We start from the raw sequence: 56,834 nt of genomic DNA, 5'->3' as shown, positions 1-56,834 counted from the left end.
ACATCGCCGAGGACGTGAGCCGCCGCGCTGGTGAGGGCCCGGTCGGGCCCGGGCTGGCGCAGGTACGTCGCCAGGTCCCGCGCCAGGCGCTCCAGGGGATGCGGACGGAGGAAGCCCGCCAGTCCCACGGAGCGATGGGCCCGCTCCAGCACGTCGAGGCCGGCCCGCTCCACCGCGAGGCGGGTGAGGTTGACGTAGGCGATCACCCGGTCCGGCTCCGCCTCGGGGTCGGCGGCGAGGCGGGCGGCCTGGGCCACGAAGAGGCGGGCGCTCTCCACCGCGATCGCGGCCTCGCCGAGGCGGGCCGCCTGATGCGGGTCGCCGCCGCGTCCGGTGGACCGCAGATGCCCCCGCAGGACGTCGAACACCGCCTCGATGCCGCCGAGTTGCACCGCGGCGAAGCGCCAGGCGCCGCCGGAGAAGTGCGGCTCCGCGAAGTAGTCGTCCGGGTCACCGATGAAGCAACCGGGGCCGGCGGGCAGGCCGGTGAAGTCGAGGAGGCCGGAGGTCGAGGCCCGCATGCCCTGCGCCTGCCAGCCGGACAGGTCGGCCCGGGTCCCGGCCTCGAGATCGGCGACCAGCATCTGCTGGCGGCCGTCGGGTCGGCGCGCCGTGACCAGGGGGCGGGTGACCGAGCCGGCTCCGGAGGCGAAGGATTTGACCCCCCTCAGCATCCAGGCATCCCCGGCGGGTGCGAGGCCGCCGGCGTTCTCCAGGCTGAGGCCGCCTGTGTTCTCGAGGCTGAGGCCGCCGACTTTCTCGAGGCTGAGGCCGCCGGCCTGGGGCTGGGTATTCCACACGCCGAACAGGTGTCCGGCACGGACATCCCCGGCCAGTCGCTCGATCACCGCCGGCGCCGCATAGCGCAGGACCAGGGAGAGGGCGTTGACGTGCCCTTCGTAGAGGCGACCCAGGGCGAGGCTGCCCCGCCCGATCTGCGCGAGGACATCGGCGAGAACCGGCGCCATCGCGGGGGCATCGAGGCCGGCACCGCCCAGGGCCACGGGCAGCGGCGCGGCGAGCAGCCCGGCCCGATGCGCGTGGGCGATATCCTCGGCCGGAAAGCCGCCGTCCCGGTCGAGGGCATCGGCGCGTTCGCCCGCGCGGTCCGCGACCGCGCGGGCCGCGGCCTGGATGCGGGCGGCGTGGGTCTCCGAACAATCCTGAAGATGCCGATGCGGTGGAATGAAGTTCATCTCCAGCACATGGATCACGCCTGCGCGATCTCCAGTCGGTGTTTGCACACAGACGGCCGATTTTTCCCGCGTCGAAGGGCGCTGGCGTACCCGGATCGATCCACCGCGGACATCCGTGCCCGCTCGCCGCGGCCGGCCCGCAGGTCGGTCAGCAGGGCCCGCAGGGTCCAGCCCCCCGTGACCAGGGTGAAGGCGCCGATGGCCACCGGCAGGGCCGCTCCTCCGGCATCTGGACGGTCTCGACATCCACGGTCCGGGTTTTCGAAGACCGTCGCGCCTCGTCGCATTCCGCGACGAAAACCATGAGGATGGTCTCGAAGACGCGCCTCGGGCCCGGAGCCGCGCAGGCCCGCCCGGCGAAACGCCGCCCTGCATCGCTCCGTGTCCGGCTGGTGCGGCCGCACACGGGGGGCGGACTCGCCGTCGAGGCCGGCGGGTCACGCCGACCGGAATCGCGGGGCGTGCGATCGTACTGGGGAGAGAGGATATTGCTTGGGCGAGCGCCGCAGAGCAAGCTTCCCCCGGAAACGGGTCGAGCGGCCCGGGCTGTTTCGTTAAAGGTCCGGCGGCACACCCTCCGGTAAAGGAAGGCCTCCGCGAGGCGTGTTGAATCAAGGCTGCTCTGATGTTCGTCCTCATCCTGGATGATGCGCCCCTCAACAACATGCTGATGGTGGAGGCCCTTCGCGACCTGCCCGGCGGCACGGCCCGTGATTTCCTCCAGCCCGCCGATGCCCTGGCGTTCGTCCGCGAGAATCCGGCCGCGATCGGCGTTGCCATCTCCGACTTCGAGATGCCGGGCATGAACGGCATCGAGTTCATCCGCGCCGCCCGCGACATCCCGGGCTTCGAGCACGTGCCGGTGATCATGGTGACGAGCCTGGACCAGCGCGCCTTGCGCCGGGACGCTCTGGCCGCCGGCGCCACCGATTTCCTCGCCAAGCCCTTCGATCCGGTCGAAGTGCGCGCCCGTGTCTCGAATCTGCTGGCCCTCAACCAGGCGCGCCTGGCGCAGATCGACCGCGCGGCCTGGCTCGATCGCGAGGTGAAGGCCGCCACCGCCCTCATCGTCGCCCGCGAGCGTGAGATCATCAGCCTGCTGATGAAGGCCGTCGAACATCGCGACTCGGAGACTGGCAACCACGTGGCGCGGGTCGCCGAATATGTGGCCCGGATCGCCGAGGGATTGGGCCTTGCCGCGGAGGACGTGGAACAGCTCAGCCTGGCCTCCACCATGCACGATATCGGCAAGCTCAGCGTTCCGGATTCCATCCTGCTGAAACCCGGACGCCTGTCCGCGGACGAGCGCCGGACGATGGAGGCGCATGCCGAGCGCGGTCGTCGCATCCTCGAAGGCAGCGACTCGCGCCTGGTCCGCCTCGCGGCGGAGATTGCGGCCACTCATCACGAGCGCTGGGACGGCGGCGGCTATCCGGCCGGCCTCCGCGGGGAGGCCATTCCCCTGTCGGGACGGATCGTGGCCGTGGCGGACGTCTACGATGCCCTGACCTCCGATCGGCCGTACAAGACGGCGTGGTCGCACGCGGAGGCGTTGGCCCATCTCCAGGCTGAGGCCGGGCGTCATTTCGATCCGGCCTGCGTGGAAGCCTTCCTGAAATCTCGTACGCGCTGAACCGGACAGGTCGTGGCGCGGCGCTGACCTTCAGGAAGACTCCGGGATTCTACTCCGTGACCTTAACCTTGATCCCGTCTTCGGCTGAACACGGTGATTTTTCCGGGACGGTTTCAGGAGGTCGGTAACCCGTCCCTTGTAAGCGTAGCGGCATGACTCCCCTCCACGCCGCCCAGCTTGCTGCCGGTTTCCGCACGGACCAACGTGGCGGCGTCCTCGTTCTGGTCGCCCTCCTGTTTCCGATCCTGACCGGCCTGAGCGCCGTGGCGATCGATTACGCCTCCCTGGTCAAGCGGCGGGCCGAGCTCCAGCGTGCCGCCGACAGCGGCAGCATCGCGGGCGTCAACCAGTTCAAGCTCGCCAATGCCGACGACGCGGCGGCGCTCCGCACCGCCAAGGCCATGGCCCAGGCCCAGGCCCGCAGCGGCAGCGCGGCGCCCCCGGCCGTGACGGCGGAGGTGCTCAACAACCATTCCGGTGTCCGCCTCACGCTCACCGAGCAGGTCGCCCTGTCCTTCGGCAAGCTCCTCAACACCCCGAGCCTGGAGGTGAGCGTCACCTCGACGGCGAAGCTCGCCGGCACCACGCGGCTGTGCCTGCTCGCCCTCGATCGTCAGGCGATGGGCGCCTTCCACCTGGAGAGCGCGGCCCGCATCACCGCCACCGACTGCTCGCTCTACTCGAACTCCGCCAACCCGGAGGGCATCCAGGGCGAGAACGCGGCGGTGGCCACCGCCCTCTCCACCTGCTCGGCCGGGGGCTATTCCGGGTCGGGCGCCAACTTCACGCCGCCGCCGGCCACCGGGTGCCCCGCCCTGCGCGATCCCCTGATCGACCGGCAGGGCCCGACGCCGGGCTCCTGCGTCAGCCTCGGGTTCTTCGTCGATCCGAAGAAGTTCGTCGACGGCATCGACGACCCGACCTACGGCGTCAACGTCGTGAGCGGGATCGTCACCCTGCAGCCCGGCACCTATTGCGGCGGCCTGCACCTCACCAAGGGCGCGACCGTAACGCTGCAGCCCGGGATCTACATCCTCAAGGACGGCCCCCTCGTCGTCGACAAGGGCGCCAGCCTGAGCGGCGTCAACACGGGCTTCTACTTCACCGGGGTGCGCGGCGGCCTGCTCTTCGATGAGAAGAGCGTCGTCAGCCTCACCGCGCCGAAGGACGGCCTCCTGGCGGGGCTGCTGTTCTTCGAGGACCGCAACGCGACCATTCCGGCCACCCTGCCCCCGCCCCTCAGCGGCAAGGGCAAGCCCAAGCCCGCGCCCGGCGGGTTCGTCGCCCTGCGCGAGTACCGCATCATCAGCGACAACGCCCGCACGCTCCTGGGGACCATCTACCTGCCCCTCGGACGCCTGATCATCGATTCCAAGAAGCCGGTGGCCGACCAGTCGGCCTACACGGTGATCATCGCCCGCACGATCAATCTCTATGACGGCCCGAGCCTGATGCTGAACGCCCGCTACGGCAGCACCGACGTGCCCGTGCCGGCCGGCGTCGGACCGAGCTCGGCCGACACGCAGCTCACGCAGTAGGTCGAGCGCCATCGGCTCCCGGCCCCCGGCCCCCGACCCCCGGCTCCTGCACTCGACCGGGCCGGCCGCTCAGCGCGGCGGGCAGGAGGCGCCGTTGCCCAGGACGACCTCGGGGCTCATGCTCGCGTAGCGCCGTCCGTACCGGACCGGCCATAGGGTCCTGCGGGTGATGACGAAGCCCGGGCCGCCATCGCTGAACAGGGAGGAGCCGGTCACCGGCCTGTAGGGGACGCTGATCTCCACGAGCAGCAGGCGCGTCCCCTTCGGCTGCAGGCTGTCGGCGACGGCGACGGGGGCCGGCGCCCCGGCGGTGCGGACCGGCGATCCCGCCGCGGCCACGCTGGAACAGATCTGCAGCGGGCCCGTCTCGGTGTCGCCCACCACCCCGACCGCGCTCACCGTCATCTGCAGCCCGGTGCCATCGAAGGGAGCGAGCACGATGGGTCCCACCTGGAACACGTCGTTCACCTCATCCGCCGTCGGCATCGTGCGCTGAGAGAGCGTGTCGCCGATGGTGCGGGACAGGATGTCGACCTTGCGCACGTTGCGCATCACGCTCGTGATCTCCACGGTCCCGAAGTAGATGAGCAGCAGCACCGGGACGATCAGGGCGAATTCGACGATCGCGACGCCGTCCTCGGCCCGCGCGAAGCCCGCGGCGGCTCGCACACCCATCCGACGGATCGCGATCGCGGAGCGGAGGCGCGTGGCCAGCATGGCTCAACAGCCGCTGCCGCCGGTGGAATTACCCTCCAGCTGCAGCACGGACGTGGCGTTGATGAGCCAGCTTCCGTCCTGAAACTGGGTCTTCACGACGCCGAACTTCTGGAACGTGTGCTGCGCGAAGGCGGCCTGGACCACCACCACGCTGCCCTTCGTGAGACAGCCGTGCTGGGTGCCGAAATTCGCCCGCCAGGTCCCCGAGGCGGGGTCGATGGGGCTGGTCCGGTCGATCCGGGTGAAGCTGTCGTAGACTCCGATGTCGATCTTCAGGTTCTCGCAGCGGACGAACGGATTGACCTGGCGGCAGACCTCGCTGCGCACGGCGTCGAGGAGCGAGGTCGCTGAGGCGCCGGACTGGACGTAGAACTGCCGCATCGAGGCATCGAGGCCGTTGTCCAGCGCGGACGTGACCCAGAACACCAGCGCGTTCTCGAGGACGAAGAAAATCAGGATGCAGAGCGGAAACAGGACCAGGGCGAATTCGACCGCCATGGCGCCCGACTGATCCTGCCCGAACCGCTGCGGACCGGATCGTGCCGGGACGATGCGCAGGCGCCTCCCGCCTCCGTCGCCGGGTGAGCGGCCGGGACCCGCGACGACGCGATCGGGACTTGGGAGCTCGGGACTTGCGAGCTCGGGATTTGCGAGCTCGGGATTTGCGAGCTCAGGACTCGCGGGCTCAGGACTTGCGAGTTCGACATTTGCGAGTTCGGAATTTGCAGGTTCGGGTTTCGCGGGATCGCACATGGGGAGGGGCGGCATACGGATCGGGCGGCCGATCGGAACGCGTTCGAGGGGGCGTCGGCAGCCCTGCCCTGGTCTAGCGCCGAGCCCTTAAGATTCCGGCAAGCCAGCCTAAAAGGTTTCCCGCCCTGAATGCATCGACGCATTCGCCGCCGCACCACCGGGAGTTTGTGAGGGATCGTCTCTCCCGATGACCGAATCCGGAAGCAGAGGTTCAGCGCCTGAGCGCTGCTGGACTTTCGGTGCTCGCACTGGTTGCGGATGGGGTTGGCCGAATTCGTGCCTCTGGGCCCGTTCCGGCCGTGACGCGACTGTGCGCTCGGTGGACGATTAAGACCCTTCCAACCAACAGCCGGTACGCTGGCGCGACCATGACCGATCCCCGGCACGCGCCCGACCCGTCCCGCGAAACCCGTCCGTCCGCCCGGCGTCCCGGTCGGCCGCGCACCCTGGCCGGACGCCTGGCCCTGGCGATGTGCGCTTCCGTGGCGATCGCCTTCCTGGCCGGAACGCTGCTCTCGCTCTGGCAGGAGGTGAACCGCTACGCCGACGACAAGCGGGATGCCCTCGTCGCCATCGCCAACGTGCTCGCGGCGGCGAGCGCGGGGGCCACGGCGGCCGGGGACGAGGCGGCGGCGGCCCGCGTCCTGAACGCCATCGGCAAGACCCGCGACGCCAGGATCCTCAACGGCGAGACGAACGACGGCGAGACCCCGGACGGCAGTCCCGGAGCGGCCGAGCGGAGCGAGCTGGTCTATGCGGCCATCGAGCGGCCCGACGGCTCGATCCTGGCGGACCGGGGCCTCACGGCCCGCCTCACCGATGATTTCGACCTGCGCAAGGGGCAGTCGCCCCTGGCCCTCCTCGCCAGCCGGACCGCCCTGGTGGCGGTGACCGTCGAGGAGGCGGGCCGGACGGTGGGCAATCTCATCCTCGTCTCCGACCTAGCCGACCTCAACGACCGCCTGCTGGCGCTGCTCCGGACCTCGGCCTTGATCTCGAGCCTCGTCATGGTCCTGGGCTTCGCGATCTCCTACGCGATCCAGCGGGGGATCACCCAGCCGATCGCGGCGCTCGCCGGCACCATGGACCGCGTCCGCATCGAGCAGGACTACACGCAGGGCGCGGTGATCGCGCGCGACGACGAGGTCGGTGTGCTGGCGCGCTCGTTCAACGCGCTCCTCGACACCGTGCGGGAGCGCGACGCCCGCCTGGCGCAGCACATGCAGCGCCTGGAGGCCGACGTGGCGGAACGCACGGCCGACCTGCACGAAGCCAAGCAGGCGGCCGAGGCCGCCAACGCCGCCAAGTCGACGTTCCTGGCCACCATGAGTCACGAGATCCGCACGCCGCTCAACGGCATGCTGGTGATGGCCGAACTCCTGGCGGCCTCCGCGCTGCCGCAGCGGCAGCAGCGCTACGCCGAGGTGGTCGCCCGCTCCGGGCAGAGCCTGCTGGCGATCATCAACGACATCCTCGACTTCGCGAAGGTGGAGGCGGGCAAGCTCGATCTGGAGCGGATCGCCGTCGATCCGTCCGAGGTCGTCGACACCGTGGTCTCGCTCTTCGCCGAGAAGGCCGTCGAGAACGGCCTCGACCTTGCCGCCTACGTGGCGCCGGACGTGCCGCGCCACGTGATCGGCGATCCGGTGCGCCTCGGCCAGATCCTCAGCAACTTCGTCAACAATGCCCTGAAGTTCACCCCGTCCGGCTCGGTCCTGGTGCGGCTGGAGCGCGGCGCGGCCGGCATGCTGCGCCTCAGCGTCCGGGATACCGGCGTCGGCATCCCGGCCGACAAGGTCGGCACCCTGTTCTCGGCCTTCGCGCAGGCCGATCAGTCGACCACCCGGCGCTTCGGCGGCACCGGCCTCGGCCTCTCGATCGCCCATCGCCTCGCCCTCGCCATGGGCGGCCGCATGGGCGTCGAGAGCGAGCTCGGCGCCGGCTCGACCTTCTGGGCCGAGCTGCCCCTGGAGGCGGGCGACGCCGATGCGCCGACCCTCGTCCGGCGCACCGACGCGGTCGGAGCCGGGATCGTGCTCGCGCTGTCGGGCGACGCCACGCGGGAGTGCCTCGGGCTCCGCCTCGCCGAGGCCGGGTTCACCTGCCTTCCGGCGGAGGCCGCCGAGGCCGGGGCGGCGCACTGGATCGCGGATGCGGCCACGATCCTGGCTCTGGGCCGTCGCCCGAGCGGGCCGGGCCGGGTCCTGGCCCTGGCGCGCCTCGGCGATGCCGCCGCGGCCCCGGTCCTGGAGGCGGGCTGGGCCGACCACCTCCTCAGCTGGCCGGTCGTCCAGGAGGAGTGGCGCGGCGCCCTGGATTCTTTGGCCGGCGGGACGCCGTTCGTCTCCGGCCCCCGCCTGTCCGCCCGCACGCGCCTGCCGCAATTCCCCGCCGCGCGCATCCTCCTGGCCGACGACAGCCCGGTGAACCGCGAGGTCGCCCGCGAGGCCTTGGCTCGCTGCGGCGTCACCGCCCTCACCCTGGTCGAGGACGGCCGTGCGGCCCTCGAAGCCTGTCGCGACCGGGCGTTCGACCTCATCCTGATGGACGGCAGCATGCCGGTCCTCGACGGCTACGCGGCGGCCGAGGCCATTCGGGCCGAGGCCATCGCGCAGGGCCGCGTCCGCACGCCCATCGTGGCCCTCACGGCCCACGTGGTGGGGGCCGGCGCCGAGGCCTGGCGCGAGGCCGGCATGGATGCCAAGCTCGCCAAGCCCTTCACCCTGGCGGCCCTCGCCGACACGCTGGCGGCCTTCCTCGTGCCCGAGGCCGAGACTGAGACCGCGGTCGCGCCGCGACGTCCCTCGCCCGACGCCGCGCCCCAGCCGGAGGCGGACGGCCTCTTGGACGAGGACGTGCTCGCGGGGTTGATCGACATGGCGGCCCGGGCCGGCGGCGATTTCAGCGCCCGCGTGTTCGGCCTCTATCGGGACCACGCGCCCAAGGCCCTCGCGGACCTCCGGGCGGCGGCAAGCCGCGGCGATGCCGAGGCGATCGCGCGCGCGGCGCACAGCCTGAAGTCGATGAGCCTGAACATCGGTGGCCGGGCCCTGGGCCTGGTGCTGGGAGAGATCGAGAGCAGGGCTCGCTCCAGCGCCGTCCTCCCGACGGACGCGGAGATCGCCGGCCTGTCGCCGCTCCTGGACCGGACCCTGGAGGCCCTTGAGGCCCGCCTTGGGCAGACGCCCGATCCGGAGGAAGGGGCCGCGGCGCGGCGCTCCGCCTGAGGGACCCCGCCCCCGGAGCGGACGATGTCCGCGATGGGGTGCCGGCGGGTCCCATGCGTGCGGGGCCGGACACCCGGTGGAACCCGTGCCCTGGTCCGCGCTCCGGCGCACCGAATCGGGCGTCGGGGGGGCGTCGTCGAGGAGGGTGCGTGTCGGCGTCCCGCCTCAGCTCCACGCGTGGAAGGGCGGGTTCACCCCATTGAGCGCGTGGTTGCCGACGATCGCGTATTTCCAGCGCACGGGGTCGTGGAGCGTGTGGGTGCGGGCGTTGCGCCAGTGCCGGTCGAGATTGTGCTCGGCCAGTGTCGCGCGGGTGCCGGCGAGCTCGAACAGGGTGTTGCTGGCGCCGAGCGCCACCTCTGTGGTGAGCACCTTGGCTTCCGCCACCGCGAGCTGCGCGGCCGCCACCGTCTCGGCATCCGGCGCCGCCACGGCGGCGTCGAGGGCGAGGCCGGCCCGGTCGAGCAGCGCCTCTGCGGCGTGCAGGCGGATCGTGAGGTCGCCGACGATGCGGATGGTGTGGGGGTCGTCGGAGGCGCGCGCCAGGCCGCTGTCGACCCAGGGGCGCGACTTGGTGCGCACGAAGTCGATGGTCTCGGCGAGCGCCGCCCGGGCGATGCCCGCATCCACGGCCGCCTGGATGATCTGGAAGATCGCCCCGTCGGCGCTCGGCTGCGCGTAGCCCTTCCAGGCCGGCACCAGGTGGGTTTTCGGCACGCGCACGCCGTCGATCCGCACGGTGCCGCTCGCGGTGGTGCGCTGGCCGAAGCTCGACCAGTCGTCGATCACCGTGAGTCCCGGCGCGTTGCGCTCGGCAATGGCGTACCAGGCCCGGCCCTCGCCATCGAGGGCCACGATGGGCACGAGGTGGGCCAGCAGCGCGCCGGTGGCGTAGAACTTGGTGCCGTGCACCACCACGTGGTCGCCGTCCTCCACGAAGTGGGTCTCGAAGTCGGCGGCGCGCGGCGTGCCGATCTCCGAGAAGGCGTTGCCGAACCGGGTGCCGGCCAGGACGAGGCCGAACAGCAGGGCCTTCTGAGCCTCGTCCGAGACCGTGTCGATCGCCGCCACGATGCCGAGGTGGTTCTGGGCGATCTGCCCGATCGACGGGTCGGCGGCCGAGACGATGGCGATGACCTGCGCCAAGGTCCCGTAGGACAGCCCCGGCCCGCCATGGGCCCGCGGCACGTTGATGGACCACAGGCCGCTCTGCGAGAACGCGTCGAGCTCGGCCAGGGGTCGGCGCCCCGTGCGGTCGCGCTCGGAGGCGCCGACCCGGAACGTCGCCGCCAGGGCGTGGGCGACGCGCAGGGCCTCGGCCGCGTCGCGGATGACGTGGGCCGGCGCGGCCGGGCGCTCGGGGCCGGGTGCCCCGGCGGGCCAGCGATCGGTGTCCCGCGGGGGCGGACTGACGGCGATGTTCATGGGGTGTCTCCGGATCAGGGGGCGCGTTCGGGGACCGGCTCGGCTCAGGCCGCCTGCGCCTGTTCGCGGCGCGCCGCCTCCAGGGCGCGGACGCGCGGAATGACGTGTTCGCCGAAATACGCGACCTCCTCCTGGAAGTGCAGGAAGGCCAGCAGGGCGAGGTCGACGCCGACCGCCTTCAGCGCCACGATGCGCTCGGCGATCTGATCCGGCGTGCCGATCAGATTGGTCTTGAAGCCGTCGTTGTACTGGACGAGGTCCGCGAAGCTCGATTTGGCCCAGTTGCCCTCGCCCTCCGGCGAGGCCTGGCCGGCGTTCTTCGCCTCGTGCCCGAAGGCCTTCACGGCGTCCGGGTCGGCCTGGTCGATGATCTCCTGGAGGACGGCGCGGGCCTCTTCCTCGGTGTCGCGGGCGATGACGAAGGCGTTAACGCCCACCTTCACCGCGTGGCCGTTGGCGCGCGCCTTGGCTTGGACGTCGTCGACCTGGACTCGGATGCCCTCGGGCGTGTTGCCGTTGGTGAAGTACCAGTCCGAGACGCGGGCCGCCATGTCGCGCGCCGCCCGGGACGAGCCGCCCTGGAAGATCTCGGGCTGCGGATCGGCGGGTTTCGGCTTCAGGGTGTAGTCGCTGTAGCGGTAGAAATCGCCCCGGAAGGTGAAGTTGTCCTGGGTCCAAATTCCCCGCAGGGCACGGATGAACTCCTCCGAGCGGCGGTAGCGCTCGTCATGGTCGAGCCATGGCTCGCCGATGGCGCGGAACTCGCCCGAGAACCAGCCCGAGACCACGTTGATGGCGATGCGCCCCTCCGTGATCTGGCTGATGGTGGCGATCTGCTTGGCGGCGAGCGTCGGGTTCCAGGGCCCGGGCAGAAGGGCGGCGATCACCTTCAGCCGGGAGGTGGCCGCCAGCAGGGCGTGGCTGAAGGCGACGGATTCGTGCTGGTACTCGGCACCGTAGCCGGCCGTGAAGCGGATCTGCGTGAGGGCGTAGTCGAACCCGGCCTCCTCCGCGATCTGCGCGAGGCGTCGGTTATAGGGCGCGTCCCAGCTCGTGCGCTGGGCGATCTTGCTGATGACGAGGCCCCCCGAGACGTTGGGCACCCAGTAGGCGAAGCGGATCGGCTCGCTGCCGTCGCGAGTTCCTGTTTGAAAGGCCATGTTCCCACCCCTGCGTTGATCGGGCCGCGCGTTCCGGCAGGGCGCACGGAGTGCGCCCGATGTCGATCGGTTGACGGACTGAATACAAAAACCAGAGCGTTCACATGCTCGTGAATGCTGGTCTTGCCCAGATCTGTGTTTGGGTTCGTCGTTCTGTTCTTAGGATTGCTTGGTATTGATCGCGCGTCAAAGGAAGCAAACGGCTTTTTTCGGCCCGGACGGAAAAGCTCCTTCCCCGATCGTGGGTGCTGGCCGAAGGTTTGCGTCGTGGGCCCGAGCGCGAGGCGGGATTGCCCGCCCGGCCCGGGTCTGGGGCAAGCGGAGGCCTGCGGAGAGCGGAGCCGTCCGGTTTTCACCCCGGCGATGCCCTGATTCCAGGCGGCCATCGGGTATAAAATCCAGTCGACGCGGCCGACCTGCTTGGGGCGCTATCTTTTCAGGCAGGTCGATGCTGATAAGGCGGGCATTTCCTCCAAATTGCCGAACTTGTGTGCTTGTCGAGCAAATCGATATTGCCTCGTGAAACCGGTCGTTTAAGGACGCGTTAATTGATCGATCCTACCGTCGAACCACCGTCCACTTGAAAGCCGAAGCGCGCGAGATCGGTTTACCCAGGAAGTTCACGCATGATGCCCGCGTTCCGCCAACCGCTCGTGGTTCTCCTTGCCGGAGACGAGTTGACCCGCTCCATCACCACGAGCTGCCTGGAGATGTCGGGCTACGCGGTGCTCGGCGCGCGCACGGCCGGCGAGGTCGAGAGCCTGCTCCTCGCCCAGACCAGCGAGCGCCGCGTCGACGTGCTGGTGACCGATGCCGACGTGCGCGACACGGTGGACGGCCTTTCGCTCGCCGGCGTGGCCCGCTGTCTCGATCCGGCGGTGGGCGTCGTCTACACCGCCCGCTCCCTTCGCCAGCTCGACGGCGAGGCCCTGGAGCCGGGGGCCTTGTGCCTGCGCACGCCCTATCACGGGCATCAACTCGTCGCCCTGGTCGCCGAGCTCCTGGCCTCGGCCGCCGACCGGACCGATTTCGACCGCGCCGCGGCCTGATCCGCCGGGATTCCACCGCGCGGCCCTGGGTCGGCAGCGGCGCGAATTCAGGATGCGCGGCCCGGGCCCGGCGGTGTATCAGGCGGGGCGCCGCCTCCCGGCCGGCGCCCGCCCGCAGCGTGGAAGAGCGGTGGCGGCGCTCCTGCCCGGGCGTCGGTCCCATCCGGAACGCGAGAGCCGATGATCAGCGCCTTCGACCTCTTCAAGATCGGGATCGGCCCGTCGAGCTCGCACACCGTCGGCCCGATGCTGGCCGCGCTCCGCTTCCGCGCCCGGACCGCGGGGTTGCCCGGGCTCGCCCGCATCCAGGCGGAGATCTTCGGCTCCCTGGCCTGGACGGGACGCGGGCACGGCACCGACACGGCGATCTTCCTCGGGCTCCTCGGCCACGACCCCCGATCCGTCGACCCGGACGGGGTGGCCGGCCTCGTCGCGGCCCTCGGTGCGGAGAAGCGGCTGGCCCCCGCGGGCCCGGCCTTCGACCCGGCCGCGGACCTCGCGTTCAACTTTTCCGACGTGCTGCCCCTGCACACCAACGGCCTGCGCTTTCGTGCCCTCGATGCCGCCGGGGCGATCCGCGACAGCGAGATCTACTATTCCATCGGCGGCGGCTTCGTGGTGACGGAGGCGGAGGCGCAAGGGGGGGCGGGCGCGGAGGCGGATTGCCCCCTGCCCTATGCCAGTGCCGCCGGCCTCCTCGCCCTCTGTGTCGCCGAGGGCCGGACCATCGCCGAGGTGCAGTTCGCCAACGAGTGCGGCACCCGCACGCCCGATGCCGTGGAGGCCGGCCTCGACGTCATCCGCGACGCGATGTTCGCCTGCATTGACCGGGGTCTGCGCCAGGACGGCGAGTTGCCCGGCGGCCTCAAGGTGCGCCGGCGGGCCAAGCGGCTGCACGAGGACCTCACCGCCGGGCGCCTGCGCAATGCGCGCGCCGCCCACGAGATCGTGGACTGGATCAGCCTCTACGCGTTGGCGGTGAACGAGGAGAACGCGGCGGGCGGACGGGTGGTGACGGCACCCACCAACGGCGCGGCGGGGATCGTGCCGGCCGTCCTGCGCTACGCCCGGGACTTCTGCCCCGACTGGTCGGAGGCCCGCGCCCGGGAATTCCTGCTCACGGCCGCGGCGGTGGGCGGCCTGATCAAGACCCGCGCGTCGATCTCGGGCGCCGAGGTCGGCTGCCAGGGGGAGGTCGGTTCGGCGGCCGCGATGGCGGCGGCGGGCCTCGCGGCCTTCCTCGGCGGCAGCCCGGCCCAGGTGGAGAACGCCGCCGAGATCGCGATGGAGCACCATCTCGGCATGACCTGCGATCCCATCGGCGGGCTGGTGCAGATCCCCTGCATCGAGCGCAACGCCTTCGGGGCCAACAAGGCGGTGGTGGCCGCGTCCCTGGCCCTGCGCGGCGATGGGATTCACCGCGTCAGCCTCGACGAGGTCATCGAGACCATGCGCCAGACCGGCCACGACATGCAGGCGAAGTACAAGGAGACCTCGCTGGGCGGCCTCGCGGTGAACGTCGCAGCCTGCTGAGGATGGCCGCGAAAAGGAACGGTTGCGTTTCCTGATCGCGGCGGAAGGGCGCTCAGACCGGCACGGTGCCTGGCTTGGACGTCGGCTGACCTGTCAGGGTCCCGTCGCGCATGCCCGCCTGCAGGCGTGAGCCTGGCCAACGTTCGCCGGTCCGGACCGGAGGCTCTGCGAAAACTATGGAACGCAGCGGTTCCGATCCGGTTGTAACGCCCGAGGGGTCTACCGGACGGCAGATGCGGCCAGCGCGTGCGGCCCGCGTCCGATCCGTCCTGCCAAGACGCGGGACCGTGACACCATGACCTTCGCATCGCCGACCATCGGAACCGCCGGGCCGGACCGCGTCCGGGCGCTCATCCGAGGCGCTCCCCGGGCCTGAGCGCGTCGCACCCTGCCGCCTTCGGGCGCAGCCCCGCGCCCGCGTCCGCCCGATTCCACGGTCGGTGCCGCCACGCGTCCGGCGGGCTCGAACCCCGCGATTTCCTGACCCCATCCCCTGACCGGAGACCCGCCATGCGGACCCTGACGCTCGCCCTGCTTCTCGGAGCCTTCAACCTCGCCACGCCCCTCGCCGCCCAGGACCTGACGGGTCCCGGTCAGACGCCGCGCCCGACCCTGCTCATGCACGGGCATTATTGCGGCCCCGGCAACGACGGCATGGATGTGGCTCCGATCGACGCGCTGGATGCCGCGTGCCGCAAGCACGATGCCTGCACGCCCGACGGAGGCTTGCCCTCCTGCGGCTGCAACCGCGCCCTCAAGCGCGATGCCGGCCGCGTGGCGGCGAGCCCGCGAGAGCCGCAGGACCTGCGCGCCGTCGCCGGTCTCGTGGCGGGCGCGACCGACCTGATGCTCTGCAGCGACGACGTCGCTGGGCTGCGGCCCTGAGGCCGGACGCGCTCCGCGCCGGGGCGCGGAGCGCGGACCGGGCCGCTAGCGGCCGTCGATGCGCTCGCCGAGCAGCGCGATGGCGCGCTGGTAGACGGAGGCGGCGTTCCAACCCTGGATGGCGGCGAAGTTCGGCTCGCCCGGCTGGTAGCCGGCGCCCGCGCGCCAGCCATGGCCCTTGAGGAAGTTCGCGGTGGAGTTGAGGGCGTTGGCCGAGCTGTCGAGGCTGCCGCCGACGCCGTAGTTCAGGACGTTCTTGGGCAGGAACTGGGTGTGGCCGACCTCGCCGTGGGCCGCGCCCCGGGTGCTCGCGGTCAGGACGCCGCGATCCACCAGGGTGAGGGCGGCGTAGAGCTGGTCGGTGAAGTAGGCCGAGCGGCGGCAATCGTAGGCCAGCGTCGCGACCGCCGAGAGCGTGTTCACGTTGCCCTTCACCGCGCCGAAGCCCGTCTCCATGCCCCAGATCGCCAGGAGCGGACCCGGCGGCACGCCGTAGCGCTGCTCGATCGAGTCGAACAGGGCGGCGTTCTGGGCCTTGAGGGCGCGGCCGCGGGACACGATGGTGTTGCCGCCGCGCTTGGCCAGGAACTGGTCCAGCGAGAGCTTGAAGCTCTTCTGGCCGCGATCGGCCGAGATCGTCGCCGTCGAGTAGGACGTGCCCATCAGGGCGGCGAGGCTCGCGGCGCTGGCCCGGCCGCGCGCCTCCTCGGCGAATTCCCGCTTCCAGGCTTCGAAGCCGGCCGCGCTGTTGCCGCATTGCGCCGCGTTCGCCCCGCCCGTCGCACAGACGAGCGCCGCGAAGGCCGCCGCGAGCCACGGCGTCCGATACCCACGTCCGATCATGTCAAAACTCCCTGGCCGTGCGGCGCCGCCCCGGGGCCGCACGGATCGATGGTGACCCCTTGCGCGGAGCAAGGCGGCAAACGCGGCCGTGAGTCGAGCCACATTGCGGCGATTTTGCTTGCGAACCAGGCCACGGACATCACTTCCCCGCGTTTGGTTACGCAGAGATGTCCGAATGCAGCGCCGCGCCGTCGCGTCGACCTCGCCGCCGGGACGGTCCGGACCCTGCAGTTCAGCCCTAGACGAACGTCGAACTGTCCCGGGCCGCATCGATCATGTTCCGCATCAAGACACGCCGTCCTGGTCCGAACCGGCGCCCGCCCCTGGCGCTGGTGCTCGTTTCCTGCGCGACGGCCCTACTTCTGTGGTGGCCGATCTTGGCGCTCAGCGAGACGGCGGTCTGGTTCTGGTGAGGCCGCCGCGCCGTCAGGGGTCGTCCGTGCGGACGCGCAGATAGGCGCCGAGCAGGTAGCCGCTTTGCAGGGCACTGAGATGGGCGAGCAGCACGAGGCCGCCGATGCCGGAGGCGTCGCCCCGGGCGATCCAGACCACGACCGACAGGACGACCACGAGACCAGACAATCCGACGGCCGTCATGACCCGGCTGCAGAAGCCGATCGCGATCCCGCCTACGACCAGTAGCAGCGCGATCAGCATCGGCCGCCTCGCGGGCGATCACGCCGGTACCGGCAACGCATAACGATCCTCCCTCGCCCGATCGTGGACGCGCAGCGCCGGCTTCGCAACGGCCGGTGGGTGCCGCGGCCAGGCCGGCGCGTCCCGATCACGCGGCGGTCCGCGGGGAGCGAGGCGTCGCCAGGGACCGCTTCCGCCCTCCGATCGGCGACGCTAGGCTCCCGACGGAACGAGGAGAGGAGACGACCCGCATGTGGTGCCGCCAGCGACGCTCCGGGGTTTTGCGCGGGCCTGCCGCCGCGATCTCTCTCATGGCCGCCCTGTTCCTGCTTCCGGAGGCGGGCCGTACCGCGTCGGCCGAGACCGCGGCCCCCGCCGCGGGTGCCGCATCCGGGGGCGAGGCGCAACCCCGCGCCTTCGGGCTGTGCACCGGGGCGATCGCCGCCGAAGCGGAGGCGCGTGGCGTTCCTGCGCGGGTGGCGGACGGCTTGCGCGCCCTCTCCCCCGATTCCGAGGTAGCCGCCGCGCCGCAGGCCCAGGCGGAATTCGTGACGCCGATCTGGTCCTACCTCGATGCCAACCTCACCGAGGCGCGGATCGCCGAAGGCCGGCGCAAGCTGGCGGAATGGTCCGCGACCTTCGATGCCATCGAGGCCCGATACGGCGTCGACCGCTTCGTCCTGGCGGCCTTCTGGGGGGTCGAATCGACCTACGGCAGCGTGCTCGAGGATCCCGGGATCGTCCGTCCCGTCCTGCGCGCTCTGGCGACGCTGGCCTGCACCGAGACGGCGCGGGCGCCCTATTGGCGCGCGGAACTGATCGCCGCCCTGGAAATCCAGGCCCAGGACAAGGCGCCCCCCGGGCCGCTCACCGGATCCTGGGCCGGGGCCATGGGCCACACCCAGTTCATGCCGACCGTCTACCAGGCCTATGCGGTGGATTTCGACGGGGACGGCCGGCGCGACATCTGGACCTCGGTGCCGGACGCCCTCGCCTCCACGGCCAACTACCTCGTGGCGATGGGCTGGCGCTCCGGCGCGCGCTGGGGCAGCGAGGCCCGGCTGCCGGAGGGGTTCGACCTCGCCCTGGCCGACGAGACCACGGAGCGCAGCCTCGCGGATTGGCGCGACCGCGGCGTGATCCCGGTCCAGCCGCTCGCGGAGGCGGGCGGCCCGGCGACGCTGGTTCTGCCGGCGGGCGCGCGCGGGCCGGCCTTCCTGCTCCAGCCCAACTTCCGGGTCATCCTGCGCTACAACACCGCCCTCGCCTATGCGCTCAGCGTGGCGCACCTGTCCGACCGCCTGCGCGGCGAGCCGGGCTTCATCCGGGACTGGCCGCGCGACGCGGTGATGCCCAGTACCGGCGACGTCCGGGCGCTGCAGCTGCGCCTCGCCGAGCGCGGGTTTCCGGCCGGCGGCGCCGACGGCAAGATCGGCCCCCGGACGCGGGCGGCGATCCGTGCCTACCAGGCCGCCAACGGCCTGCCCCCCGACGGTTACGCGGATGCCCCGTTGCGGGAGCGGATCCTGGCCTCCCCGTGATCCGGACCGGATTTAGCGGTGGTCGCGCCGGAGGGGCCGCGATAGAGCAGCCCCGGGGAACCGAGGCCGCGCGGCGGCGAGACGGAAGGGCATGAGAGGGAATGAGTCGATCCGCGGCCATGCCCGTTGCGCCCGAGCGAACGCCACCGAGGACCATCGTCACCTACTGGGAAGGGCCGGTGACCTGGCTCGAACGGCTCAGCGCCGCCTCGATCGTCGCGGCCGGACACCCGCTCCACATCTACGCGCACGATGTCGCCGCCCTGCGCGCGCAGGGGCTGCCCGGCTCGGTGATCGATGCCCGCGAGGGGATCGGCCCCAACGTCATGGCGGATCTCTATCGCAGCCGCGGGGTCCTCGCCTTCTACGCCGACTACCTGCGTCTCAGCCTGATTCGCGACGGCAAGGGCATCTGGTCGGACCTCGACTGCGTCTTCCAGCGCCCCCTCGAGACGCCCGCCGGCGCGGCCGAGTACCTGTTCGGCTGGCTCAACGCGAGCCGCCTCAACAACGCAATCCTGTCGGCCCCCCCGGAGTCCGAGCTCGTCACCCGCTACTGGGACGCGATCTCGACGGTGCCGATCCGGGCGCCCTGGGCGACCGGACACATCCGGGTCAAGCGCCGCCTCGAACTGCTGGTCGGCAAGCGCATCCCGTTCCACCCGGAGCGCCTGGCGATCGGCCCGCGCGCCCTCACCTACTTCGTGCGCAAGCTCCGCCTGGAGGGCCATGCCCGGGCGCGGGCGGTGTTCTATCCCCTCGGCGACGACGACGCCCACCTCCTGACCGAGGCGGACGACCGGGCGGCGCGCACGCTCATCGGGCCCGAGACGGTTTCGGTGCATGCCTGGCGCGGCAAGCTCTGGTCGATCGGCCGGGACGCTCCCCCGCCGCCCACCTCCTGGCTCGGCCAGCAGGCCCGGAGCCTCGGCCTCTGACCGGCCGGACACGCGATCCCTGGAGATGTCGATGCGTCGGGTCCTGTTCATCTGCGCGACGCCGGTGGCCTTCGGCCTCGACACGCCGCCCGCGATCGGCCTCGGCGGGATCGAGAGCACGAACATCGCCCTGTCCCGCGCCCTGGCTCGACGGGGCTGGGCGGTGACCCTGGCCACCCGCCGGAGCGGGACGGTGGAGCGGGACGGCGTCCGCAACATCCCCCTCGGCGAGGCGGCGACCTGCGAGGCCGACGCGGTGGTCACCAGCAACGACCCCCGCCCGCTCCGCGCCCATCCGGGCCGGCGCGGCATCGTCTGGGTCCACAATCCGCTGAACGTCGAGAAGTCCGTGCGGAAGGGCTACCTCCTGCCCTTCCTGTCCCTGCGGCCGGAGGCCGTCTTCGTCGGCACCCTCGCGGCGCGGAACATGTCGCCGCTCTATCCCTTCCGGCGCCGCCACGTCGTCCCGCACGGCGTCTCGCCCGTCTTCCTGACGCCCGAGCCGACGCGGGGCCGGAGCCGGGATTTCGTCTACGCCTCCCAGCCCCAGCGCGGCCTCGACCGGATGCTGCGGCTCTGGCGCAGCGCCGCGCCCCTGATCGCGTCGGGCGCGAAGCTCCACGTCTTCGGATCCGAACAGCCCGACTCGCCCGACGATCGCGGACCGGTGGTGTTCCACCCCCGCCGTGGGGCCGCCGCCCTGGCGGCGTTCTACGGCACCGCACGCGCCATGGTCTGCCCCGGTTCCCCCGACGAGACCTTCTGCCTCGCGGCGGCGGAGGCCCAGGCCATGGGGCTGCCGGTGGTGACCGCCGGTATCGGCGCCCTCGCCGAGCGGGTGCAGCACGGCGTGAACGGCTGGATCGCCGGGACGGATGCGGCCTTCGCCGAGGCCGTCGTGAGCCTCGCCACCCAGGACGACCTCTGGTCGGAGCTCAGCGCCGGCGCGCTCCTCCAGCGCCGGGCCCTGACCTGGGAGCGGGCGGCGATCCTGTGGGAGGCGGTCCTCCGGGGGGCGTCCCAGGAGGGGGCCCGACGCGCGCCGGCCGGGTGACAGATCCGGGTCGGCGACACGCCTCCGCCCTGGCGCGACTGGACGCCTCGCCGCCGGGCGCGAATACTGTGTGCAAGATCGGATCGGCAACAGCCGATCATCAAGAGACGGTCGCCAAGGCCGGACGACATCGGGAGGAAAGCATGAGGCTTCGGCTTGGTCTGGCCGCGCTCGCGGTCGCGTGGTCGGGTGTGGCGTGTGCGGATCCGCTGACCTTCCAGGTCGATCCGGCCTGGCCGAAACCGCTGCCCCATCAGTGGATCATGGGTCAGGCCTCGGGCGTCGCCGTGGACGCGCAGGACAACATCTGGGTGGTACAGCGCCCGCGCACCCTCACCGATGACGAGAAGGCCGCAAGCCTCTCGCCGCCCCGCACCAAGTGCTGCCGCCCCGCGCCCCCCGTACTGGTGTTCGACCAGGCCGGCACCCTGATCCGCAGCTGGGGCGGCCCCGGCGAGGGCTACGACTGGCCGCAGAACGAGCACGGCATCCACATCGACCACAAGGGCTTCGTCTGGCTTGCCGGGAACGGCGACACGGACGGGCAGATCCTGAAATTCACCACCGAGGGCCGGTTCGTCCTGCAGATCGGCAAGCAGGGCCCGCAGACCAACAGCCTCGACACCTCGCGGCTCGGCAAGCCGGCCGCGATGCAGGTCGATCCCGAGACCAACGAGCTCTACGTCGCCGACGGCTACTTCAACCATCGGATCATCGTATTCGATGCCGAGACCGGCGCGTTCAAGCGGATGTGGGGCGCCTACGGCAAGCCGCCCACGGACGAGACCCTGCCGGCCTACGACCCGGTCGCGGCTCCGGCCCAGCAGTTCCGCAATCCCGTCCACTGCGTGCAGATCGCCCGCGACGGCCTGGTCTACGTCTGCGACCGCACCAACGACCGGGTCCAGGTCTTCCGCCGCGACGGCACCTTCGTGAAGGAGTTCTTCGTCGAGGCGAACACCCGCGCCAACGGCTCCGTCTGGGAGCTGGCGCTCTGGCCCGACGCCGAGCAGAGCTACCTCGTGAACGCGGACGGGGCCAACAACGAGGTCCGCACCCTGAGCCGCGAGACCGGCGAGGTGCTCGGCGCCTTCGGCCGCAACGGCCGGATGGCGGGCGACTTCCACTGGGTCCACAACCTTGCGGTGGACAGCCACGGCAACGTCTTCACCACCGAGGTCGACACCGGCAAGCGCGCCCAGAAGTTCCTGTTCCGGGGTGACCTGATCCTGCGCAAGCGCGCCGCCCTGCCCTGACCCCTCGAACCCGATGCGTTCGATCCCTCGGGGTGGCGGATTCGGGCTTCGCTCGAGCGTCGCGCGGGCTTGCCGATCCGGTCTCCGCTCTGATCGAGCAAAGCCCGTATCCGCCCCTGGTTCCGCCGGACCCGGCCGCCACCGTCGCCCGAAGGCGTTCGGCCGGCGGGCTCCGGGTGCGGCGCTCGGCATCACCCGATGCCGCATCGGCATTGGCTTCGGGGCCCTGGATCGGGTTCAGTCCCGCACCGCGTTTCCCGTTTGAACCCAGTCCCGCCGGAGCCCGAGAGCCGATCGATGCAGGCCCGCACCCTCTACGACAAGCTGGTGGACGCCCACACCGTGCGCCGTCTGGACGACGCCGAAGGCCCCGGGGCCAGCGTCCTGCTCTACGTCGACCGCACGGTGCTCAACGAGTACACCAGCCCACAGGCCTTCAGCGGCCTGCGGGCCGCCGGGCGCCGGGTCTGGCGGCCGGACGCCGCCCTGGCGGTGGTCGATCACGTCAATCCCACGGCGGCGGAGCGCGTCGCCGCCATGCCCGATCCCGGCGGGGCGCGGCAGGTCGCGTATTTCGACGAGAACTGCCGGGATTTCGGGATCGAGCTCCTCGACGTGCTGCACCCGCTCCAGGGCATCGAGCACGTGGTCGCCCCCGAGCAGGGCTTCGTCCTGCCGGGCATGATCGTGGCGGCGGGCGACAGCCACACCACCACCTACGGGGCGTTGGGCGCCCTCGGCTTCGGCATCGGCACCTCGGACATCGAGCACTACCTCGCCACCCAGACCCTGGTGTACCGCCGGATGAAGACCCTGCGGGTCACGGTCTCGGGCACCCTGGCGCCGGGCGTCACCGCCAAGGACGTGGTCATGGCCCTGATCCGCCGCATCGGCGCCGACGGGGCGACGGGCTACGCCGTCGAGTTCGCCGGCCCCACCGTGGAGGCCCTGTCCGTCGAGGGCCGCATGACGATCTGCAACATGGCCGTCGAGTGCGGCGCCCGCGGCGTCGTCATGGCCCCCGACCGGACCGTGCTGGACTACTTGGCGGACAAGCCCCGCGCGCCGAAGGGCGCCCTCTGGGAGGCCGCCGCGGCCCATTGGCCGAGCTTGCGCAGCGACGACGGGGCCGTGTTCGACCGCGAGGTCGCCCTCGACGCCGCCGCGATCGAGCCGATGGTGACCTGGGGGACCAGCCCGGACCAGGCGGGCCCGGTCAACGCCCGCGTGCCCGATCCGGCGGCCGAGCCCGATCCGGCCCGTCGCCGGGACATGGTCCGGGCACTGTCCTACATGGACCTCGTCCCGGGCACGCCCCTCGAGGCCATCCCGATCCAGCGCGCCTTCATCGGCTCCTGCACCAACGCCCGGCTCTCCGACCTGCGCGAGGCCGCCGCCCTCGTGCGCGGCCGGCGGGTCGCGCACGGCGTCCAGGCCATGGTGGTGCCCGGCTCCTCCAGCGTGCGCCGGGCGGCCGAAGCGGAGGGGCTCGACCGGGTCTTCCGCGATGCCGGCTTCGAGTGGCGCCAATCGGGCTGCTCGATGTGCCTGGCCATGAACGACGACGTGCTGGCGCCGGGCGAGCGCTGCGCCTCCAGCACCAACCGCAACTTCGAGGGCCGTCAGGGTGTGGGCGCGCGCACCCACCTGATGAGCCCCGCCATGGTGGCGGCCGCGGCCATTGCCGGCCACCTCACCGACAGCCGCCGCTTCGCGCCGGAAAACCGCCTCGCGCCGGAGACCTGACCATGCAGCCGTTCACGATCGTCGCGGGCCCGGCCGCCGGCCTGCCCGGGGCCAACATCGACACCGACGTCATCATGCCCAAGCAGTTCCTCAAGGGGATCGACCGCGCGGGCTTGGGGGCGGCCACCTTCCACGACCTGCGCTATGCCGGCCCCGGCCAGCCGCGCCCGGACTTCGTCCTCAACCGGCCCGCATGGCAGGGGGCCTGCATCCTGGTGGTCGGCCCGAATTTCGGCTGCGGCTCGTCGCGCGAGCACGCGGTCTGGGGCCTGCTCCAGGGCGGCATCCGCGCGGTCATCGGCACCAGCTTCGCCGGCATCTTCGCCGACAACGCCGCCAATAACGGCCTGCTGCTGATCGAGCTGGCGCCCGGACCCGTCGCGGAACTGTCGGCCCGGGCCGCAGACCCCGCCCGGAACCATATGACGATCGACCTGCCCGCCCAGACCATCACCACCGCGGACGGCGCGGTGCAGGGCTTCGCCATCCCGGCCCGGCGCAAGGATCACCTCGTCCGGGGCCTCGACGCGATCGGGGCCACCCTCGACCACGCGGAGGCGATCCGGGCGTTCCAGGCCCGGCACCTCGCGGCCCAGCCCTGGCTCGCCTGAGCCGGGCCCGGGTCCGCCGGCGGCTCAGTACACCCGCGTGACCCAGCCGTGGGGATCGGGGGCGTTGCCGCGCTGGATGTCCACGAGGGCCGAGCGCAGGCGCTTCGTCACCGGGCCGGCGACGTTGTCCGAGACCGAGAATTCCCCGTCCGGGCTGCGCACGGTCCCGACCGGGGTGATCACCGCGGCTGTGCCGCAGGCGAAGACCTCGCGCAGGCGTCCGCTGGCGGCGTCCGCCCGCCAGTCGTCGATGGAATAGGGCCGCTCGGCGACGGTGATGCCGTCGGCCTTGGCCAAGGTCAGGATCGAGTCGCGGGTGATGCCTGACAGGATGGTGTCGCTGAGCGGCGGGGTGACCATCGAGCCGTCGTCGAACACGAAGAAGATGTTCATGCCGCCGAGCTCCTCGACCCAGCGGCGCTCGATCGCGTCGAGGAACACCACCTGGGCGCAGCCATGCTCCACCGCTGCCGCCTGGGCGCGCAGGCTGGCCGCGTAATTGCCGCCGCACTTGGCCGCACCGGTGCCGCCGGGGGCGGCGCGGGTCTGGTCCCGCGAGACCCAGACCGTCACGGTCTCGGAGCCGCCCTTGAAGTAGGCGCCCACCGCCGAGGCGATGACGAGGTAGAGGTATTCCGAGGACGGCTTGACCCCGAGGAACACCTCGCTGGCGATCATGAAGGGGCGCAGGTACAGGCTGCCGCCCTCGCTCGACGGGATCCAGTCGCGGTCGGCGCTGACCAGTTGCTTGACGGACTCGACGAAGACGGCGTCGGGCAGCGGCGGCATCGCCAGGCGCTCGGCCGAACGGCGGAAGCGCAGGGCGTTGGCCTCCGGCCGGAACAGGGCGGCGCCGCCGTCGGCGGTGCGGTAGGCCTTCAGCCCCTCGAAGATCTCCTGGGCGTAGTGCAGCACCGCCGCCGCCGGATCGAGGGCGATCGGCGCGCGCGCCTCGACGCGGGCATCGTACCAGCCCCGCCCCTCGACGTAGCGGATCGTCACCATGTGGTCGGTGAACACCCGCCCGAAGCCGGGATCGACGAGGAGCTCGGCCCGGCGCTTCGGCGAGACGGGCGAGGCGTGCGGCTGCGTGGTGAAGGAGAGGTCGTCGGGGGCGCTCATCGTCTGTCCTTACTTACGTCTCGTCGGATCAATCAAGGGCCGGTGCGGCGCGGGCCGCCGGGCGCATCCGGACGACGAGACGTGGGCTGGCGCCCTGATACGACGATGTCCGCTTGCGATCAAACGGATTGCATCCTAATAATGCGCAAACGAAAAGAGAACCGGATCGTCCACCGGTCGGTGTCACAGGAGCCTCACGCGTGCCGCCCCGAAAACCGTCCGCGGATCCGGCGCCGGTCGATGTGCCGCCCGACCGCCGCCTGGACCAGCTCCGCCTCGCCTACACGCACACCCTGCTGCTGACGGGGCGGCACTGGCGCCGCGCAGCCAACGCCGTGATGGAGGCGCACGGCCTCTCGGACGCCACCGCCGTGCCGCTGATCATGATCGCCCGTCTCGACGGCACTCCGCGTCAGAACGCCCTCGCGGAGGCCGTCGGCATCGAGGGCCCGTCGCTGGTCCGTCTCCTCGACCAGCTCTGCGAGGCCGGCCTCGCGCTCCGCCGCGAGGACCCCACCGACCGTCGGGCCAAGGTGCTCAGCCTGACGCCCGCCGGCATGGCCGTGGTCGCCCGCATGGAGGCCGATCTTACCCGCCTGCGCGCCGCGGTCTTCGCCGAGGTCGGCACCGCCGATCTCGAGGCGAGCCTGCGCGTCTTCGCGGCTCTGCAGGCCTCCGCGCCCCGCTGAAGGCCGCGCAACCGGCGTAGGCGTTCGTTCCGCGCCCGGGCTGCTGCCGAACGCCGCGTCCCCGATGACTTGAACGCGCGACGCCGCGCGCTCTTTCGGGCCTATGTCGATCACATCATCCGACCGCCCGGTCTTATATTGTCTTCATTATCTCGGCGGCAGTGCCGGGACTTTCGAGATGGTCGCGCAACACCTCGCGGATGCCGTGACCTGCGTCGCCCTCGACCTGCCGGGCTTCGGCGCGGACGGTGCCGACGCCGGCCGGGACGTCGCCGCGATGGCGGAGGGCGTGGCTGCCCGGATTCGCGCCGACGCGCCAGAACGGTGGATGCTGGCCGGCAACAGCATGGGCGCCAAGGTCGCCCTCGCGGTCGCCCGGCAGGCGGAGGACGGCGCGCCCGGCCTCGAAGGCCTGACCGGCCTCGTGCTCATGGCGGGTTCGTCACCCTCCCCCGAGCCCATGGGCGAGGACAAGCGCGCCGCCATGATCGCCTGGATCGGAGCCGATTCCGAGACCCGGCGGCGGGAGGCCGAGGCCTTCGTCGCCGCGAACATCGCCCGGCCCCTCGACCCGGACCGGATGGCGCGGACGGTGGCGGATGTGCTGCGTGCCAGCCCCGATGCCTGGACGCTCTGGCTCACCGCGGGCAGCCGCGAGGACTGGTGCGCGCGCATCGGCGTGCTGCGCAGCCCGGCGATCCTCCTGGCGGGTGCGGAGGATGCCAATCTCGGCCCCGCCGCCCAGGCCGCGCTGACGGCGCCGCACCTCGCCCATCATCGTCTCGTGTCTCTCGCAGGGACCGGGCACCTCATCCCCCTGGAGCGCCCCGAGGCGGTGGCCGAAGCGGTGCGGAGCCTCGCGGCCGGAGCGGTCTCGAACGAAGCCGAGGCGCCCGCGATCCCGGATTCCTACGCGGCCCTGATCCGGTCCGACCGGGTGAATTCCCGCCTGCGCGCGGCCCTGCTGCAGCGCGCCGAGCCCGACGATCCGGCCTATCAGCCCCGGGCCCTCGATCCGGTCGGCCTCGCCATCCTGCGGGCCGCCTGCGCCCGGGTGCTTCCGCTGGACGGCGCCGGGACCATCGATTTTGCCGCCCGCATCGACGCGCGGCTGGCGAGCGGGGCGGGGGATGGCTGGCGCTTCGCCCGGCTTCCCCCCGACCCGGAAGCCTACCGGCGCGCCCTTCGCACCCTGGACGCTGCCGCCCGCGCCGCCCACGACGCGCCCTTCGTCGCCCTCGGGGCCGAGGCGCAGGACGCGATGCTCGGAAGCCTGGAAGCCGGTGCGGTCTCCGGTGATCTCGATGCGGAGCAGATGGGCTTCTGGTTCGAGGACCTGCGCGCGGACGTGGCCCGCACCTATCTCGCCCACCCCGTCGCCCTCGCCCGCATGAACTTCGGCGGCATCGGCGCCGGCGGCGATACCGACCCCCTGCCCGGCTTCCACGCGGTCGGCATCGGCCAGCGCGAGGCCTGGGAACCGAACGCCCCCCTGGAGACCGCCCGATGAACCTCGATGCGATGCGTCGCTTTGCTACCTCCGAGACCGTCGACGCGGTGGTGATCGGCACCGGCGCCGGCGGCGCGCCCCTGCTGGCGCGCCTCGCTCAGGCCGGCCTCTCCTGCGTCGCCCTGGAAGCCGGACCCAACTTCGATCCGAAGGGATTCGCCTTCGACGAGACCCTGGCCGACGAGATCTACTGGACCGAGGAGCGGATCAGCGGCGGCTCGACGCCCGAGGCCTTCGGCGGCAACAACAGCGGCACCGGTGTCGGCGGTTCCACCCTGCACTGGGGCGCCTTCACGCCCCGGGCCGATGCCCGCGACCTGCGCCTCCACACCGAGACCGGCGAGGGCGTCGACTGGCCCCTCGACTACGCCGAGCTGCTGCCCTTCTACGCGCGCGTCGAGGCCTTCATCGGCGTGTCCGGCCCGGCCTCGTATCCCTGGGACGACGCGCGCACCTACCCGCTCGGCCCCGTCGCCCGCAACGCCCCGGCCCAGGCCATGGCCAGCGCCTGCGCGGCGCTCGGCGTGCGCTACGCCGATGCGCCGGCGGCCGTGGTCTCGCGCGCCTTCGCGCAGGAGCACGGCCCGACCCGGCCCGGCTGCATCAATTGCGGCTACTGCCATCAGGGCTGCCGCACCGGCGCCAAGACCAGCATGGACGTCACCTATCTGCCGCTCGCCGTCCATCACGGCGCCGAGATCCGGGCCGAGGCCCGGGTCCACGGCATCGAGCGCGCGAAGGACGGCCGGGTGACGGCGGTGATCTATCGCCAGGGCGGCGTCGACCATCGTCAGCCCTGCCGCACCGTCTTCCTCTGCGCCGGCTCGGTGGAATCCGCGCGTCTCCTGCTGCATCTCGACCTCGCCAACGGCAGCGGCCAAGTCGGGCGCAACTACATGGGCCACGTCGCCACCCAGGTCTGGGGCACCTTCGAGCCCGAGATGCGCATGAACAAGGGCTACCCGTCCTCGCTCATCACCGAGGACATGATCCGCCCGGCCGATGCGGACTTCGCCGGCGGCTACCTCGTCCAGAGCCTCGGCGTGGTGCCCCTCACCTTCGCCAATTCCCTGGCGCGGGGCCGCAAGCTCTGGGGGCGGGCGCTGGCCGACCAACTGGCCCGCTACAACCACATGGCCGGGATCGGCATCAACGGCGAGACCCTGCCCTGCGACGCCAACGTCCTGACGCTGTCCGACGAGGTCGACGCTCTGGGCATGCGCAAGGCCGCGATCAGCTTCGGCTACAGCCGGAACGAGGAGCGCCTCAACGCTCACGCGACCCGCTTCCTGAATCAGGTCTGGGAGGCGGCCGGGGCCACGGATCTCTGGACCCTGGAGCGCGTCGCCCACACCATCGGCACCTGTCGCATGGGCCGCGACGGCGACACGGCGGTGGTCGACCCCGTCGGCCGCAGCTTCGAGGTCCCGAACCTCTGGATCTGCGACGGCTCGACTTTCCCGAGTTCGCTCGCCGCCAACCCGGCGCTGACGATCATGGCGCTGAGCCTGCGCAGCGCCGAGGCCTTCCTCAAGGCCGGACGCTGAGAGTCGACTCGGCTCAGGCCACCGCTTGAGCCACAATGTCCGGGTAGCGGCCGATCACCCTGACATAGGCGATGGCGAAATCCGGTGCGGTCGCACGTGCCTGTTCCCAGTCGCGTAGGGTGCCGACCGGAACCCGAAATCGGCTCGCGAACTCGGACTGCGACAGACCGAGGCCGGTCCGCGTTCGACGGATGAGCCGCGCGCGCTGGCCTCGGTCCAAGGCCTCGGACGTCGCGTCGAAATCCTGATCGTCGGTCGGATCAGTCGGAAGCGCGATAGGCTCGTTCTTCACCCGTGTTGCTCCTTCTAACCGAAATGAAGCGGGGCTGACCGGACCGGCGGACGAAAACGCCCGTAAAGAGCTTATCGCCGACGATCCCGATCACTTTGAATCGTTCCTCTCCATCGATCTCACGGATGGATGGAACGATCACATGATCGTCGTCCGCGAAAATCCGATCCCCGAGTGCGAGCGAGACCCGGTGTTTCTCCAGGTTGGCTGCGTTCTTGACATGGTCATACCGCTCCCGCGTCATCAGCCGTGAACATACGGAATTTCCGTACGGTCTGTAAAGTCTCTCAGCGGTATTCGCCTGCACAGCCCCTCAATACATCGGCGTCCCGCCCGTGACCGGCACCAGCGCACCGGTCATGTAGCTGCCCTCCCGCGAGGCGAGTAGCACGTAGGCGGGGGCGAGTTCGGCCGGCTGGCCGGCGCGGCCGAGGGGCGTGTCGGCGCCGAGGGAGGCGATCTGCTCGGGGCTCTTCACGATGGGTTGGATCGGGGTCCAGACCGGGCCCGGGGCGACGCAGTTCACCCGGATGCCCTTCGGCGCCAGCAGGTTGGACAGGCCGATGGTCAGGCTCGCGATGGCGCCCTTGGTGGCGGCGTAGACCAGCATGGTCTTGTCGGCGATCTTGGCCTGCTGGCTCGTGGAGTTCACGATCGCCGAGCCCGGCTTCATGTGCGGCACGGCCGCCTGGGCGAGGTAGAGCATCGCGAAGACGTTGGCGCGGAACGATCCCTCGAGGTCTTCCGCCGTCACGTCGTCGAGGTCCTCGTTGACCACCTGCGCGGCGGCGTTGTTCACGAGGATGTCGAGCCCGCCGAGTTCGGACACGGTGCGGGCGACGAGGTCGCGGCAATAGGTCGGGTCGCGCAGGTCGCCGGGCAGGAGCAGGACGCGCCGGCCCGCCTTGCGCACCCATTCGGCGGTGTCCTCGGCATCCGACTGCTCGACCGGCAGGTACGCGATCGCCACGTCGGCGCCCTCGCGGGCATACGCGATGGCCACGGCCCGGCCGATCCCGGAATCGCCGCCGGTCACCAGGGCGACGCGGTCGGTGAGGAGTCCCTTGCCGACGTAGCTCGTCTCGCCGTGGTCGGGGGCCGGACGCATCCGCGAGGTCAGGCCCGGCCGTTCCTGTTGCTGGTCGCCGGGAAAGGGCGGCCGCGGGCCGGCGTCGCGGGGATCGATGGTCATCGGCGTCTGAGGCCTTCCGGGGCTGTCTTCAACAAAAGGGGGCCCACCGGGCAGCGGGCCCCGGGACGATCAGGCGTCCGCGTCGTCGGCCTCGAGAATGGTCTCGAGGTCGCCCGTGAGGGCATCGAGCTGGTCGGGCGTCGCGCGGATCTTGAAGGTGGTTCCGTCCTCGGCCTCGACCGCGATCTCCACGTGATCGTCGACGCGTGCGGCCATGGCCTGCTTCAGGATGTAGGTCGTCACGTCCGGATTGGTCGTGTCCGTGGTCTTGTTCGTGGTCTTGGCCATGCTGCCGTCTCCTGATGGGCTCCCCGGCAACGCGGCAGGGCCCGGGTCGGATCTGCGACCAAAGCTCCCGCCGGGCGCCGCAGCCATCTACAGGCTCAGGCCCGACAGGGTGGCGGCGGCCTGGATCAGGGCCAGATGGGTCAGCCCCTGCGGCAGGTTGCCGAGATAGGTGCCGCTGGCCGGGTCGGCCATCTCCGAATAGGTGCCGGAATTCCGGTCGAGGGCCTTCACCAGCGCCTCGAACGCGGCTTGCGCTTCCGCCGTCTCCCCGAGCAGGGCCCTGGCCTCCACGAGCCAGAAGGTGCAGGCGAGGAAGCAGCCCTCCTCCGCCTCGGCGCCGGTGTAGCGGTAGTGATAGGGGCCGCGTCCGAGCTCCCGGTCGATGGCCCGGCAGGTGGCCGCGAGGCGCTCGGGGTTGCCGAAGCGGAAGCGTACGGCCAGCGTCAGGGAGGCATCGAGCTTCTCCGTGCCGGGATACATGACGTAGGATTGCTTGGCCTCCGACCAGCAGTTCCGGTCGATCCAATCCGCGACGCGGTCGCGGGCCCGGGCCCAGCGCTCGCGGCAGGTGCCCGGTAGGTGGCCGCCATCGGCGAGTTCCACCGCCCGGGCCAGCGCCTGCCAGCAGCTGATCTTGGAGCCGGTGTAGTGCTCGGCCTCCGGCAACTCCCAGATGCCCGCATCCTTGAGCTTCCAGGATTCGGCGCATTGGTCGGCGAGCTGGGCGAGCAGCGTCCCGGTGCGCAGATCGAGCATGTTGCCGTCGGCGACGAAGCGCTCGGCGGTCTCGAAGATGTCGCCGTAGATGCCGTGCTGGTGCTGGCCCGTGGCGGCGTTGCCGGTGCGCACGGGGCGCGAGCCGCGATAGCCCGGCAGGTCGATGTCCCGCTCGCCGGGCACGCAGCCGCCGTCGAGGGTGTAGAGCACCTGCGCGCCGTGCTCGCCGATGTGCCGCATCAGCCAGGACAGGGCCGCGTTGGCCTCGGCCTGGGCACCCAGGCGCAGGAAGGCCTTGATGACGTAGCCGGCATCGCGGATCCAGGCGTAGCGGTAATCGTAGTTCTTGGAGCCGCCGATGCCCTCGGGCAGGGAACTCGTGGCCGCCGCCGCGATGGCGCCGGTGGGCGAGTAGAGCAGCAGCTTCAGCGCGAGGGCGCTGCGCTCGACCTGCTCGGCATAGCGGCCCCGATAGGCGAGACGCTCGGTCCAGTCCCGCCATTCCTGGCACGAGACGTCGATGCGCCCGTCGATCTCGTCGATCGGCGCCACCACCAGGGGCTGGTTCTCGGCGGCCACGATGGCGACGACCTCGCGCTGACCCGCGCGCACCTCGACGGAGCCCGAGATGACGTGGTCGTTCTCCGTCTCGATCCGGATGCCGTCGCTGGTGCGGAACAGGCCCATCATGCCGGCCACGTGGAAGGCGGTGCCGTTGCTGTTGCCCGAGAGATAGGGGGCGGCCGTGTCGCCCCGCGTGCCGAAGACCAGGGCCACCCGGAAGCGCACGTGCCCCTCCAGACCCTCGATCCGGCGCGCGAGTTCCGCCCAAGGCAGGCGCCCGGCGGGGCCGCTGTTCAGGCTCTCGGTGAGGCGCGCGCGTCCGGTCTTCGTGGTGAAGACGGTCTCGTGGACGTTGCTGCCGTCGCGGTAGCCGATCTCGGCGGTGAAGGGCTCCTCCGGCGTGATCGCGAAGTAGCCACCCTCCTCCGGGCTGAGCATGCGGTCGAACAGCGGCGGCGAGTCGAGATTGGGACAGCACCACCAGTCGATGGAGCCGTCGGCCCCCGAGAGTGCCACCGAGCGGCCCTCGCCGATCGCCGCGTAGCCCTCGATCGGGAGAAATCCGTCGGTGCGGCCGACGGCACCGCCCTCGCGGGGGAAAGGCTTCAGCACGGTGCGGGCGACCTCGGGTGGTGAGCGGACGATACCGGCCGGGGCCGGGCGTGGCGCCACGGGCCGTCCGCGCACGTCGCGCGTGTCCGAACCGAGCCGACCGGGATCCTCCGCGGGGGTCTCCTCGAACCCGCGCGGCGGGCGACCGTTCCGGTCCCGGCTTGCTTCATGTTGACACGGCGGCCCGCGGGGCAGGGCGCTCGTGGCCGTGAGGCCCCATCGCCGTGCCCTTCCGCACGGCCAGAATGAACGCTCATTGACCAGTGAATGGACATTCAATACGACGACGGTGTCGGTTGGAGGATGCGATGCAGCGGACGCACGAAGATTTCCCGTTCGAGGCGCTGGTGCGAAAGGCGCGGGCGCTCCTCGCGCCCGAGCACCTGCTGCTCGGGGCCGTGCTGGTGCTCGGCTGGGCCGCGCTCATCGCCTGGACCGGCAACGGCCCGGTCGGCTGGCAGGCCCGCCTCTGCGCCGATGCGGACGCCTCGGTCGCCGCCTGCCGGGTGGTCGCGCCGTCGGCGGACGGACGGGTCTCCTGACCATGGCCTCGCCGGTCGGCACCCTCATCGACGCCCGCGCCAGCCAGGCCGCGCGCCGGGAACAGATCCTCGACGCCGCCTGCGCCTGTTTCGTGCGCAACGGGTTCCACCGCACCACGATGCAGGACCTCGCCCGCGAGGCCGGCATGACGGCGGGCAACTTCTACCACTACTTCCGCTCCAAGGAGGCGCTGGTCCTGGGCCTCGTGGAGCGGGAACGGATCAGCGGCGCCCAGCTGGTGACGCGCCTCCAGCAGGAGGGCGACCGGCGCGGCGCGTTGTTCGGCGTGCTCGGCCAGTATTTCGGCGCCCTGACCCGGGAGGCGGCGGTGCTGCGCCTGGAGATCTGGTCCGAGGGCACCCGCAACCCGGCCATCGCGGCGCTCACGGCGGAGACCGAGGCGGAGGCCCGGGCCTGGTTCGAGGAGACCTTCGCCGACCTCGCCACCGCTCCGGATTGCGATCCCGTCGCCCTCTACGCCCTGCTGGCGCCCCAGTTGAAGGGGATCGTCCTGAGCCGGGCCATCCTTCCCGATTTCGACACGGGTCTCGCCGTTGCGCAGCTCCAGGCCCTGATCGAGGCCGGGCTCGCCGGCCGCGCCCCCCTCCCCGCCGTGGAGCCCCGCCCATGACCGCCGCCCGCCTCGGCCTCGCCCTGCTCGCCCTGGCGCTGCCGGCCTCCGCAGCCCTCGCCGGCCCGGCCAAGCCGCCGGCAGGCTCCACCCAGCCGCCGGCAGGCTCTACCCAGCCGCCGGCCGGCGCGGCCCAGCCGGTCAAGGCCGGCCTCGTGCCGACGATCAGCGTGGTCGGAGCCAGGCGGCGCGAGATCGTCGAGTCGGTGGTCGTCACCGGCACCCTGGTCCCGCGCGACGAGATCCTGGTGACGCCCGAGATCGAGGGCTACCGGGTCACCGAGGTGCTGGTGGAGGAAGGTGCCCGGGTGGCCCGGGGGCAGGTGCTCGCCCGTCTCTCGCGCGACCTCATCGACCGTCAGCTCGCCCAGCAGGCGGCCCTGGTGGAGAAGGCCGAGGCCGCCGTGCCCCAGGCCCAGAGCAGCATCGAGCAGGCGGAGGCCGCCGAGACCGAGGCGCGCCTCGCCTTCGAGCGGGTGCAGCAGCTCCTGAAGACCGGCAACGCCACCGCGGCCGTGATGGAGGGCCGCACCGCCAGCCTGCGCCAGGCCGAGGGCAAGCTCGCCTTCGCCCGCAACGGCCTGCGCATCGCCCGGGCCGACCTCGCCCAGGCCCGGGCCGTGCTGGAGGAACTGAACCTGCGCCTGGCCCGCACGGAGATCCGCGCGCCGGAGGCCGGCATCGTCAGTCGCCGCACCGCCCGGGTGGGCCTGGCCGCCTCCGCCTCGGCCGAGCCCCTGTTCCGCCTGATCGCCCGGGGCGAGATCGAACTCGAGGGCGAGGTCATCGAGACCAAGCTGCCGCAGCTGCGCGAGAACGCCCCGGCCTGGATCGACCTCGGCGACGGTGTCCGCCTGTCGGGCAGCGTGCGGACCGTCTACCCGGAGGTCGACCGGGCGACCCGCCTCGGCAAGGTCCGCGTCCGCCTGGAGCCGGATCCGCGCCTGCGCATCGGCACCTTCGCGCGGGGCGCCGTCGAGCTCGCCCGGACCCGCGGCGTGACCGTGCCGCAGGCCTCCGTGCTCTACGGCGGGGGCAAGCGCAGCTCCGTCCTCGTGGTCGCCGACGACGTGGTCGAGGCCCGCGAGGTCCGCACCGGCCTGTCCGACGACGACGACATCGAGATCCGCGCCGGACTCGCCGACGGCGAGCGCGTGGTGGCCCGCGCCGGCAGCTTCCTGCGCGACGGCGACCGGGTCCGCCCGGTGGCGCTGGCCGTGCCGGAGCCGGCCGTGGCCGCCGCCCCCTCCCCGCGCGAGACCGCCGAGGCCGGGACGCCCTGACCGGGCGCCGCCTCGTCTCCCGATCCGAACCCCCCATCGAGCCGACGCATGCGCCTGAACATCTCCGCCTGGGCGATCCGCCACCCGATCGCGCCGCTCGTGCTGTTCCTGGTGCTGATCGTGCTCGGTCTCGTCAGCTTCCGCAGCCTCGCGGTGACGCGGATGCCCAACGTCGACGTGCCGATCGTCTCGGTGACGATCACGCAGAGCGGGTCGGCCCCCGCCGAGCTGCAGACGCAGGTCACGAAGTGGGTCGAGGATTCCATCGCCGGGGTGCGCGGGGTCAAGCACATCACCTCGGCCATCACCGAGGGCTCCTCCGTCACCACGGTTGAGTTCCGCCTGGAGGTGAACACCGACCGGGCCGTCAACGACGTCAAGGACGCGGTCTCCAAGATCCGCATCAACCTGCCCCGCACCATCGACGAGCCGGTGATCCAGCGCGTCGAGATCACCGGCCTGCCGATCCAGATCTACGGCGTGACGTCGCCCGGCATGACGCCGGCCGAGCTGTCCTGGTTCGTGGAGGACAAGGTCGCCCGCTCGCTCCAGGGCGTGAAGGGCGTCGGCGGCGTCGAGCGCGTCGGCGGCGTCGCCCGCGAGATGCGCGTCACCCTGCTCCCCGACCGCCTGCTGGCGCTGGGCATCACGGCGGCCGACGTGAACCGTCAGCTGCGCCTGACCTCCGCCGACATGGCGGGCGGCCGCGGCGAGGTCGGCGGGCGCGAGCAGTCGATCCGGACGCTGGCCGCCTCGCGCTCGCTGCGCGACCTCAAGGCCACCTCCATCGTGCTCTCCGGGGGCCGCAAGGTCCGCCTCGACGAACTAGCGACGCTGGAGGATGCCATCGAGGAGCCGCGCACCTTCGCGCGCTTCAACGGCGAGCCGGTGGTCGCCTTCGCGGTCTCGCGCGGCTCGGGCGCCAGCGACGCCGAGGTCGCGGCCGGTGTCGAGACGCGCATCGCCGCGTTCAAGACCGCCTATCCCGACATCCGGTTCGAGACCATCGACTCCTCGGTGGCGGCCACCATCGGCTCCTACGATTCGGCGATGCACACCCTGATCGAGGGGGCGGCGCTCGCCGTGCTGGTGGTGTTCCTGTTCCTGCGCGACTGGCGCGCGACGCTGATCGCCGCGATCGCCCTGCCGCTCTCGGTCTTCCCGACCTTCTGGGCGATGGACGCGATGGGCTTCACCCTGAACGGCATCAGCCTGCTCGCCATCACGCTGGTCACCGGCATCCTCGTCGACGACGCCATCGTGGAGATCGAGAACATCGTCCGGCACATGCGGCTCGGCAAATCGCCCTACCGCGCCGCCATCGAGGGCGCCGACGAGATCGGACTCGCGGTCATCGCCATCACGGCGACCCTGATCGCGGTGTTCGCACCGGTCTCCTTCATGGGCGGCATCGCGGGCCGCTACTTCATGCAGTTCGGCCTCACCATCGCGGTCTCGGTGTTCATGTCGCTGCTGGTCGCGCGCCTGATCACCCCGATGCTGGCCGCCTACTTCCTGCGCGACCACGACCACGAGGAGGCGAAGGAGGGCCCGGTGATGCGCGCCTATGGCCGCGTCGTCGGCTGGTCGGTGCGCCACCGCGTCGTCACGCTGATCGTCGGCCTCGCGCTGTTCGCCGGCTCGCTGGCCTCCACCGGCCTCCTGCCCTCGGGGTTCGTGCCGAAGCAGGACAATGCCCGCACGCTGTTCATGGTCGAGCTCGCGCCCGGCGCCCGCCTGCCCGACACCGTCGCGGTCTCGGACCGGGTGGTGGCCCGTATCCGGGCCCTGCCCGAGGTGGTCTCGGTCTTCGTCGACGGCGGCCGCCAGGCCGGCGGCAAGAAGGAGACCAGGCTCGCCACCCTGATCGTCAACCTGACGCCGAAGAATCAGCGCTCCGCCAAGCAGGCCGCCATCGAGACCGAGATCGCCGGCCTGCTCGCCCAGGAACCCGACATCCGCTCCTGGACCCTGCGCGACGGCGGCCAGCGCGACCTCGCTCTCGTGGTCGGCGGACCCGATGTCGACGTGGTCACCGAGGTCGCCGCCCGGCTCCAGCGCGACATGGCGGCGATCCCCCACCTGGTCTCGGTGATGTCGACGGCCCCCCTCAACCGCACGGAGGTCCGCATCCGGCCGAAGGCTGGGGCGGCGGCCGATCTCGGCGTCTCCACCGACGCCATCGCCGAGACCGTCCGGGTGGGCACCATCGGCGACATCGGGCTGAACCTGGCGAAGTTCAACGCGCCCGACCGGCAGGTGCCGATCCGGGTGCAACTGCCGGAGAGCGCCCGCGGCGCGGTCTCGCGTCTCGAGAACCTCAAGGTGCCGGCCAAGAACGGCGCCGCCGTGCCGCTGGCGGCCGTCGCCGACATCGAGCTCGACCAGGGGCCCGGCGCCATCGAGCGCTACGACCGCGTGGTGCGCGTGGCCGTGGAGGCCAACATGGAGGGCTCCGACGCCCTCGGCTCCCTCATCGCCCAGGCGCTGGAGACCCCCACGGCCAAGACCCTGCCGCCGGGCGTCACCATCCGGCAGACCGGCGACGCCGAGATCATGGGCGAGGTGTTCTCGGGCTTCCTCATGGCGATGGGGGCCGGGATCATGATGGTCTACGCGGTGCTCGTGCTGCTGTTCGGCTCGTTCCTGCAGCCGCTGACCATCCTGTTCTCGCTGCCCCTCTCCATCGGCGGCGCGATCCTCGGCCTGCTGATCCTGAACATGCCGATCTCGATGCCGGTGGTGATCGGCATCCTGATGCTGATGGGGCTGGTGACGAAGAACGCCATCATGCTGGTGGACTTCGCCGTGGAGGAGATGGCCCGCGGCGTCGACAGGGTCACCGCCATCGTGGATGCGGGCCGCAAGCGCGCCCGGCCCATCGTGATGACCACCATCGCCATGGCGGCCGGCATGGTGCCCTCCGCCATGGCGCTGGGCATCGGCGGCGAGTTCCGCGCGCCGATGGCGGTGGCGGTGATCTCGGGCCTGATCGTCTCGACCCTGCTCTCGCTGGTCTTCGTGCCGGCGGTGTTCCTGCTCATGGACAGCCTCGGCGCCGTCCTCGGCCGGCTCCTCGGCCGCTTCGTCGGCGCGACGGACGAGGCGCCCCTCCCCGTCCCCCACGCCTGAGGTCACGCGGGGCGCCCCCGGGCTAGGGGCGCCCGCGACGGATCAGTCGATCCGGTCGCTGCGGCGCAGCTGGGCCGGCAGGGCGAACAGGCTGATGGCGGCGGCCGCGAGGCAGAGCCCGGCGATCACCCAGATGGCCGGGGTGGTCGATCCGGTCAGGTCCTTGACCCAGCCCACCATGACCGGGCTGACGATGCCGCCGAACTGCCCGAGGGTGTTGATCAGGGCGATGCCGCCGGCGGCGCCGACCCCGGTGACGAGCTTCGGCGGCAGGGTCCAGAAGGTCGGGATCGAGGCGACGATCCCGGTGCCGACGAGGCAGAGGGCCAGCATCAGCGGCACGATCTGCCGGTCGAACAGGCCGGCGGCGAAGAAGCCCAGGGCCGCCGCGATGGCGAGGCCGGCCACGAATTTCGGTCGGTTCCCGGAGGCGTCGGACAGCCGCCCGATCACCACCATGCTGATCGCCCCGCAGATGTAGGGCAGCGCCGCCAGGAGCCCGACCAGGCCGGTGCTGGCACCGCTCGCCGTCCGGATCAGGTCCGGCCCCCAGAAGTTCAGGCCGTAGGAGCCGATCTGGAGCAGGAAGTAGATCAGCCCGACCTTGAGGAAGCCGGGGCTGCGGATGGCGCCCAGGAGCGAGTGGTCGCCGATCCCGCGGTTGGCCTCGGCGATCTGGCTCGCCACCAGGCTCTTCTCGGAGTCGGTGAGCCAGCGGGCATCGGTGACGCGGTCGTCGAAGCGGCGCATCACCAGGGCGCCAAGGAGCAGGCAGGGCAGGCCGCCGGCAAGGAACAGCCACTGCCATCCGGCCAGTCCCGCGACGCCGTTGAGCGAACTCAGGATCAGCCCCGAGACCGGGGCGCCGACGATGCCCGAGAAGGCCGAGGCCACGAACAGCATCGAGGTGATGCGCCCGCGGCGCGAGGCCGGAAACCATAGGGTCAGGTAGTAGAGGATGCCGGGGGCGAAGCCCGCCTCCATGGCGCCGATGAGGAAGCGCAGGGCGTAGAAGTGCCATTCCTGGGTGATGAACACCATGGCGGCGGTGGCGAGCCCCCAGGAGATCATGATCCGGGCGATCCAGCGCCGGGCGCCGACCCGGTACAGGATCAGGTTCGAGGGCACCTCGAAGATGACGTAGCCGACCACGAACAGGCTCGCGCCGAGGCCGTAGGCGGTGTTGCTAAAGCCGAGGTCGCTCTGGAGCTGGAACTTGGCGAAGCTGATGTTGATGCGGTCGAAGAAGGCGAACAGGTAGCAGACCATGATCAGCGGCATCAGCCGCCAGGCGATCTTCCGGTAGGTGGCGGCTTCGCGGGTCTCTGCGGGCGCGCCGAGGGCGGCCGGAGCGGCGAGGGTCATGGTGTCTCTCCCTGGAGGCGTCTCGATGGCGCGCCGCCCTTATCCGGGCGGTCTTGCGGGTTCTGCCGATCTTGCGTGTTGGGCTTGTCTTGCGTCGAACCCCCGCCTCAGGCCGCGATCCCGGGCGGCGGCGGGTGGAGGTCGCCGGGGCGCCCGGCCTGGGCCACCTGCCCCGGGACGGGATGGCCGACGAGGGCCGGCAGCCCGCGCGACAGGGCGATCAGCCCGTCGAGGTCGAGGCCGGTGGGGATGCCCATCTCGTGGGCCATGCTCACGAGGTCTTCGGTGCAGATGTTGCCGGTGGCCCCCGGGGCGAAGGGGCAGCCGCCGAGGCCGCCGAGGGCCGCGTCGAAGCGCAGGGCGCCGACCGCCCGCGCCGCCAGCACGTTGGCGAGGCCGAGGCCGCGGGTGTTGTGGAAGTGGAGCGTCAGCGCCTCGGCCGGGACGAGCCGGAGGGCGGGGGCCACGAGGTCGCCGACCTGGCGCGGGTTGGCCATGCCGGTGGTGTCGGCCAGCGTGATGCCGTCGATCCCGAGGGCGCGGTAGCGCGCGACGATGTCGAGGACCCGCTCCGCCGGCTGGCCGCCCTCGAAGGGGCAGCCGAAGGCGGTGGCCACCGTCGCGTTGAGGCGCACGCCGGTGCCGCGCGCCGCCGCGACGATCCGCGCGAAGGCGTCGAGGGAGGCCTCGCGGGTCAGGCCCATATTGGCGCGGTTGTGGGTCTCGCTCGCCGACATGACGAGGTTGAGCTCGTCGGCGCGGGCCGCGAGCGCCCGTTCGGCGCCCTTCAGGTTCGGCACCAGGGCGACGTAGAGCGTGCCCGGGCGCCGGGTGATCCGGGCCAGCACCTCGGCGGCGTCGCGCAAGGCGGGAACCGCCTTGGGCGAGACGAACGAGGTCGCCTCGATCCGGCTGAAGCCCGCCGCCGAGAGGGCGTCGATCAGCGCGACCTTGTCGGCGGTCTCGACGAAGGCGGGCTCGATCTGCAGGCCGTCGCGGGGCGCGACCTCCTGGACGATCAGGGGCGTCTCGTCGCCCGGGCTTCCCGTCCCGCTGCGCCTCAGGCCGCCGCTCACGCCACCGCTCCCGTGGTCCGCAGGGCCGCGATCGCCGCGGCGTCGTAGCCGAGATCCGCCAGCACCGCGTCGGTGTGGGCGCCGAGGGCCGGACCGGACCAGCGCACCTCTCCGGGGGTCTCGGAGAGCTTGGGCACGATGCCGGGCATCTTCACCGCCGTGCCGCCGGGCAGCGCGGTCGGCAGGATCATGTCGCGGGCCTGGTAGTGCGGGTCGGCGACGATGTCGGCCACCGAGTAGATCCGGCCGGCGGGGACCTGCGCCGCCTCCAGGGCCTCCAGCGCATCCGCGATGCTGCGCGCGCCCGACCAGTCCGCGATGGCCGCGTCGAGCCGCGCGGCCTGGGCGGAGCGGCCGTCGTTGCTGCGCAGGGCCGGGTCGTCGGCGAGGTCGGGCCGGCCGATCGCCCGCATCAGGCGCCGGAAGATCGGGTCGCTGTTGCCCGCGATGACGACGTAGCCGCCATCCTGGGTCGGGTAGGTGTTCGAGGGCGTGATGCCCGGCAGGGCGCCGCCCGTCCGGGTGCGGACCTCGCCGAGGAGGTCGTATTCCGGGACGAGGCTCTCCATCACGTTGAAGACGCTCTCCACCAGCGAGACGTCGATGACCTGGCCCTTGCCGCCGGCGGTCTTGACGTGGAGGAGCGACATCAGCGCGCCGATGACCCCGTGCAGGGAGGCCAGGGTGTCGCCGATGCTGACGCCGACGCGGGCGGGCGGGCTGTCCGGATGGCCGGTGGTGAAGCGCAGGCCGCCCATCGCCTCGCCGATGGCGCCGAAGCCCGGCCGGTCGCGGTAGGGACCGGTCTGGCCGTAGCCGGAGATCCGGACCATGACGAGGTTGGGGTTGAGGGCGGAGAGGTCCGCCCAGCCCAGCCCGAGCTTCTCCAGGCCCCCGGGGCGGAAATTCTCGATGACCACGTCGGCGCTGGTGGCGAGCGCCCGCACCACCGCGGCGCCCTCCGGCGCCTTCAGGTCGATGGCGATGGACTTCTTGTTGCGGGACTGGAGGTACCACCAGAGGGAGGTGCCCGCGTGCAGCTTGCGCCACTTGCGAAGGGGATCGCCCTCCCCCGGTGCCTCGACCTTGATCACCTCGGCACCGAACTCCGCCATCAGGCGGGCGGCGAAGGGGGCGGCGATGAGCTGTCCGAGTTCGAGAACGCGGATTCCGGCGAGCGGTCCGGCCATGAACGGTTCCTCCGGTGGTCTGTCGGCGACGGTCTTCTCGAATCGTCTTCCTGCCCATCGATAGCCGCGCAGGGCCGGCGAAGGCCAACCGTCTTTCGGCGACGACCGTTCGCGTCCGGAGAACGCTTCGCGGCTCAGGCCGCGTCGGCGGTGAGGCTCGCGACGAGGAGGCTCGCCGCCGGGGAGCGTTCGCCGGGGCGGGAGACGATGCGCAATTCGCGCTGGGCCCAGGGGTCGGTGAGGGGGATCGCGGCGAGGTCCATGGCGCTTCCCAGGAGGGCGAAGACTCCGAGGGGCACCACGCCGAGCCCCATATCGGCCTGGGCCATGCGCAGGACCGCGTCGAAGCCCGGCACGTGGACGCGCAGGCGCAAGGGGCGGCCGATGCTCTGCGCCTCGCCGCGCACGCTGGCATAGATCGAGCTCTCGGCGTGCAGCCCGACGAAGTCGTGGTCGAGGGTGTCCCGGAAGGCGAGTGCGGGCCGGTCCGCCAGGGGATGGTCGTGGCGCATGACCACGACGAGGCTGTCGCGGCGGTAGAGCACGCTGGTCAGGTCCCGGGCCGGGATACTGCCGGAGCAGATGCCGAGCTCGGCCAGGCCCGCCTCGACGCCGGCCACCACGCCGCCGCTCGGGCGCTCCTCCAGGCTGATCTTGATGGCCTCCTGGCGCGCCAGGAAGGCGCGCAGGTCCTCGGGCAGGAACTGCACGATAGCCGACAGGTTGGCGAACATCCGCACGATGCCCCGGACGCCCTTGGCGTGCTCGGCGAGCTCCACCACGATCTGCTCGACGTCGTGCAGCATGCGCCGGGCGTGATGGAGCAGGGTCTCCCCGGCCGGGGTCATCACCATGCCCCGCGCCTGGCGCGTCATCAGCTGGACGCCGAGACTCTGCTCCAGCTCGACCAGGCGCTTGCTGACGGCGGAGGGGGCGATCGCCGCCCGCCGGGCCGCCTGGGTCAGGGTGCCGTCCTCGCACATCGCCACGAACAGGCGCAGCGTCGTCGGATCGAGGCGCCGCAGGAGCGTCGGGGCCAGCATGTCCATCCCTCTCACCGGCCCCGACCGGCGCGGACTGCACCCCGGGGCTCCGGCGAGACTACAGCGCCGGACGGCCCGACGGACCAGCCCGGCGGCGGCAGATCGGCGCGTCCGTCTCCGAAGGCCCGGAGAACCGGCCTCCGGGGCCGATGGGCCGGCCTCGGGCCAGCGGATGGCGCCGGCGACGCCCCGGACGCCCGGGCCGTCGGCGACCACGGGGCCGCCGGAATCCCCCATGCAGGCCTCAGCCCCGCCGCGGGCGACCGCGATGGGGAGGCCCGTCGTGGTGCGCAGCACCGGGTCGAGGCGGGTCGTCCTGAGGAAGCCGACGCCCCTGGCGCGACAGCCCCGCCTCGGTGAGGGGCAGCGCCTGGGGCACGGTGGGCCGGCCGAGCCGGAGCGGTTCGCGTCCGGGCACGGGCCGGGAGAGCCGCAGGACGGCGGTGTCGAGGGACAGGGCTACAGGCGGGAAGACGCGGACGGCAGGTCGTCCGGGAGGGTGTCGCAGCGGGCGAGCGCCGCGACCCGGTCGGTCCGCGTGCTCGGGCGGGCCCCTTCGGACAGGACGACCGCCGAGGCGACGGAATCGTCCCGCACGCCATGGCCGGCGGTGCGGACGAGGTCCGGGGGGTGACCACGTCGGCGCAGCGGTTCGGGCCGATCGCGACCGCGTGGCGGCGGCCGACGCTCGCCCTGCCCTTTCGGGGTTTCCCGCTTCGGCTTCCCGCTCTGCCCCACGACCTCGACACGTCGCTGCCCCTGAACGACGGGCGCTGCCGGACCCTGACGGATCTCGGCCGCCACGACGCGGCCCCTCGCGCCGCCCGCAGTGCCGGAGGTTCCCGCGCCGCCGACGTTCCCGGCGCCACCCTCCGAACGCCCGAGGGGGCGGACAGAGGCCCCGGAGAGGTGAAGGCGCCGCCCGGGTGGGAATGAGCGCGCCATCGTGGGCCCTGCGATGCGTCTCGGCCGCGACGCTCTTCCGAAGATCAGAGCTTCGGGTAATGCTTCGGATTCTCTACCCCTTCGCAAGCATCCTGCCCTGGATGATCGCGATATCGAGCGTCAGACCCATCATGATCCGTCAAAAGCGACTTATCCGATCCTGATGCTGATCGGAGACGATCATACTTTTTCAATATATATTTTCGAGGATCACTATGATCTAATATCAAATGTTGATCTTCGGTGGCGACTTCAGAGGGGCACGTGTTCGGATCTTTTATCCGCAAGTTCGAACCTCGTTTCAGTCTTTCGGATGCGGACCGGGACGCTCTCGAGCAGGCCAACGTTCACGGCCGCTTCGTCGGTCCCCGGACGGACATCGTCTCGGAGGGCGACGTTCCGGATCACCTCCACATCATTCGCAGCGGACTGGCCTGCCGCTGCAAATTCCTGCCGGACGGGACCCGGGTCATCCTCGCCTTCCTCATTCCGGGGGATGTCTGCGATCTCAACGTGCCGATCATCGGTGCGCTCGACCATTCCATCGCGACACTCACCCTGTGCGAGGTGGCGCGCGTCCCGCACGACGTTCTGGGCCGGCTCACGGCCAGCTATCCGTCGCTGGATCACGTCCTTCGCTGCGCCGCGCTGGTCGATGAGGCGATCCTGCGCGAGTGGTTGCTCGTCGTGGGGCATCGCCCGGCCGACAGGCGGCTCGCGCATGTCTTCTGCGAACTTCTGGTGCGCTTCCAATCCGTCGGGCTGGCGACCGGGAACGGGTACGAGCTTCCCCTCACGCAGGTCGACCTGAGCGATGCGCTCGGATTGTCGCCCGTTCATGTGAACAGGACGCTCGGGAGCCTGAAGCGCCGGAGGCTGATCGCCCTCGACGGCAAGCGGGTGGCCATCCCCGATGTCGAAGCGCTCAAGGACTTCGCGATGTTCGACCCGGCCTACCTGCACCTCGCGCCCGAGGCGAACGCACCGCGTGTGGCGTAGGCCGTCGGCCCGCGATGCCGCGGCCGTCCGGAGGCATGACGCCACCGCCGGCGCCTGTTTGGAGAGGCCCAGACACCAGCGGTAGCGGCTGTCACCATGGACAGCTTGCCGACCATGATCCGCGATCTTTCGCCTGCATTGCGATGGATCAATGCCGCCCGCCGGCGTGCTGAACAGGATTCGCGTCCGGTGATCGCGCTCCTTCGAGGCCTTCCCGCACGTACGAGCCGTCGCGGCTCTTCGGGGCCTGTGCGGAGGGATCCATGCCTCGGTACTTCTTCGACATCTACGACGGACACACCGAGCGCGACGATGTCGGTACGGAATTCGCGGGTCCGCGGGAAGCCGTCCTTCATGCCAAGCGCATCCTGCCCGAGATCGCGATCCACGAAGGTTGGGCGGACGGACATTGCCAAGCCTTCACGGTGCTGGTGACGGACGACGAGGGCCATCCGGTGTATTCGGCCGCCCTGTGTTGCATCGGAACCTGGTTGCTTCGCTGATCGCCGGTCAGGGCCCCCCGTCACGCCGGGGAAGCCCCGGTTGCGTCCGGCGCCGGCCCGGGCCGGGTTGGCGAAACGCCGCGCCAGGGACAGGGCGCCCGGGTCAGGTGACGTAACGGTCGGTGGCGTAGAAGCCGGGGTTCGAGCGGACGAAGTCGATCATCCGGCAGAGGCCGTCATCGATCGACATCCGCGGCGCCCAGCCCATGGCGCGGCGCGCCAGACCGTTGTCGGAGATCAGCTTGAGCACTTCGCTCTGCTCCGGCCGCATCCGCTGCGCCTCGGTCACGATCGGCTTGTCGACACCCATCAGTTCGAGGATGCGGTGGGCGAACCAGCCGACCGAGTAGGTCTCGCCCGTGCCGAGATTGATCGTCATCCCCTCGATGCCCGGCTGCGAGCCGGCCGCGAGGAAGCCCGCCACCGTGTCGGAGACGTAGGTCATGTCGCGCTCCGGCGTCAGGGAGCCGAGGCGGATCTCGTCCCGGGCGAAGGCCTGCGAGATGATGGTCGGGATGAAGGCGCGGGCACTTTGGCGCGGCCCGTAGGTGTTGAAGGGCCGCAGGGTCACCACCGGCAGCTCGAACGAGCGGGCATAGCTCTCGGCGAGCTTGTCGGCGGCGATCTTGGAGGCGGAATAGGGAGACTGCCCCTGGAGCGGGTGGGTCTCGTCGATCGGCGTGCGCAGGGCCGTCCCGTAGACCTCCGAGGTGCTCGTATGGACGATCCGCCCGACGGCGCTGCGGCGCCCGGCCTGGAGCACGTTCAGGGTGCCCTCGATGTTGGCGCGGACGTAGCTGCGCGGCGCCTCGTAGGAATAGGGAATCGCGATCAGGGCGCAGAGGTGCAGCACGACGTCCAGGCCCTCGAGGGTCTGGTAGATGAAGTCGCTGTCCTCGATGTTGCCGAAGGCCACCGTCATCGCGGCCCGGACCTCGGGGTCGAGGAAGTCGAGGTTGCCGACCCGGGCGCCGGAATTGTAGCGCACGATCGCCGTGACCTCGGCGCCGGCCCGCACCAGGGCGTCCACGAGGTGGCTGCCGATGAATCCGCCGGCGCCGGTCACCGCGACCCGCTTGCCCTGCCATGCTGTTCCGTCCATCTCATGCTCCCCAACGGCTTTCCCGAAACACAGTTTCAAGTAGTTCAGCGCACGGTCAGGATCTGCGCAATCGACACAAACGGATTAGGAAGCTTTCAGCGGGATTTCGGGCGTGGGCCGAAGGATGCTCAGCGCTCAGCACGGGCGTGCGGCTCGCGCAGGACCCGGTCGAGCAGGATCTGCCCGACGTAGGGGCGGTGCCCGAGGGCGCGTTCACGGGTGTAGATCTCGCGAATGGTCGCGCTGTCCTCGGCGTCCCAGTAATCCAGGCTGAGGATCGGTACCGGCGGCTCCGCCTCGGCGAGGGGGCGCAGGGCCTGCCGGTGCGGGTCGAGTTCGCGGGGCTCCGTCCAGCGGTAGCCGTTCGCTGGGGCGTCGTAGGTCGTCAGCAGGCTCTCGGCGACGACCCCGTCGACCTGCCCGATGAGCTCGGGCAGCAGGGCGTAGCCGCGATTCATCAGCAGCATCCGGTCGGGATGGCGCCGGCGGATGGTTCGGACGAGGTCGATGGCGGCCGAGCGCATGCCGGCATAGCGCTCGGGGTCGGTCTGCTCGAGATGGGGCGGGGTGTCGAGGGTGTCGAAGAACAGCCCGGAGAACCCGCGCTCCAGCAGAGCCGGAATCGCGACGTCCAGGATCAGGGCACGCCAGGCGGGCCGGCGCACGTCGCACAGCACGGTGTCGGGCCAGTTCGGGTTCTCGCCGAGGAGGAGATCCGGGTCGTCGAGCTGCGCGAACAAGGGACTCGTGCGCTTGATCTCGCCGAGGCTGAGATAGCCGAGCATCTCGGTTCCGAGGTCCCGCATCGGCGTCAGGGGGCTCTTGAAGCCCGGATCGAGCACGACGAGGTCGAAGCCCTCGAATGCGGCCGGCTCCAGGTCTTCGCCGTAGAACAGCGTCCAGGCCAGATGGGGGTGGCGGAGCCGGTCGCGCGCGCGGGCCGGCCGGTCGAGGAGCAGGCCCGCGGCCCCGAGGCCGGCGAGCAGCCGCAGGACGCTTCGGCGCAAGATTTTGGGGCGCAGGATGCTGGGATGCAGGATGCTTGGACGCAGGATGCTTGGACGCCCGACGCTGCGGCGTCCATCGGCGGGATCACGCATCGCTCGACCTTCTGAATCGAAAGTAGCGGCGAACCGGCCGGGCCCGTGCCTCGGCCGGCCGCAGGGACGTGTTGTTGGTGACGAAGGCATGGAAATGCAGCCACGGCAGCTCGTGGGCGAGGAGCGTCACCGCGAGGAGGAACGTGAGGGCCGAGGCGAACAGGTTGCCGTATCCAAAGAACGGGAATCCGAGGGGCAGGAGGGCGGCGGTGAGCGTTCCGTTCAGGATGCAATACGTCGCCGAGACCGCGAGGGCGTGGCGGCGCAGGTCGAAGTAGAGCAGGAAGATGAAGCAGAAGGAGGCGCTGGTCTGGAACACCATTCCGACCAGGGCCGCCCGCAGGATGCCCATCTGGCTCGCCCGCAGTCCGAGGGGTTCGATCGCCACGTAGGAGACCAGGATGGCGATGAGGGCGACGGCCGCGAGGGCGATGAACAACCCGGACAGCTTGGCCATGACGAAGCGCGACAGGCGTGCCTGCTTTCGCGCGAGGTCGCGACGGCTGACCCCGTGGGCGAGGCTGCCGTAGAAGGCGCGGCTCAGGCGGAAGAAGTTGGTCTCCACGTGGACGAAGAACACCGCCAGGATGGGGATCGACGCGAGCTGCGCCCAGAACATCGGCGTGTCGTAGTTCGGCATGGTCCGGAAGGCGCCGCCCACCGTGGTCACGCCGACGGGCGCGGCGACCCACATGATGAGCTTGTCGACCCAGAGGCCGAGGGCGCAGGTGAGCCCGATCAGCGGCAGGTCCCAGTGCGAGCGCAGGGACCGCGCCAGCGCGGCATCGGGCACGAGCGCCACCCCGTATTCCTGCAGCAGGCGGCGGGCGAGGACGAGATCGATGACCGTCAGCCCGATGTTGAAGGCCGTGAGGAGCCGGAGCGGCTCGCTGCTCGGGGCGATCGCGATGAGCGCGACCATGACGGCCGCACCGGCGCCGAAGGCCACGGCGACGATGACGTGGCTCCGGATCGCGCCCATGAAGGGGATCAGGAGCCAGGCCGCGCCCATCAGCAGCAGGTTCTGCAGACCGGCCACCGTATCCGGGCCGGGCAGGTCCGCCGCGAACAGGTAGAGCGGGCCGGCGACGACGAGGGCCGCGGCGGCGAAGAGGGCCTGCGCGGCGACGAACGCGTAGGTGACGCTCGTGTCGCGCTTCAGCCAGACCTGGTCCGAGACGAAGCGCGTGCAGACGAAGGCGATCGGGCCGGTGAGAATCGCCGAGATCAGGGCGTTGTAGATGATGACCGAGCGGAAGAGCGGCAGTCCGGGACAGTCGTCGGTTGGACAGGCGGCGAGATCGATGCCGCCGATCGCCAGGACCGTGAAGATCCACGGACCCGCCACCAGCAGGGCCGCGTAGACGTAGGCTCCGGCGGTACTGGTGAGGGAGCGCCCCTGCGTCATGCGCTCGAGGGCGAAGCCTAGGCCGGCCATGGAATCCTCCCGATCTCCGCCGCCGGACCGTCATCCCGCAGGGATTGAGAGCTTCGGGGGGCTGGTGGATCGAGCGAGGCCGGGTCGAGCGAGGCCGGGTCGAGCGAGGCCGGGTCGAGCGAGGCATAAAGCGCCTCGTAGAGCCCGACGACCCGGTCCTGATCGAACACCGTACGGATGCGCGCGCGCAGGCTCCGGCCCATGCGCGCCCGCAGGTCGCCGTCGCGCAGGAGGCGCGCGAGGGCATCGGCCGTCGCCTGCGGGTCGCAGGCGCGCACGACCAATCCGCCCGCCGTGTCGGAGTCGGGCCCGTCCGGTCCTTCGAGGATCTCGCGGCACGAGCCGACATCGGTCGTCACCGCGGGCACGCCGGCGGCTCCCGCCTCCAGGATCGACAGGGGCTGGGCCTCGCTGATGCTGGTGAGGGCGATGACGTCGGTCTGTCCGAAATAGGTCTTCACGTCCCGAACCCGGCCGAGGAACCGGACGGTGTTCTGCAGGCCGAGCTGGCGCACCAGGGCCCGGCACTCGGCCGCGTAGGCGGGATCCTCGTCCTCGGGCCCGATGATGATCGCGTCGACGTCGGGGACCTGACGGCGCAGCAGGCCGGCCGCCTCGATGAAGGTGCGGATGTCCTTGATCGGAACGAGGCGGCCGACCAGGAGGACGGTGGGGCGGCGCGGCTGCGGACCGGGCGGGATGTCGGCGAACTGGTCGAGGCGGATGCCGTTCGGGATCATGCACAGCTTCGCCTCGGCTGCCCCATCCTCGATCTGGTAGAGCTGGTTGGTCCGGAACTGCGTCGTGATGAGGTCGGCGGCGTCATAGGTGATCCGCGCCATGGCGTTGAAGGCGTTCAGCCAGACCCGTCGCAGCTCGGGAGCCGTGCCGGTGACGTCGAACCCGCCCGCGCCGGACTCGTAGATCCAGTCGGCGACGGAGAGCTCGATCCGGCGCTCGTTGGTGTAGATGCCGTGCTCGGTCACCACGAAGGGCCGCCCCGTCAGGGCCTTGGCCCGGGCCCCGAACAGTCCCGGATAGCCTGTCGAGATGGCGTGATAGATGCGGGCCGGCGGGATCGGCGCGGTGGCGATCGCGATGAGGCTGCGGGCCAGGAAGCGCCAGGTCCAGAAGAAATCGACGAGGGGCGCCCCGGGGAGCATCTCCTCGTAGATCCGTTCGAGCGCGGTCCAGGCCGGGCGCGAATCGAGCAGGGCCCGCTGCCGGAGATCGCACCGGTCGAGCTCCCGGACGCACCGGACCCAGGCCTGCGCGCCCCCATCGGTGAGGACGGCCTGCAGGTCCCGGATCAGCGGCGCGATCGCTTCCCGCCCCCGCAGGAGCGGCAGGCGTCCCGGCGGGCAGGCGTCGATGGGCACGTCGACGATGCGCTCGACGTTCGCCGGAAGGTCGAACTTCCGGGTCCGTTCCTGGTCCGAGGTCGTGAAGGCCACGAGGCTGAAGCGCTTGTCCGGAAAGCTGCGGATGAAGCTGTCGGTCCAGGAGGAGACGCCGCCGAGGAGGTAGGGGTACCCGCCCTCCACGAGCAGGCACACGTCCGATGGGCCGGAGGCGGTCTGCGTACTCACGGCAGGGCCTCCCGCGGGAGGGGCGGCGTCGGAACGCCGCTCTCGGCCTCGATGGCGGCCAGAAGCGCCCGGGCGGCCGTGTTCTCCGGTTCGGCCGCCAGGGCCTGGCTCGCGGCGACGCGGGCGGCTGCCATCTCCGTGCGGGCCTGCAGGGCCTCCGTCAGGCCCGACTCTGCGTAGGCGCGGCGCGCCGCCGCGAGGGCGAGCCAGGGGCCGGCCGCGCCCGGGGCCTGGGCGACGGCCACCTCCAGGGCGATGAGGTCCCGGGTGAAGCGGGTCTGGAGCTTGGCGAGGACCGTCGAGGCCAGCACGCGCACGGAGGCGTCGGTATCCTGGAGCGCGGCGCGGATCACATGGGTCAGGCACGGATCGAAGCGCCGCCCCACGATCGCCAGCGCCTCGAACTTGGCTTCCTTCGCGCCGCCATCGAGGATGTCCGCCAGGGGCACCACACTGCTGGCCTTGCCGACCCGGAGACGCCCATCGCGCAGGTCACTGCTGAGCCGGCCGCAATCCGTTCGCGGGTCGAGATGACCCTCCGTCTCGAGCCAGGTTCCGAAAGCCTCGGCCGGTCGCGGAGGCGCCGCGCCGCGATCGAGGAGCGCGAGGCCGATCGCCAGGAGGGTGCCGAAGGGACCGCCGATGAAGGTCCAGAGGGTGAGGTGCGCCAGCCGCGCCGCCTCGCCCGGTGCCTGAGCGTCCTGCAGGGTGCGCAGGCCGAGGATCAGGCACAGGCCGACATGCCCCGCGAGGACGACGACGGGACCCACGAGGGCATGGAGCAGCGCCGCGGCGAGGGCGAGCTCCCCGAGCGCCGTGGCGAGGGCGACCGCGGTCGGGGAACGGGGGACGCGAAGGTGCGCGTCCCAGGCGGTCCGGGGCCGCGCCGCAGCGAGCGGATCCGGGACGTCGATCAGCATCGCTCCGCCCCGGCCACCAAGCTCCCCATGGCCAGCGCCAGGTCCAGCGCGCGCGGCGCGGCTTCGGCGAGGGTCTGGTTGGGCAGCAGGCCCTCGATCAGGAGCAGGCCGCGCGGGCCCGGGGCGCCGTGGGCCGGAAGGGCGACGGCGAGGACCGCGCCGTCCGGCAGTCTCCGGGCATCCGCGGCGCGATCCCGGCGCCAGAGCCGGTCCGGCGCCTGCGCGACGGTTTCGGCCAGCGTGCCATCGATGGCCGGTGCGGTGGCCCGGTCGCGCGCTCCGCCCTCCGCGACCGTGGCCAGGGGGGCGAGGCCCCGGGGCGTGGCCGCGTAGACCGTGAGTCGGGAGGCTCCCACGAGCCGGCGGCCCAGCTCCGCCAGGCTCGTCGCCAGGCGGAGGCCGTCCTCGGCGTCCAGGCAGGCGAAGGCCTTGCTCACGCTGCCGAGGGTGCGGGTCTCGGCGGCGAATCGGAGTTCGAGGCGACCGATTTCCGCCATGGCGGCCGAGAGGCCCCGGCCGAGGCTGTCGGCCTCGTCGAGGGCGTCGTCCCGCTGCTGGCGCAACTCGGCCGCGTGGAAGATGTGGAGGCTGCGCAACCCGCCGAGGACCAGGGCGCAGGCCAGCCACGCCGTCGGCTCGGCGACGACCTGGCGTGAGTAGGCGTAGTAATCCTGGGTCGCGAGCTGCGAGGGCAGCGCCGAGCTGTACAGCGCCAGGGTCGCCACCAGGGTGGCGAAGACGCCGCCCGCGAGGCCGTACTGCGCCGAGATCAGGATGACCGGGATCCAGAACGGCCGGGGTGTCATCCAGGCGTAGCGGCTGCCGTCGAAGACCAAGTGGTCGATCAGGACCAGGAACAGGACGAGGCCGATGGCCTCCGGGACGTAGCGCCGCCATCCCAGCAACGGGCTGGACCGATCCTGATCCGATGCGCCCCGCTCACCCGCCGCCGCAGTCGTCACCGCATGGCCTCCCACAGGCATCCGCGGCAGGCCATCGAAGTCGATCGCCGGCGCACCGCAAGATCCTGAAACATCTTGAAAAGAGCAGGAATTCAGCTGCGAAGAAATATCGCCGGACCTAGCGATCTTGGATTAGCGCAGGACCAATGCTGTCATCCGTCCGTGTTACCCGTCCGGCCGCCCGTCTTCCGCCCGGCCGAGGGGGCGCGCCCGGTCGGCCGGGCGCGGCTCGGCCCCGGGCGGTGGGCGAAGCCCCGTGTCGGACCACATCCGTCCGATCCCTTGGGGATGGCGGATGCGGGCTTCGCTCGAGCGCCGCGCCGGCTTGCCGATACGGGCACCGCTTCGAGATCGAGCGGAGCCCGCATCAGGCGTTGTGCGTCACCGTCAGGGTCTGCGCGGCCTTCGCCTGATCCGCGGAGGGCCGCGCGTGGGACCAGGCGCCGCCGAGATGGGGAGCCCAGGACACCACGCCCTTGGTGTTCACCAGATAGGCGAGCTCGGTCCGGTTCTTGGCCTGGAGCTTCTTCATGATGTTGCGCACATGCACCTTCACCGTGTTGGTGCACATATTGAGTTCATAGGCGATCACCTTGTTCGGCTTGCCGATCTGCAGGACACCGAGCACGGCCGCCTCGCGCTCCGTCAGCCGGACCGACCCGCGTCCGCGCGCCTCCGCGGCCGGAGGCGCGGGGGGCGTGCAGACGATCCCGGACGGGACGAAGCAGCCGCCGGCCAGCACCAGGGCGATGGCGCTCTGGGCCACCTTCACGGAACTCGTCATCGGGATGAACCCGCTGAGCCCCCGTCGCATCGCCTCGGTGACCTGATGGTAATCCTCGAGTTCCGACAGGAGGACGATCGGAACGCCGGGACTGACGCTGACGAGGGTATCCAGTTCGCTCTCCATCTGGGCGATGCTACGATGGGTCGCCGCGATCACGATGACGGAGGCCGGGGGCCGTTCCGTCGCGGCCTTCTGCCAGAGTCCGACGCTGCAGAAGCCCAGGACCTGGGGGGCGTCGGTACTTTTCTGGATCTGGGAGATCAAGCTCTCCCGGAACAGGACCCGGGGGTCGATGATGACGACCGTGGATTGTTCAGACCTCGCAACGGAAATGCCCGATTCGATTGCGACGAGTGACATAGTCAGCCCTCCCATGCGATCTTCGGTATGCGCCGACTCCAGCGTCACTCGTGAGGTCCGAGATGTTTGCCGCGACGATTTGATTAGCTACAATGGGATTGTGCGGATTACAAGCGATTACTTAACAATCGTTTTGGTGTTAATCCTTGATAAGATATCGGTAGTTTTTCGACTTTCTGAATAGCGAATTACCGATCTCCTTTGGAATCGATCGCGGAAAGCCGGCTCAGAATGCTCTGCTGAAAACTTGTAGAACGCAGGCGTCGGCGCGCGATGGTATCCCCACTCGCGGCTGAGGGACTGTCCTCTGCAGGCCGCATGGGCAGCGGACGGTATCGTTCCCGAGTGGCGGCGCTCACGGTCTCCTACGTCGGTTGACCGAGATTGGTCTGCTTCCGGTGAGCATATCCCGATCGCAGAAGAGTCCATTTTCTAGCGAAAAGGAATTAGCTTCACTGGTTTTGAGCGCATTCGCGGTATCATTCAGCTTGAAAACCTTAGTTTTGAATTCTTGTGTTTTGTTTTTTACTCGCTCTCATGGCTCGCATCGGGGCTTGGGTGCGGACAACGCGTCATGTTGGCCAGTTACGGCACATCGTCGATCGGTCGTCTTCGTGAACCCGGACGCGCGGGCGCGGCGGGGCGGCCATGAGGATCGGCTGGCGCTTCCTCGGTCTCTGGGCCTTTGCCGCCGCCGCGACCGCCTACGCCCTCTCGCCCGGCTCCGAGGAGCAGCTCGCGATGCTGGCGCGGGACGGGCGAACCAGCGAGGCTGCGAGCGAGTTGGCGCGGCTTCTCGCCCTGGGACGCCGGGATCCGGCCTTCCTCGCGGCGGCCGCACGCGCCCTCGAGTCCACCGGCAACCGGGGGCTCGCGGAGGATCTCCTCGAGCGGTACCTGGTGGAGCGGCCCGGGGACGTGCAGGCCCTGGAATGGCTCGCCAATCTCTACCGGGCGTCCGACGACCGTCCGGCCGCCACCCGCACCCTGGTGACCCTGGTGGCCCTGGCCCCGACCCGGCCGCGCCTGTGGGCGCTCCTCGACCTCTACCGGGCCCAGGAGCGCCTCGACGAGGAGCGCGAATTCCTGAAGGGCATCGTCGACGAGACGCTGCTGCGGCCCGTGGACGTCGAGCGCCTGGGCATTCTCCTGTCCTGGGCCGGGGAGCGGGCGGCGGCGTTGGACGCCCTGCGCCGGGCCGACGCGCTGATGCCGGGCACGCAGGAGATCGGTCGGATCGTCCTGTTCGACCTCCTTCTCGCCGAAGGCCTGCGGGAGGAGGCCGCCGAGCGCGCCGGCCATTGGATCGCCGATTGGCGCGACAAGCCCTGGCTCGGCGTGCACGTGGTGCGCCGGATGGCGGCGCGGGGGGACCCGGCTTCCGCCGTCGCCCTCGGCGCGCAGGTGATCGCCCTCAGCCCGGAGACGCGCTTCTACCTGGCGCGGGTGGTGGCCGAGGACGGGAACCGGCGCATCGCCACCCTGCTCCTCGAAGACTGGGCGCAGGGCGGTCCACCGCCTTCCTCCGACGCGGTGGCCGGCTACGTGGCGGCCGCCTATGCGGTGGGAGACGTCGCGGCGCTCTGGCGCAAGGCCTCGCGGATCCTCGCCGAACCCGGCTGGTACGAGGCGCAGATCGCGATCGTGGAAGCCCTGGCCCTGCGCTACGGCCTCGATGCGATCGCGCCGCTGCGGCCCCGCGTGTCCTGGGCCGCCCTGCAGCGCCAGCCCCTGTTCGCCGCGCGGCTGGCGCTGCACGAGGGCAACCCGTTCCTGGCCCGCCGCGTCCTCGAATCCGTCGATCCGGAGACCCTGACCGCTCCGGCCCGGATCGAGTGGGTGGCGCTCGTCAGCCTGATCTCCGGCGACGCGGCGGCCCTGGCGGCCCTGGGCGATCTCCTGCGCCGGGACCGGCTCCCGACCGACTTGCTCCCGGTCCAGCTGCGGCTGGCCGAGCGCCTCGGCCATGGCGGGGAGCAGCGCCTCGGCCTCGACGCCCTGCGTCGAAGCGCCCTCGCCCCGGCGACCATCGCGCGGCAGGCGCAGGCCCAGCAGGCGCAGGTTCAATCCACAGCGAAGGCCGGGCTCGACGCCCGGAGGGTGCAGTGAGCGGCGCCCCGACGACACCCCGATCACCGGGGCGAATCCCACGAACACGCCGAATCCCACGAACTCAAGGAGCCGAGGTCATGTCGAGATGCCGAGCCGTCGCCCTCGCGGTGCTCACCCTTCTGGCCGGTCGGGCGGCCCTGGCCGAGGGCGGGCCGGTCCTCCGCGCCGGGGACCGGCTCAAGATCACCTTCTACGAGACCATGGAGATCCCCAATCCGGCGCCCGGCGACAAGGGCCAGTCCGCGGGCGCCGCCGCGGTGATCCAGACGTTCTACCAGCGGGTGGACCTCTCGGGCGAATACGCCGTCGAACAGGGTGGCGCCCTCTCGCTACCGTTCTTCGGCTTCGTCCCGGCGGCCGGAAAGCCCCTGGAGACGCTCAAGACCGACCTGATGGGCGTCTTCGAGACCGCCTTCGGCCGGCACGGCGGGGTCACGGTCGGCCTCGTGCAGCGTGCGCCCGTCTTCGTCGTGGGGTCCGTCCGCGCGCCGGGTGCCTATCCGTACGCGGGCGGCATGATCGTGCTGCAGGCGGTGGCCCTCGCGGGGGGGCGCGACAAGGATCCCGCCACCCTCTTGGGGGTGGTGGAGACCCTGCGGGAGCGGGAGCGAGAGGACGGTGCCCGCACCCGGCTGAAGCGCGCGCTGGCGCGCAAGGCCGCGCTGACTACGGGACGGATGGGCACGGAGGCGCAGGAGCGGCTTCGGACCCTGGCGGGCCCCGAGGAGGCGGCGGCTCTCCTGGGCGCCGAAGCGAAGGTGCTGCGCCTGGAGGCGAGCCTCCAGACCAGCGACGAGGGATCGCGCAAGGCCGCGGCGGACGCCTCCGGCACCGAGGTCGACCTCCTGCGCAAGCGCCTGGAGACCTATGGGGCCCAGATCGCGGCCCGCGGCGACCGGTTGCGCACCATGGAGGCGCTGTTCTCCCGGCAGGTGGTCGAGAGCGAGCGCGTCGCCGACGTCCGCCGCGACTTCATCGACATGGAGGGACGCCGGCGCGACTACGAAGTCGGGATCCTGCAGGCGGAGCAGCGCCAGAGGATGGCCCGCGAGGCCCTGGACCAGGGCAATGCCCGGCACCGCCTCGCCGCCGAGCGCGAGATCGCCCTGATCGATGCCGAGATCGTCTCCGCCGAACGCGCCCTGTCGACGGCCTCCGTCGTGGGCGCGACGATGAGTGCGGGCTGGGCACGCGATCCGGTCCTCGCCTATCGCATCGTGCGCAGCGGGGCCGGCGGCGCACAGGTCCTCTCCGTCACGGAGACCGACACCCTCGAGCCCGGCGACGTGCTCAAGGTCGTGATCGATCCCCGCGGGGACGAGCATCCCCGGAACGCCACCGCCGAGGCGGCCCCATCCCGGGCCGACGCGGCACCCTAGTGGTGCGAGTCTAACATTTGGTGCCCGCGCTTTGCGGCCTGGATGATGCGATCCGGGTCGGCAGTCCAGACGAAGGGCTTTGGGTCGCCGTTGCTCTCAGC

General features: G+C 71.3%; 48 protein-coding genes (1 of these 48 running past the window's edge). 23 read left to right on the top strand and 25 right to left on the bottom strand.

The window, feature by feature from the left end; genetic code table 11:
• Positions 1-1,214: the 5' portion of an acyl-CoA dehydrogenase family protein gene (locus ASF41_RS13295; protein ID WP_244479650.1), read on the bottom strand. 73 nt of this gene lie to the left of the window's left edge; 1,214 of the gene's 1,287 nt are visible here — the first part of the coding sequence; the start codon lies at positions 1,212-1,214; its stop codon lies off the left edge, out of view.
• Positions 1,211-1,402 (bottom strand): hypothetical protein, encoded by a 192-nt coding sequence (locus tag ASF41_RS13290; RefSeq protein ID WP_056493898.1) that lies wholly within the window; start codon positions 1,400-1,402, stop codon positions 1,211-1,213. Before ASF41_RS13290 ends, ASF41_RS13295 begins: the two co-directional genes overlap by 4 nt.
• A gap of 419 nt (positions 1,403-1,821) precedes the next feature.
• On the opposite strand from ASF41_RS13290, the gene ASF41_RS13285 reads away from it, so the two are divergent.
• The gene (locus ASF41_RS13285) at positions 1,822-2,829 is read left to right on the top strand and encodes an HD-GYP domain-containing protein (protein ID WP_056270193.1); all 1,008 of its coding nucleotides are present in this window, start codon (positions 1,822-1,824) and stop codon (positions 2,827-2,829) included.
• 152 nt (positions 2,830-2,981) lie between these two features.
• Complete coding sequence (locus ASF41_RS13280) at positions 2,982-4,367, top strand: TadE/TadG family type IV pilus assembly protein (protein ID WP_056493895.1); 1,386 nt, start codon at positions 2,982-2,984, stop codon at positions 4,365-4,367.
• A 69-nt stretch (positions 4,368-4,436) separates the two neighbouring features.
• Here the strand turns inward: ASF41_RS13280 and ASF41_RS13275 are convergent, their stop codons facing one another.
• Entirely contained in the window at positions 4,437-5,042 is a 606-nt protein-coding gene (locus tag ASF41_RS13275) for a TadE/TadG family type IV pilus assembly protein (protein ID WP_162248639.1), read from the bottom strand.
• A gap of 45 nt (positions 5,043-5,087) precedes the next feature.
• Positions 5,088-5,582 (bottom strand): TadE/TadG family type IV pilus assembly protein, encoded by a 495-nt coding sequence (locus ASF41_RS24865; protein WP_056215463.1) that lies wholly within the window; start codon positions 5,580-5,582, stop codon positions 5,088-5,090.
• A 623-nt stretch (positions 5,583-6,205) separates the two neighbouring features.
• Between ASF41_RS24865 and ASF41_RS13265 the strand changes: the two genes are divergently transcribed.
• A complete protein-coding gene (locus tag ASF41_RS13265) occupies positions 6,206-9,064 on the top strand; it encodes an ATP-binding protein (protein WP_082504384.1) in 2,859 nt (952 codons plus the stop codon).
• A 165-nt stretch (positions 9,065-9,229) separates the two neighbouring features.
• Here ASF41_RS13265 and ASF41_RS13260 read toward each other — a convergent pair whose 3' ends face one another.
• Together ASF41_RS13260 and sfnG are read right to left on the bottom strand one after the other, a co-directional pair.
• Positions 9,230-10,489: an SfnB family sulfur acquisition oxidoreductase gene (locus ASF41_RS13260; protein WP_056493889.1), complete on the bottom strand. Its 1,260-nt coding sequence runs from the start codon at positions 10,487-10,489 to the stop codon at positions 9,230-9,232.
• A gap of 44 nt (positions 10,490-10,533) precedes the next feature.
• The gene (gene sfnG / locus ASF41_RS13255; RefSeq protein ID WP_056493886.1) at positions 10,534-11,649 is read right to left on the bottom strand and encodes a dimethylsulfone monooxygenase SfnG; all 1,116 of its coding nucleotides are present in this window, start codon (positions 11,647-11,649) and stop codon (positions 10,534-10,536) included.
• Positions 11,650-12,275: 626 nt separating this feature from the next.
• On the opposite strand from sfnG, the gene ASF41_RS13250 reads away from it, so the two are divergent.
• From ASF41_RS13250 to ASF41_RS13240, 3 genes are all read left to right on the top strand, one after another.
• Positions 12,276-12,698 (top strand): hypothetical protein, encoded by a 423-nt coding sequence (locus ASF41_RS13250; RefSeq protein ID WP_056493882.1) that lies wholly within the window; start codon positions 12,276-12,278, stop codon positions 12,696-12,698.
• A gap of 180 nt (positions 12,699-12,878) precedes the next feature.
• The gene (locus tag ASF41_RS13245) at positions 12,879-14,231 is read left to right on the top strand and encodes an L-serine ammonia-lyase (protein WP_056215476.1); all 1,353 of its coding nucleotides are present in this window, start codon (positions 12,879-12,881) and stop codon (positions 14,229-14,231) included.
• 510 nt (positions 14,232-14,741) lie between these two features.
• Complete coding sequence (locus ASF41_RS13240) at positions 14,742-15,116, top strand: hypothetical protein (protein ID WP_056493879.1); 375 nt, start codon at positions 14,742-14,744, stop codon at positions 15,114-15,116.
• 45 nt (positions 15,117-15,161) lie between these two features.
• Here the strand turns inward: ASF41_RS13240 and ASF41_RS13235 are convergent, their stop codons facing one another.
• Positions 15,162-15,959, bottom strand: coding sequence for a lytic transglycosylase domain-containing protein (locus ASF41_RS13235; protein ID WP_056348982.1), 798 nt, complete (start codon positions 15,957-15,959; stop codon positions 15,162-15,164).
• A 426-nt stretch (positions 15,960-16,385) separates the two neighbouring features.
• Positions 16,386-16,616 (bottom strand): hypothetical protein, encoded by a 231-nt coding sequence (locus ASF41_RS13230; protein ID WP_056493876.1) that lies wholly within the window; start codon positions 16,614-16,616, stop codon positions 16,386-16,388.
• 290 nt (positions 16,617-16,906) lie between these two features.
• Here ASF41_RS13230 and ASF41_RS13225 point away from each other — a divergent pair, with 290 nt between their 5' ends.
• The 6 genes from ASF41_RS13225 to leuD all read left to right on the top strand — a co-directional run bounded on the left by ASF41_RS13225 (position 16,907) and on the right by leuD (position 23,741).
• Positions 16,907-18,136, top strand: a complete 1,230-nt coding sequence (locus ASF41_RS13225; protein WP_056379219.1) for a lytic murein transglycosylase — start codon at positions 16,907-16,909, stop codon at positions 18,134-18,136.
• Positions 18,137-18,237: 101 nt separating this feature from the next.
• The gene (locus ASF41_RS13220; protein ID WP_156394144.1) at positions 18,238-19,074 is read left to right on the top strand and encodes a hypothetical protein; all 837 of its coding nucleotides are present in this window, start codon (positions 18,238-18,240) and stop codon (positions 19,072-19,074) included.
• 31 nt (positions 19,075-19,105) lie between these two features.
• Complete coding sequence (locus tag ASF41_RS13215; protein ID WP_162242116.1) at positions 19,106-20,128, top strand: glycosyltransferase family 4 protein; 1,023 nt, start codon at positions 19,106-19,108, stop codon at positions 20,126-20,128.
• Between the two features lie 143 nt (positions 20,129-20,271).
• Entirely contained in the window at positions 20,272-21,384 is a 1,113-nt protein-coding gene (locus tag ASF41_RS13210) for a hypothetical protein (protein ID WP_056493873.1), read from the top strand.
• A 297-nt stretch (positions 21,385-21,681) separates the two neighbouring features.
• A complete protein-coding gene (gene leuC / locus ASF41_RS13205; RefSeq protein ID WP_056493871.1) occupies positions 21,682-23,130 on the top strand; it encodes a 3-isopropylmalate dehydratase large subunit in 1,449 nt (482 codons plus the stop codon).
• A gap of 2 nt (positions 23,131-23,132) precedes the next feature.
• A complete protein-coding gene (gene leuD / locus ASF41_RS13200) occupies positions 23,133-23,741 on the top strand; it encodes a 3-isopropylmalate dehydratase small subunit (protein ID WP_056215506.1) in 609 nt (202 codons plus the stop codon).
• Positions 23,742-23,765: 24 nt separating this feature from the next.
• On the opposite strand, the gene ASF41_RS13195 is transcribed toward leuD, so the two are convergent.
• Entirely contained in the window at positions 23,766-24,863 is a 1,098-nt protein-coding gene (locus ASF41_RS13195; protein WP_056493869.1) for a branched-chain amino acid aminotransferase, read from the bottom strand.
• Between the two features lie 242 nt (positions 24,864-25,105).
• Here ASF41_RS13195 and ASF41_RS13190 point away from each other — a divergent pair, with 242 nt between their 5' ends.
• From ASF41_RS13190 to ASF41_RS13180, 3 genes are all read left to right on the top strand, one after another.
• A complete protein-coding gene (locus ASF41_RS13190; RefSeq protein ID WP_407067289.1) occupies positions 25,106-25,552 on the top strand; it encodes a MarR family winged helix-turn-helix transcriptional regulator in 447 nt (148 codons plus the stop codon).
• Positions 25,553-25,655: 103 nt separating this feature from the next.
• Positions 25,656-27,062 (top strand): alpha/beta hydrolase, encoded by a 1,407-nt coding sequence (locus ASF41_RS13185; RefSeq protein ID WP_056493866.1) that lies wholly within the window; start codon positions 25,656-25,658, stop codon positions 27,060-27,062.
• On the top strand, positions 27,059-28,609 hold the full coding sequence (locus ASF41_RS13180) for a GMC family oxidoreductase (protein WP_056379238.1): 1,551 nt from the start codon (positions 27,059-27,061) through the stop codon (positions 28,607-28,609). The genes ASF41_RS13185 and ASF41_RS13180 overlap by 4 nt, the downstream gene beginning before the upstream one ends.
• Before the next feature lie 13 nt (positions 28,610-28,622).
• On the opposite strand, the gene ASF41_RS13175 is transcribed toward ASF41_RS13180, so the two are convergent.
• The 5 genes from ASF41_RS13175 to ASF41_RS13160 form a co-directional block, all read right to left on the bottom strand.
• Complete coding sequence (locus ASF41_RS13175; protein ID WP_056215521.1) at positions 28,623-28,901, bottom strand: DNA-binding transcriptional regulator; 279 nt, start codon at positions 28,899-28,901, stop codon at positions 28,623-28,625.
• Entirely contained in the window at positions 28,870-29,145 is a 276-nt protein-coding gene (locus ASF41_RS23800; protein WP_082504379.1) for a BrnT family toxin, read from the bottom strand. Before ASF41_RS23800 ends, ASF41_RS13175 begins: the two co-directional genes overlap by 32 nt.
• Positions 29,146-29,214: 69 nt before the next feature.
• Positions 29,215-30,093, bottom strand: a complete 879-nt coding sequence (locus tag ASF41_RS13170) for an SDR family oxidoreductase (protein ID WP_056493863.1) — start codon at positions 30,091-30,093, stop codon at positions 29,215-29,217.
• 69 nt (positions 30,094-30,162) lie between these two features.
• Positions 30,163-30,381 carry a hypothetical protein gene (locus ASF41_RS13165; RefSeq protein WP_056270138.1) on the bottom strand — a complete coding sequence of 73 codons (219 nt, stop codon included), beginning with the start codon at positions 30,379-30,381 and terminating at the stop codon, positions 30,163-30,165.
• 87 nt (positions 30,382-30,468) lie between these two features.
• Entirely contained in the window at positions 30,469-32,349 is a 1,881-nt protein-coding gene (locus tag ASF41_RS13160; RefSeq protein WP_244479648.1) for a glycoside hydrolase family 15 protein, read from the bottom strand.
• A gap of 233 nt (positions 32,350-32,582) precedes the next feature.
• Between ASF41_RS13160 and ASF41_RS13155 the strand changes: the two genes are divergently transcribed.
• The 4 genes from ASF41_RS13155 to ASF41_RS13140 are packed head-to-tail and all read left to right on the top strand — an operon-like array spanning position 32,583 to position 37,863.
• On the top strand, positions 32,583-32,816 hold the full coding sequence (locus ASF41_RS13155) for a hypothetical protein (protein ID WP_056215530.1): 234 nt from the start codon (positions 32,583-32,585) through the stop codon (positions 32,814-32,816).
• A 2-nt stretch (positions 32,817-32,818) separates the two neighbouring features.
• Positions 32,819-33,448, top strand: a complete 630-nt coding sequence (locus ASF41_RS13150) for a TetR/AcrR family transcriptional regulator (RefSeq protein ID WP_056215532.1) — start codon at positions 32,819-32,821, stop codon at positions 33,446-33,448.
• Positions 33,445-34,731, top strand: a complete 1,287-nt coding sequence (locus tag ASF41_RS13145) for an efflux RND transporter periplasmic adaptor subunit (protein WP_082504376.1) — start codon at positions 33,445-33,447, stop codon at positions 34,729-34,731. Before ASF41_RS13150 ends, ASF41_RS13145 begins: the two co-directional genes overlap by 4 nt.
• A 48-nt stretch (positions 34,732-34,779) precedes the next feature.
• A complete protein-coding gene (locus ASF41_RS13140) occupies positions 34,780-37,863 on the top strand; it encodes an efflux RND transporter permease subunit (protein WP_056493860.1) in 3,084 nt (1,027 codons plus the stop codon).
• A gap of 42 nt (positions 37,864-37,905) precedes the next feature.
• Here ASF41_RS13140 and ASF41_RS13135 read toward each other — a convergent pair whose 3' ends face one another.
• The 4 genes from ASF41_RS13135 to ASF41_RS13120 form a co-directional block, all read right to left on the bottom strand.
• Entirely contained in the window at positions 37,906-39,228 is a 1,323-nt protein-coding gene (locus ASF41_RS13135) for an MFS transporter (RefSeq protein ID WP_056215539.1), read from the bottom strand.
• A gap of 107 nt (positions 39,229-39,335) precedes the next feature.
• Positions 39,336-40,304: a hydroxymethylglutaryl-CoA lyase gene (locus ASF41_RS13130; RefSeq protein ID WP_244479647.1), complete on the bottom strand. Its 969-nt coding sequence runs from the start codon at positions 40,302-40,304 to the stop codon at positions 39,336-39,338.
• A complete protein-coding gene (locus tag ASF41_RS13125; protein ID WP_056493857.1) occupies positions 40,301-41,494 on the bottom strand; it encodes a CaiB/BaiF CoA-transferase family protein in 1,194 nt (397 codons plus the stop codon). Before ASF41_RS13125 ends, ASF41_RS13130 begins: the two co-directional genes overlap by 4 nt.
• A gap of 134 nt (positions 41,495-41,628) precedes the next feature.
• The gene (locus ASF41_RS13120) at positions 41,629-42,537 is read right to left on the bottom strand and encodes a LysR substrate-binding domain-containing protein (protein ID WP_056215717.1); all 909 of its coding nucleotides are present in this window, start codon (positions 42,535-42,537) and stop codon (positions 41,629-41,631) included.
• A gap of 1,209 nt (positions 42,538-43,746) precedes the next feature.
• On the opposite strand from ASF41_RS13120, the gene ASF41_RS13105 reads away from it, so the two are divergent.
• Both ASF41_RS13105 and ASF41_RS13100 read left to right on the top strand, forming a co-directional pair.
• The gene (locus ASF41_RS13105) at positions 43,747-44,481 is read left to right on the top strand and encodes a Crp/Fnr family transcriptional regulator (protein ID WP_056270124.1); all 735 of its coding nucleotides are present in this window, start codon (positions 43,747-43,749) and stop codon (positions 44,479-44,481) included.
• 263 nt (positions 44,482-44,744) lie between these two features.
• Positions 44,745-44,984 (top strand): DUF6894 family protein, encoded by a 240-nt coding sequence (locus ASF41_RS13100; RefSeq protein WP_056215557.1) that lies wholly within the window; start codon positions 44,745-44,747, stop codon positions 44,982-44,984.
• Between the two features lie 103 nt (positions 44,985-45,087).
• On the opposite strand, the gene ASF41_RS13095 is transcribed toward ASF41_RS13100, so the two are convergent.
• The 7 genes from ASF41_RS13095 to ASF41_RS13065 form a co-directional block, all read right to left on the bottom strand.
• Complete coding sequence (locus ASF41_RS13095) at positions 45,088-46,086, bottom strand: GDP-mannose 4,6-dehydratase (protein ID WP_082504371.1); 999 nt, start codon at positions 46,084-46,086, stop codon at positions 45,088-45,090.
• A gap of 128 nt (positions 46,087-46,214) precedes the next feature.
• A complete protein-coding gene (locus ASF41_RS13090) occupies positions 46,215-47,186 on the bottom strand; it encodes an endo alpha-1,4 polygalactosaminidase (RefSeq protein WP_056493849.1) in 972 nt (323 codons plus the stop codon).
• Entirely contained in the window at positions 47,179-48,624 is a 1,446-nt protein-coding gene (pelG, locus tag ASF41_RS13085) for an exopolysaccharide Pel transporter PelG (protein ID WP_056493846.1), read from the bottom strand. The genes ASF41_RS13090 and pelG overlap by 8 nt, the downstream gene beginning before the upstream one ends.
• Positions 48,612-50,213, bottom strand: a complete 1,602-nt coding sequence (pelF, locus tag ASF41_RS13080) for a GT4 family glycosyltransferase PelF (RefSeq protein ID WP_056493842.1) — start codon at positions 50,211-50,213, stop codon at positions 48,612-48,614. Before pelF ends, pelG begins: the two co-directional genes overlap by 13 nt.
• Complete coding sequence (locus ASF41_RS24860) at positions 50,210-51,133, bottom strand: hypothetical protein (RefSeq protein WP_056493839.1); 924 nt, start codon at positions 51,131-51,133, stop codon at positions 50,210-50,212. The genes pelF and ASF41_RS24860 overlap by 4 nt, the downstream gene beginning before the upstream one ends.
• Entirely contained in the window at positions 51,127-52,038 is a 912-nt protein-coding gene (locus ASF41_RS13070) for a hypothetical protein (RefSeq protein ID WP_056493832.1), read from the bottom strand. The genes ASF41_RS24860 and ASF41_RS13070 overlap by 7 nt, the downstream gene beginning before the upstream one ends.
• Positions 52,039-52,462: 424 nt before the next feature.
• Complete coding sequence (locus ASF41_RS13065) at positions 52,463-53,146, bottom strand: response regulator transcription factor (RefSeq protein WP_210166985.1); 684 nt, start codon at positions 53,144-53,146, stop codon at positions 52,463-52,465.
• A 744-nt stretch (positions 53,147-53,890) separates the two neighbouring features.
• On the opposite strand from ASF41_RS13065, the gene ASF41_RS13060 reads away from it, so the two are divergent.
• Both ASF41_RS13060 and ASF41_RS13055 read left to right on the top strand, forming a co-directional pair.
• Complete coding sequence (locus tag ASF41_RS13060) at positions 53,891-55,351, top strand: lipopolysaccharide assembly protein LapB (RefSeq protein ID WP_056493826.1); 1,461 nt, start codon at positions 53,891-53,893, stop codon at positions 55,349-55,351.
• Positions 55,352-55,431: 80 nt separating this feature from the next.
• Positions 55,432-56,733: an SLBB domain-containing protein gene (locus ASF41_RS13055; RefSeq protein ID WP_056493823.1), complete on the top strand. Its 1,302-nt coding sequence runs from the start codon at positions 55,432-55,434 to the stop codon at positions 56,731-56,733.
• Positions 56,734-56,834: the final 101 nt, after the last annotated feature.

This window comes from Methylobacterium sp. Leaf111, assembly GCF_001423285.1.
Classification (GTDB): Bacteria; Pseudomonadota; Alphaproteobacteria; order Rhizobiales; family Beijerinckiaceae; genus Methylobacterium.
Note: the sequence above shows the minus strand (reverse complement) of the source record. Positions and strands in the feature narration are given on the sequence as shown.

Coding starts and splice junctions, on each gene's coding strand:
- ASF41_RS13220 (WP_156394144.1), top strand. CDS start 18,238: ATGAGTCGATCCGCGGCCATGCCCGTTGCGCCCGAGCGAACGCCACCG.
- ASF41_RS13140 (WP_056493860.1), top strand. CDS start 34,780: ATGCGCCTGAACATCTCCGCCTGGGCGATCCGCCACCCGATCGCGCCG.
- ASF41_RS13100 (WP_056215557.1), top strand. CDS start 44,745: ATGCCTCGGTACTTCTTCGACATCTACGACGGACACACCGAGCGCGAC.
- leuD (WP_056215506.1), top strand. CDS start 23,133: ATGCAGCCGTTCACGATCGTCGCGGGCCCGGCCGCCGGCCTGCCCGGG.
- ASF41_RS13150 (WP_056215532.1), top strand. CDS start 32,819: ATGGCCTCGCCGGTCGGCACCCTCATCGACGCCCGCGCCAGCCAGGCC.
- ASF41_RS13055 (WP_056493823.1), top strand. CDS start 55,432: ATGTCGAGATGCCGAGCCGTCGCCCTCGCGGTGCTCACCCTTCTGGCC.
- ASF41_RS13230 (WP_056493876.1), bottom strand. CDS start 16,616: ATGCTGATCGCGCTGCTACTGGTCGTAGGCGGGATCGCGATCGGCTTC.
- ASF41_RS13250 (WP_056493882.1), top strand. CDS start 12,276: ATGATGCCCGCGTTCCGCCAACCGCTCGTGGTTCTCCTTGCCGGAGAC.
- pelG (WP_056493846.1), bottom strand. CDS start 48,624: ATGGCCGGCCTAGGCTTCGCCCTCGAGCGCATGACGCAGGGGCGCTCC.
- ASF41_RS23800 (WP_082504379.1), bottom strand. CDS start 29,145: ATGACGCGGGAGCGGTATGACCATGTCAAGAACGCAGCCAACCTGGAG.
- ASF41_RS13095 (WP_082504371.1), bottom strand. CDS start 46,086: ATGGACGGAACAGCATGGCAGGGCAAGCGGGTCGCGGTGACCGGCGCC.
- ASF41_RS13125 (WP_056493857.1), bottom strand. CDS start 41,494: ATGGCCGGACCGCTCGCCGGAATCCGCGTTCTCGAACTCGGACAGCTC.
- ASF41_RS13275 (WP_162248639.1), bottom strand. CDS start 5,042: ATGGGTGTGCGAGCCGCCGCGGGCTTCGCGCGGGCCGAGGACGGCGTC.
- ASF41_RS13135 (WP_056215539.1), bottom strand. CDS start 39,228: ATGACCCTCGCCGCTCCGGCCGCCCTCGGCGCGCCCGCAGAGACCCGC.
- ASF41_RS13265 (WP_082504384.1), top strand. CDS start 6,206: ATGACCGATCCCCGGCACGCGCCCGACCCGTCCCGCGAAACCCGTCCG.
- ASF41_RS24865 (WP_056215463.1), bottom strand. CDS start 5,582: ATGGCGGTCGAATTCGCCCTGGTCCTGTTTCCGCTCTGCATCCTGATT.
- ASF41_RS13235 (WP_056348982.1), bottom strand. CDS start 15,959: ATGATCGGACGTGGGTATCGGACGCCGTGGCTCGCGGCGGCCTTCGCG.
- ASF41_RS13185 (WP_056493866.1), top strand. CDS start 25,656: ATGTCGATCACATCATCCGACCGCCCGGTCTTATATTGTCTTCATTAT.
- ASF41_RS13215 (WP_162242116.1), top strand. CDS start 19,106: ATGCGTCGGGTCCTGTTCATCTGCGCGACGCCGGTGGCCTTCGGCCTC.
- sfnG (WP_056493886.1), bottom strand. CDS start 11,649: ATGGCCTTTCAAACAGGAACTCGCGACGGCAGCGAGCCGATCCGCTTC.
- ASF41_RS13090 (WP_056493849.1), bottom strand. CDS start 47,186: ATGCGTGATCCCGCCGATGGACGCCGCAGCGTCGGGCGTCCAAGCATC.
- ASF41_RS13165 (WP_056270138.1), bottom strand. CDS start 30,381: ATGGCCAAGACCACGAACAAGACCACGGACACGACCAATCCGGACGTG.
- ASF41_RS13225 (WP_056379219.1), top strand. CDS start 16,907: ATGGCCGCCCTGTTCCTGCTTCCGGAGGCGGGCCGTACCGCGTCGGCC.
- ASF41_RS13260 (WP_056493889.1), bottom strand. CDS start 10,489: ATGAACATCGCCGTCAGTCCGCCCCCGCGGGACACCGATCGCTGGCCC.
- ASF41_RS13145 (WP_082504376.1), top strand. CDS start 33,445: ATGACCGCCGCCCGCCTCGGCCTCGCCCTGCTCGCCCTGGCGCTGCCG.
- ASF41_RS13170 (WP_056493863.1), bottom strand. CDS start 30,093: ATGACCATCGATCCCCGCGACGCCGGCCCGCGGCCGCCCTTTCCCGGC.
- ASF41_RS13195 (WP_056493869.1), bottom strand. CDS start 24,863: ATGAGCGCCCCCGACGACCTCTCCTTCACCACGCAGCCGCACGCCTCG.
- ASF41_RS13155 (WP_056215530.1), top strand. CDS start 32,583: ATGCAGCGGACGCACGAAGATTTCCCGTTCGAGGCGCTGGTGCGAAAG.
- leuC (WP_056493871.1), top strand. CDS start 21,682: ATGCAGGCCCGCACCCTCTACGACAAGCTGGTGGACGCCCACACCGTG.
- ASF41_RS13210 (WP_056493873.1), top strand. CDS start 20,272: ATGAGGCTTCGGCTTGGTCTGGCCGCGCTCGCGGTCGCGTGGTCGGGT.
- ASF41_RS13240 (WP_056493879.1), top strand. CDS start 14,742: ATGCGGACCCTGACGCTCGCCCTGCTTCTCGGAGCCTTCAACCTCGCC.
- ASF41_RS13245 (WP_056215476.1), top strand. CDS start 12,879: ATGATCAGCGCCTTCGACCTCTTCAAGATCGGGATCGGCCCGTCGAGC.
- ASF41_RS13285 (WP_056270193.1), top strand. CDS start 1,822: ATGTTCGTCCTCATCCTGGATGATGCGCCCCTCAACAACATGCTGATG.
- ASF41_RS13280 (WP_056493895.1), top strand. CDS start 2,982: ATGACTCCCCTCCACGCCGCCCAGCTTGCTGCCGGTTTCCGCACGGAC.
- ASF41_RS13120 (WP_056215717.1), bottom strand. CDS start 42,537: ATGCTGGCCCCGACGCTCCTGCGGCGCCTCGATCCGACGACGCTGCGC.
- ASF41_RS13180 (WP_056379238.1), top strand. CDS start 27,059: ATGAACCTCGATGCGATGCGTCGCTTTGCTACCTCCGAGACCGTCGAC.
- ASF41_RS24860 (WP_056493839.1), bottom strand. CDS start 51,133: ATGCTGATCGACGTCCCGGATCCGCTCGCTGCGGCGCGGCCCCGGACC.
- ASF41_RS13060 (WP_056493826.1), top strand. CDS start 53,891: ATGAGGATCGGCTGGCGCTTCCTCGGTCTCTGGGCCTTTGCCGCCGCC.